Raw genomic sequence first — 57,671 nt, 5'->3', positions numbered from 1 at the left:
CACAAAGTAATACATGGTGAGCTAGACCCAATGTTTGTGATTGATGTGGGTTTGTTTGATATTGAAAGCAAGCACGCCGAACCTCAGCGCTGGTTGCGCGCGCCCCTGAAAAAAGCTCAGCCTAAAGGCACTTTACCGCAAAAAGCACATGATGATGACATTGTGAGCTTTACAGTCATCATGCCAAAACCGCTTAACTGGGCGCAATTAAAGCCACATTTGTTATGGTTTTGCCAAAACTACGGCAAAAACTTGTTGCGCCTCAAAGGCATTATCCATGCGGCAGATCAACCGGCGCCTCTCGCCATTCATGCTGTGCATTTCACGCCTTATCCTCCCACACTGCTTGAAGGCTGGACTGAAGAAGAACCTACATCACGTATTGTGATTATTGGTAAAGGGTTGGATGAACTGGAGATTCGAAAAGCATTGATGCAATTTTAAGTTAGGGAGTCGTCAATTTCACTGCATCGTGCCATTCGATAAATAAAATGGCAGCTAAAATGACCTGCTTTTGGTAAGTTTCACCAGCATCAGCCATCTAGATACATAATTACTAAAGTTATCGACTTGCACTTTTCAAATGAAGCATATGCTTGCATCGCGGATAGTTTTTACATCCCCAAAATTCTCCTCGCTTGCCAGAGCGTTTCACCATTTTCACACCACATGATGCGCATGTTGGCGTTGTATAGTCGCCCTCTGCTGCTAATGCAAGGAGTTTTTGCTGCGATACTTCAGGCAACCGCTTTATCATTGCTAACAACATCTCACCATTGATCAGTGTGATTTTGTTGGCTGTGGCCGTACCTTTGGCATCAACGGAATAATCACCTGATGTCATATAAAAACCTTTAGCAATTTTCTGATGCGTCATCACACCAAGAAACTCACGAATTTCTTTTACACCAACTTGCCTGCTAGTCCATGCTTTACATTGCACTAATGAAGTAGGATTGCCTGAATCATCCTGATATAGCTTTATATCAATGCCGCCATCTGCTCCTAGTGAGGTTGCCTCAGCTTTAATACCTTTTTCGTGATAGTAGGCTGTAGATAGCTCTTCAAACCTTTTCCATTCAATTTCTTGAATAAGTTGCAATGTCCAGACGGTAGGTGGTAGTGCGACTGGTCGTACTTGAGAGTTACCAAGTGAACCTGCGATGGGAGCGTCAGAAGCTGTTTTAAAAACTTGAAGAGAAACGTTAGGAGGCGCAGTCCAACTAGGTTTAACAGCAGATGAGGCATTAAGTGGAGCTGTCCAACTAGGTTTAGATCGGCTTTCAGCCTTTTTCTGTAAAATGAACTTTACTAGCGCCATTATTCCAAATATGGCCGTTAGGAATAATCCAATAGGCTTTAAACCAAGTGCAATAGGCTTAAGCATTGGGTTTGTAATAGAAGGAACTACAACAAAAATGATAATTAAAAGAATTACTGCAAGCGCTGCAGAAACTATCCAATTCCCGTTTAGTGCTATCTCAAGTAATGATTGCTTCTTAGGTCGTCTAGCCATATAGATATTCAAATTTTTTGTATTATTAAACGAATGGTGTATGTTTATTTAACTAATTGCAAGTGCTTGAACTATCAAACAGTGCTATTAGACTAAATTCATGTGCGGTGGCATTAAATATACAGATCATCAAAAAGCATGGATTAGCGATAAATTTCTCCATTAAAGTTAAATAGTCACGCACCATTTAGCCATTCGTGACCACTGCATCCTTAATTGACAACTTGACTTTAAATACTAATCCCCAAATACTAATCCCCGCTGTGATAAAAGTTTTACACGGTCTAGGCCCATTACACTGAAGAACTTTATTTAACTGACAAGTTATTGCTGAGTGAAACTTTAAGGTTTGTTATAGTTACGCCATGCACACCCTATCATCCCTTCGCGCTGGTCAATTGGCCGGCATCAAACGCCTTGATCTTTCATGTGGCCTGACAGACTTTCCAAGAGAAATCTTTGAGCTTGCCGAGTCATTAGAGATTCTCAATCTATCGGGCAATGATTTATCCAGTTTGCCCGACGACTTACCTAAACTACACAAACTGCGCGTAATTTTTTGCTCGAACAACAGCTTAACTGAAGTGCCAGAAGTATTGGGACAGTGTGCCAATTTGGAGATGGTAGGCTTTAAAGCTAACAAAATACGTAGCGTACCTGCAGCATCTTTGCCGAATAAGCTTCGTTGGCTAATTCTGACCGACAATCAAATATCTACATTACCTAGTGAGCTAGGAGCATGTTTGCACTTACAAAAACTTATGCTAGCCGGCAATCAGCTACAGGATTTACCATTACAGATGGCTGCCTGTACCCGATTGGAATTACTGCGCATCTCAGCGAATCGTTTTTCACAATTACCTGAATGGTTGCTATCGTTGCCGCGTCTTGCATGGCTTGCTTATGCGGGAAATCCATGTAGCGATGCCAACGAAGCCGCCGTAATGGCCAAACAAGCTATTAGAAACATTGATTGGAACAGTCTGGAATTGCAACACCCTTTAGGTGAAGGTGCATCAGGTGTAATCTATCGCGCAAATCATCGATTGACTGGCATCGATTCTCCTGTAGCAGTCAAGCTATTCAAAGGCACTTTAACCAGTGATGGTTTAACACGTAGCGAAAAAGCTGCCTGCATTGCAGCTGGAACACATAGTGGATTGATTCCTGTCATTGGAAAAATCAGCGGGCATCCTGAGAATATACCGGGATTAGTAATGTCGTTGATCGACCAGAGTTTCCGCAACCTCGCACAGTCGCCAAGCCTGGAATCTTGCACACGCGATTGTTATCCCGTAGAAAACAGATTCACATTGACCACTACTTTGAATATCTCACTGAGGATTGTGGAAGTAGCAGCACATCTACATGCTCGTGGCGTGATGCACGGTGATTTATATGCACACAACATTTTATGTAATGAGCAAGGCAACTGTTTGCTTGGTGATTTTGGTGCAGCATCGTTCATTCCACAGGACGATGTGCGTCAAAGCACTGGTCTGCAATGCATAGAAGTACGTGCGTTTGCTTGCTTATTGGAAGAATTGCTGGATCGTTGTGATTCTATGCTTAAATCGCAGCATGTCTTTGACTCAATACGTACCTTGCAGCGACGATGCGCTCAACCAGAGGTTAATGAGCGCCCTTTATTTGATGAAATTCAATCTGAACTAAAGGTCATAGAGCAGTTATATATAGTGCAGTTATGTGAAAATGATAAACCTGATTAGCGTAAATATTGAACGGCAGTTGATAGCCGCACAGCCCCAAATGATGTCTAAATCCATCTACTCGAGAACAGATACTCTCCTGGCATTTGCTCATCTGGTATTTACTCATCAAGGCTCAAAATTCACCCAAACTTTTAATATGGGTCATGACACTACGCCCTAATGCATGTAATGAATACCCGCCTTCAAGCGCGGATACAATACGGCCATTGGCATGGCGTTTGGCAATATCCTTGAGCATTTCAGTGACCCATAAGTAATCGCTTTCACGCAAGGCCAGTCCACCCATGTCGTCTTCACGATGTGCATCAAATCCTGCCGAAATCAATATCATCTGCGGCTGGAAACGCTCTAAAGCAGGTAGCCACTGTTCTGTAATCGCATCACGAAACTGCTCCCCTGAACTACCGGCAGCAAGCGGCACATTAATGATGTGGTCATTGCCGCTGTCAGCACCGCAATATGGATAATATGGATGCTGAAAAGTCGAGCACAACATCACGCGGGGCTCATCATGAAAAATATCTTCAGTACCATCACCGTGGTGAACATCAAAGTCGGCAATGGCTATTCGCTCCAAGCCATGATGTTCAAGCGCATGCGCTGCGGCGACTGCTACATTATTGAAAATGCAAAATCCGGATGCCCCTGCACGCTTTGCATGGTGGCCAGGCGGGCGAATATTACAAAATGCATTTTGCACCTCACCTGAAATGACTAAATCAACGGCCTTAACCACTGCACCACAAGCGTACAAAGCCGCATCTAAGGTATATGGATTCATCAAGGTATCACCATCAAGATCGATAAGTCCTGATTCCGGAGAATGGTTAAACACCCATTCGATATAATCTTGAGTGTGTGCCAGGGCCAACACTTCTTTGCTTGCCTTCTGTGCTTCATAATGGCTAAGAAAATCAAACAGTCCAGAAGCGATGAGTTGATCCTGAATAGCATGAATGCGTGCCGGGCATTCAGGATGGCCTATCCCCATGTCATGTTTAAGAAATTCCGGATGCGTAATGTAAGCAGTCTGCATGAAGGCTCACTTACAATACTTTGTACACATTTTTGATGCTACTGTCTTCCGGGTTAACTACAGCAGTAAAACCTAGTCGCTTCATTAACTTCAGCATGCTGGCATTGTTTTTTAACACTTCACCCTCTATCCGCTTTAATCCCTTGGTTCTTGCAATGTCCATCAGTGAGGTCATTAATTTATGGCCTAGCCCTGTGCCACGCATGCTATCAGCTACCACTAAGGCAAATTCGCAGCTTTCACCGTCCGGGTTAATAGCGTAGCGCGTTACACCTAGCTCAATTTCCTTATCCTGTTCAACTTTTACCGCGATTAATGCCATCTCGCGACTATAGTCAATTTGTGTGAATCGTACTAACAAGGTTTCACTAAGCTGCTGAACACTTTTCATAAAACGGAAATAGCGTGATTCTTCAGATAGATTTTGCACAAAATCCTGCACCAGCCAAACATCTTCTGGACGGATCGGACGAATCACCACATCGGTTCCATCTGCCAGCTGCCAATTGCTGACGAGATGGGTTGGATATGGAGAAATGGCCATGTGAGCATAACGATCAGCACTAGCAGGTCTAACATCTACCACTATTCGCGCATCTGCAGCCAGTACGCCATGTTCATCTAATATCAGCGGATTAATGTCCATTTCCATGAGCATCGGCAATTCGCAGACCATTTCAGAAACCCTTAGCATCACACTTTCCAGCGCCTCCATATTCACTGGCGGCATGTTTCGGAAAGCACCCAGCATTTTGGCGACACGGGTACCATGAATCAGATCTTTAACCAAAAATGTATTCAGCGGTGGCAGTGCTACTGAACGGTCTCCCATAATCTCTACTGTTGTGCCACCCGCACCGAATGTAATGATTGGTCCAAATACAGGGTCGTTAGTGACGCCCATCATCAATTCACGCCCATTTGGTTTTACCACCATTGGTTGAATGGATATGCCATTAACCTGCGCGTCTGGGCGAATACGTTTAACACGTTCGATGATTTCATGATAAGCCGCGCGCACATCTGGTGCATTGGCTAAATTGAGCATCACACCACCAACATCAGACTTATGCGTAATGTCCGGTGAATTGATTTTCATAGCTACGGGAAAACCTAACTGTTGCGCAATCAACAAGGCCTCATTCGGAGAACGTGCCACCATAGTTTGCGCTACAGGAATATGAAAAGCCGACAACAATGCTTTTGATTCCATTTCACCTAAAATCTTACGTTTTTCCTGCAGCGCGCCTTCAATAATCATACGCGCACTTTCTACATCCGGCTCTAAATGATGGGCAAGTGGTCCTGGCATCTGCATCAAAAGTTTCTGGTTTTTATGATAGGCAGAAAGGAATGAAAATACATCTAAAGCCGATTCAGGATTACGAAAACTTGGTTTTTTCGCACGATTAAATGCAGCACGAGATTCTTCTACTTGTGCCTCCCCCATCCAAGAGGTAAGCAAAGGCTTTTTATATTGATTGGAAAGCTCAATTACCACATTAGCCACTTCTAAGGGTTTTGTCATTGCCTGCGGCGTTAATATGGTAAGTACGCCATCAACATTAGGGTCTTCCAAACATGCTTTAACAGCATACTGGTAACGATCTGCTTGGGCGTCACCAATGACATCTACAGGATTGCCATGTGACCATGTTGACGGAAGCACCTGATTTAGCGTTTCAATAGTGTGATTTGACAAATTTGCCATCACCAATCCAAGGTCAATGGCATAATCTGTTGCCATCACGCCGGGGCCACCGCCATTGGTGACTATAGCCAATCGGTTACCGGTTGGGTCAAAGCCGCAAGAGAGTGCCTTAGCTGCAGAAAATAATTGCGTGATAGTCTGCACGCGGACCACACCAGCGCGACGCACGGCAGCATCAAAAGCATCATCAGATCCTACGATAGAAGCCGTATGTGAAATAGCTGCTTTAGAAGCTGCTGCATGACGCCCGACTTTAACCAAAATCACTGGTTTTATACGAGCCGCCGCACGAATAGAACTCATGAAACTGCGGGCATCATGAATGCCTTCGATATATAGCAAGATGCTATGTGTTTTAGTATCAGATATCAGGTAATCGAGAATCTCGCCAAAATCCACATCTACCGAAGCACCCATCGATACAACACTGGAAAAACCAACATCATTTGACTTTGCCCAGTCTAAAATAGCGGTACACAAGGCCCCAGATTGCGAGATAAAAGCGATATTACCAGTGATTGCACTGCCTTTATTAAAAGTGGCATTCAGGCCGATATCAGGTCGCATTACCCCAAGGCAATTTGGGCCAATCAAGCGAACGCCATATTGTCGTGCGTTTTCCAGAACCGCAAACTCAAGCGTCTTACCTGCATCACTTGCCTCACCAAAACCAGCAGTAATGATGACTGCAGCTTTAACATTATGTTTGCCACATTCTTCAATAATGCCAGGCACAGATTGCGGCGGCGTAGCGATAACTGCCAGTTCAACGGGTTCAGTGATTTGAGAGATAGAAGAATATGCTTTGCAGCCCTGAACCTCTGCGTGATTTGGATTAATAGGGTAAAGCTTACCCTGATAACCACTTTGCAGCATGTTTTGAAACACGATTTGCCCGACCGAGTCAATTCGGTCGCTGGCACCAAATACAGCCACTGATTTTGGGGCGAATAAAGGCTTGAGATGATGCTGACTCATGTTTTTCAATTGCCGCTAATAAATAAGCTGTTATGTTAGCGCATTGCGATAAATTAAATATGACATATCGCAAGAATCCCCAAATTCGCGCTAACTAGCCATTGGATATAATAAGCTAATAAATTATGATGAGTTTTTATAATTAGTGCCAAAAAATTCCATCATCATAAATTCTTCCAAGCCAGCGTTATCTTCGGGACGTGCTGATTGAACAATCACCCGTCCCAGGCGTTGCGATTCCCAATTAAAATCACCTTGGTAATGTTTACGAATCAAACTGATCATTTTTTTAATCATCACCAACCTTACATCTTGCCCTGTGCTGGCTTCAACCTCAAATGATTCGCGCCTTGAGTTACTGTAATCGTTAGTCCATCCGCGGAATGAAAAAGCTGCATGCCTTCCACCCAAACTGGTAATTTCAAAAATACCATTCGTACCATTTTTAAAGTTATTCTTGATTCTTTCATCTCTCACTTGCTCTGCAGATGGGCCAATTTCTCTTGCAACAGCTTCCGCATTTTGCTTGGCAGCACTGGTTTCTGAAGCTAGTCTTTTTGCCTGCTGCTGTTTGACGTAAGATGCCATATCGGTTGGTATATCCTGAATGCTTTCTTTTGGTGAAATAATTTCAGGTGCAGGCTGTGGAGTAGCAATCACGTTGGGTACTGAAAATGCAGGTGGCTTAGAATCCTGGCTAGATTTCTGTGTAATCACTTTAGTTTTGACAGAGGGTTTGTTAGGCTTTTTTTCCGGCTGCTTAACGGGCTCTTCAATTGGTTTTTCTACTGGCAGAATTACTTCTGGCGGCTTTGGTGGCGCCAGACTAACCTCCATGGCAGTTGGCGGTAATGCAGCAGCATTATCAAACTGAATCTGCGGCAGCACTAAAAACAATATCAGTCCATGCACTAACAGCGAAAAAACAATCGCAAACAAAACGTTGCGACTGATATTAATACGAATCAGCTTATCGCCGCGCGGCTTAAGCATAAATTGGTCAAAACTTTCTGGTGATTGCTTGATTTCCATGAGTAACTAAAAACGCATGTCAGCCCAAGTTTTCTCAAGGCGCTTAATTGAAACTGGAAACGGCGTTTTAAGTTCTTGTGCAAATAGTGAAACGCGTAATTCTTCAATCAGCCAGCGATATTCAAGTAAGTCTTGCGGAATATCCAGATGCGCAAGGTTCAGCGCATTGATTTTATCTTGCCACTTTTGCCATAAAGCGCCAACGCTGGCGGCATTTTTACCGTCACGGTCTGGGTTTGCAGGCTGCTTTTCTATTCTTAATCTGAGTGCCTTTAAATAACGCGGCACATGCTGCAGCTGTTCCCATGGCGTTTGGCTAAAACAGCCTTTGTACACAAGCAAACCAATTTGCTGCTCACAATCGCGCTTTAACCGATTCACCGTTGCAGGCATTTTACTTTGCTGAACAGTCAGTAATTGATACTCCGTCGCAATTGCCTGTGCTTGTCTGGCAACAGCCTGGCTTACAGCTGGCAGACGCGTTCTTGCTCGCGCTTTTAACTTCATAAAATCGGCATTGGTGCGTGGCAACTCATCCTCACCAATAAATGCACGGTCTGCAATGGCTAACAACATATCTTCACGTAAATCTTCAGGTGACATGATATTTCTTAGTGTCAGTGCGTATTGATTAAAATTAGGCAGGCTTTTTTCAAGTTGCTTCATTTGCTCTTTTAGTTCAAAGCGCATCAAACGGCAGATACCTTTGCGATGATTAATCGCCGCTTCGCGCTCAGTATCAAACAACTTCACCGAGATGCTATCTTCATCATCCTCTAGCGCGGGGTAACCTGTCACCTTTATGCCATCACGTTCAAAGCTCAGCGTCGCTGGCAAGTCGCCAAAATTCCACTGTTTCAAACCTGTTTTTTCAATGTCCGGTGACGTATTTCTAAACGTCAGCTGTGCCGCAGAGCCGAGTTGTTTTTTTAACGCGTTCCAATCGCGCCCCATCGCCAACTCTCGTCCTGCATCATCCACTATGCTAAAGTTCATTAATAAATGTGCTGGCGTTTCCTCTGTCCAATCTTCTATGGCGATTTTTAAGGTAGTAACCCGCTGAATGTGGGCGGCTAGCACTTGTTTTATCGCACCTTCACCAATCTTGGTCTGTTCTAAAAAGCTGGTCACAAACTCTGGCACAGGCACACACACGCGTCGGAAAGTTTTAGGTAAAGCTTTAATCAAATATGTAATTTTTTCGCGCAGCATGCCAGGCACCAGCCATTCTGTTGGCGCGGAATCAAGCTGATTCAGAAGCGCCAGCGGAATGGTAGCAGTCACCCCATCCAACACATGGTCTGGTTCAAAGCGATATTTCAACGCAATTTCAGCGCCACCTAACAACATTTTTTCTGGAAACTGCACTGCAGTAATCGCATCTGCGCCATGGCGCATCAAATCATCTCGCGTCAAATACAATAACTTAGGATTCAGTTTTTCTGCGCCCTCTCGCCACTTTTCAAAGGTTGCGGCCTGGCAAATATCCGCCGGGATTTTTGCATCATAAAAAGCAAATAACTTGTGCTCATCTACCAGCACATCCTGACGGCGCGCTTTATGCTCTAATTCTTCAACTTCTGCAATCAGGCGCTCATTTGCAGTGAAAAATACAGCCCGGGTATCGAACTCACCATTAGCCAGCGCCTCGCGAATAAATATCTCGCGCGACTCTGCTGGGTTAATTGGCCCGTAATGCACGCGGCGTTTAGGGATAATGGTAAGGCCGTATAAGGAAACGCGTTCCCATGCGTTGACCATTCCCATTTTTCTATCCCAACGCGGATCTGAATATTGGCTTTCAGTTAAACCCCGCGCTAATGGCTCTATCCAATCAGGTTCAATCTTGGCTACACAACGCGCATACAGCTTGGTGGTGTCCACTAGCTCGGCGGCAATCACCCATTTTGGACGTGTTTTTTTGAGTGTAGAACCAGGCGCTACGAAAAAGCGAATGCCGCGAGCCCCTGCATATGAATCGTTGTCGCCATCTTTAAAACCTATATTACCTAACAAACCAGCCAAAAGCGCTTTATGAATCTGCTCAAAATTTGCTTCTTTTTCGTTGAGCTTAAACTCCATTTCGTCAGTAATCTGCTTGATTTGACCATGCAGTTCACGCCACTCTTTTAAGCGTAAAAATGACAGAAAATTACTATGGCACTGGTTAAGTAAATCTTTGTTGGATTTTTTTGTTTTCAACGCATTGTCAAAAAAATCCCAAAGTTTGAGGTAACTCATGAAATCTGAGCCTTCACCCGCAAACTTTGCATGGGCATTATCCGCCACTTCGCGCTTATCCATTGGCCGCTCGCGCGGATCTTGTATGCTCAATACACTGGCAATAATCAAGATTTCAGCCAAACAGCCCTCACGTTTGGCGGCCAGAATCATACGGCCTACGCGTGGGTCTAATGGCAGTTTAGCAAGCTGCAAACCCGTTTCTGTAATTTGACGCCTGCTATCCACTGCACCGAGTTCTTGCAATAGTTGATACCCATCATTAACAAGCCGGGACGAAGGCGCTTCGATAAACGGAAACTCAGTGACATCACCCAACCTTAAAGCTGCCATTCGTAAGATAACGGAAGCAAGCGAGCTGCGTAAAATCTCGGGTTCAGTAAATTCAGGGCGACCGTCAAAATCCTGCTCAGAATACAATCGCACGCAAATACCGTTAGAAACACGCCCGCAACGCCCTGCACGTTGCTTGGCTGCTGCCTGGCTAATCTTCTCAATCTGCAACTGTTCAACTTTGGCACGTGTGCTGTAGCGGTTCATCCGCGCCAAGCCTGCATCAATCACATACTTAATACCTGGCACAGTTAGCGAGGTTTCCGCCACATTGGTCGCCAATACGATACGGCGCGTATGATGCGGTTTGAATATTTTTTGCTGGTCTTCTATGCTCAAACGCGCAAACAATGGCAGCACTTCAATATGTTTAAGTTTAGTTGAGCGTCCTTGGTATTTTCTCAGATGATCTGCGGTATCTCGAATTTCGCGCTCACCTGGCAAAAACACCAAAATATCGCCATCGCCCCCATTATCAGTACTAAGCCGTAATAAATCATCCGCCGCGTCTAAAATGGCCTCTTCAATGGCTTCTTCTTCATCATCCTCTTCAAACCAACGCGCTTCTGTCTTGGTTTTTCTAGCAATACCAAAGATAGTTTCGTCATCCATATCGAACTGAGCATTGTCAGTTTCAGCGGTTTCTCTCGCACGAAAGCCTGCTTTTCCTAACGGACGATATCGAATTTCGACTGGATAAGTACGGCCTGAAACTTCAATAACAGGTGCGCCATTGAAATGCGCTGAGAATCTATCGGCATCAATCGTAGCAGAAGTAACAATGATTTTTAAATCGGGGCGCTTTGGTAATAGTTGCTTTAAATAACCGAGCAGAAAATCGATATTCAGGCTACGCTCGTGTGCCTCGTCAATAATAATAGTGTCATAAGCGTTGAGAAATTTATCGCCCTGCGTTTCAGCCAATAAAATACCGTCAGTCATCAACTTGATATAGCTGGAGTCAGTAATTTTGTCGTTAAAACGCACTTTATAGCCCACCACCTCACCCAGCGGGCTTTGCAACTCCTGAGCAATACGTGAAGCAACCGAACGAGCAGCAATACGGCGCGGTTGCGTATGGCCGATTAAACCAGAAACTCCTCGCTTTAATTCAAGGCAAATTTTTGGAATCTGCGTAGTTTTACCAGAACCAGTTTCACCGCAAATGATAACAACCTGATTTTTAGAAATTGCATCAGCGATTTCATCTTTTTTTCCGCTGACTGGAAGTTCTGGCGGATATTCTGGATTAGGTAAATTACTAAGGCGTGATTGATATCTGGCTTGTGAAGTGCGTATTTTTTGTGCAACTTCACCTAGCAAACGATGTGCTTTTACAGCGGATTTTTCATCTTTTAATTTTTGCAAATCCGCTGCATCACGCAACTTGCGGCGCAATGCATGCCGATCAGCCAACATACAACTTTGCAAAGCACTTGCTAAATTAGCTGAGTTTGATGCAACAGGGATTGGATTTGCAGGTTTATTCACATTCATAGGCGGGCATTTTAACATGCTAGCGATATAGCTTTACTCGCTTATCACCTAATCTGCAAAAACCTTTCTCCACAAAGCTTTAACAGCCACAGCATGATCAGTCACTGACGACATCTCTACTCTTAAATGCGCAGCACCTTGCAACTTGAGCATGTGCTGGGTATGTCGATAATCCCGATAAGCAAGCACGACTTTTTCAGCCAAATCCTGCTCGATAATATTGAGTGATGCTAACAGCTTGAGCAATCCGATATTGCCGATATTACCAGTGAGTTGCGGGTACTGTTTGGCATGAGCAAGTACTAAATACTGCACTAAAAACTCCACATCGATAATACCACCAACGCTGTGTTTAATATCAAATATATCCGCAGTTATATGTTGTGCTGAGCGCATTTTTTCGCGCATAGATTGCACTTCCACCTTTAATTTCGCTGCGTCCCGTTGTTGTGTCATCACCTCTATACGAATTTTCTCAAACGCTTCGCCTATCGATTGATCACCCGCCACAAACCGTGCGCGGGTAATAGCTTGATGCTCCCATACCCATGCTTTATTTAATTGGTAATCTCTAAAAGATGTCACACTGCTTACCAGCAGGCCGCTGTTGCCATCTGGGCGCAGTTGCATGTCGGTTTCATAAAGTAGCCCGGCAGAAGTCAAACTGTTAAACCAGTTATTGATGCGCTGTGCAAAGCGCGCATAAACTTCACCCGCTTCAGGGGCATCATCTTCATAGAGAAATATAATGTCTAAATCAGAGGCATAACCCAGTTCCTTGCCGCCTAATTTTCCATAGCCTATCACAGCGAATTTTGGAATATCTAGATGTCTTCCACGCACATTTGGCCAAATGATTTCCATGCTCATCGTTAGAATCAAATCAGCCAGTTCGCTCAGGTAATCTGACAACTTCTCAGGGCTTAATTCTTCGTTGATATCCTGTGCCGCAAAACGAAAAATATTGGCGTGCTTAAAGTGACGAAATACATCCATCTGCCGTTCTATGTCGCCTTCGGCCTCCGCTAAATCCTGAATCAATTCAGCACGTAATGCGAAGAAATCTGGCGCGGCGTAAAGCGTGCGCGTATCCAGAAGCTCATCTAAAAGTATCGGGTGCTGCACTAAATAGTTGGTCAACCACGGACTGCTACTACATAATTTGACCAGTAAATGCATGGCTTGAGGATGCTCGGCCAGCAATGCCAAATAACTGGCACGGCGACATATACTTTCCAGCAAGTCAGTCACTCTCAGCAAAGTAGTGTCAGCGTTTGGCATTTCGGCAGCCTGTGAAATAGCCAGCGGCATCAGGGTATCAAAACGTAAGCGGCTTAATTCAGGCAAATGACAATAACGGCTGCTTTGATGCAAAACGTTTAATCTTCTTAAGGTTTCTTGCACCTCTATAAAACCCATCTTTTCCATAGCAGACAAGGCTTCTTGTTCTGCTAGCGTTCTATTCCAGATGGTTTTTTCCAAGTCCAATTCATCTTGGCTTACATTAGCAACGCTAAAGGTTGCATCAAAATGTTGCTGCACTTGCTGACGATAGCTATTTAATTTTTCTGAAAATTCTGCCCAATTTTTAAAACCCATGGCTTTTGCAATGCGCACTTTTGCCTCATCAGTTTTAGGCAACTCTTGCGTTTGCGCATCATCCACATACATCAGCCTATGTTCCAGATTACGTAAAAACTCGTAGGCTACACTTAACTCATCAACTGTATTTTCTGACAATAACCCTTTGTCTTTTAATAGCTTTAACACTTTAAGCGTCGGTTTAATTTGCAGACTAATGTCTTGCCCACCACGGATGAGCTGAAACACCTGAGCAACAAACTCTATCTCACGGATGCCACCGCGGCCGAGCTTGATGTTGTCATGCATACCTTTACTATTCACATCGCGCTGGATTTGAATCTTTAAATCACGCATGCTTGCATAGGCGCCATAATCCAGATATTTACGAAATACAAAGGGCTTCAGTAGTTTTGATACTTGCGAACCTCCGGTGACTTCGCGGCCTTTTATCCAAGCATAACGCTCCCATTCACGACCATAATTTTGATAGTACTCTTCCAGCGCGTCTAAATTCGAAACCAAAGCCCCTTCGCTACCAAACGGCCGCAAACGCATATCCACTCTAAATACAAAACCATCTTCGGTAATCTCATCAATCGCAGCGATAAGCTTTTTAGCCAAGCGTGTAAAAAAATCCTGATTACTAATCAATTGTTTACTAACCGCAAGTTCATTTTTTGTTTCGCCTTCAGACTCATAGGCAAAAATCAAATCAATATCTGATGAAACATTGAGCTCACCGCCACCCAGTTTCCCCATACCAATAACAATAAAACTTTGCGGGTTGCCTTGCATGTCCATGGGCTGCCCATGCATATCTACCAACCAAGTGTTAAGGAAATCAATCGCAGTATTAATTGTACATTCGGCTAAAGATGAAGTTGTTCGCATCACCTCTTGCAGACTATCAGTTTCAGAACCAGCCAAACCATTCAGGTCACGCACAATGATTCTGGCCATGACATGCTGACGCAAAAGTCGCAAAGCGCGTTTTAAAGAGTTTTCATCAAAAATATTTTGTTGTGACAAAAAAGTTTGCATGTCACTTAACAGGTACTCTTGATGCAGATTTTGTAGCAAATCATGCATTAAACCAGCATCTTTTATGAATAATCTGGCTGCAAAAGGACTGCAAGCTACAGCGTGATGAATACAAGCCTCATCGCTAGACGCGGGGCGGTCTTCAGATAATAAATTTTCGAGTGTTAGCATAGATTATTTAAGGTAATATGACGTTTACAATTTTGTAACAACTTGTTTTTTGCAGCTGGTTTTTACAGCTGATTTTTACAAAAGAAAATGAGATTTTTTCTTAACCAAATTATAAATGTGTAAAAGCGATTTAAGGGGATTTTCAGCATGTCAATTGAGTCAGTTCTTCATGAAAACCGTGTTTTCGAACCCAGTGCAGATTTTGTAAAAAATGCAAATGTTTCTGGTATGTCAGCCTACAACGCTTTGTGCCTGGAGGCAACAACCGATTACGAAGGCTTCTGGGCTAAATTAGCACGCGAGCTGCTGGTATGGCATAAACCTTTCACTAAAACGCTTAATGAAGATAATGCGCCATTCTATAAATGGTTTGAAGATGGCGAGCTTAATGTATCTGCCAACTGTTTAGACAAACACTTGGAAACTATCCCCAATAAAATCGCCATTATCTTTGAGGCCGACAATGGCACTACGATTAATGTCACCTTCAAAGAGCTTTACACCCAAGTTTGCCAGTTTGCCAATGGCTTAAAAAAACTTAATCTCAAAATAGGTGATCGCGTCATTATTTACTTGCCGATGGGTATTGAAGCCGTGGTGGCCATGCAGGCCTGCGCACGGTTAGGCCTAACACACTCTGTGGTATTTGGCGGCTTTTCAGCCAAAAGCCTGAACGAGCGAATTATCGACGCTGGTGCCGTGGCAGTCATTACGGCAGATGGTCAATTCCGTGGCGGCAAAACTCTGCCATTAAAAGTGGCTGTGGATGAAGGCATCGCAATGGGTGGCTGCGAGTCGATTAAAAATGTAGTAGTGCTTAAAAAAACCGGACAAGAAATCAATTGGAACACCAACAATATTTGGTGGCATGAGCTTATCAGTGATGTTGCCGACACATGTGAACCTGTGATGCTGAATGCAGAACACCCGCTATTTTTGCTTTATACCTCCGGCAGTACAGGCAAGCCAAAAGGCGTGCAACACTCATCCGCAGGCTATTTGCTACATGCCATAAACAGCATGCGCTGGACATTTGATATTAAAGACAATGACATTTTTTGGTGTACTGCCGATGTAGGCTGGATTACTGGCCATACCTATGTCACCTATGGGCCTCTAGCCATGGGCGTTACCCAAGTAGTATTTGAGGGCATTCCAACTTATCCGGATGCTGGGCGTTTTTGGCAGATGATTGCAAAACATAAAGTATCGATTTTTTACACTGCGCCAACGGCTATTCGCTCCCTCATTAAAGCTTCTGAAACTACACCAACGACCCACCCTAAAAATTATGATTTATCAAGCTTACGCATACTGGGCTCAGTAGGTGAACCGATTAACCCTGAGGCTTGGATGTGGTACTTTGAGAACATCGGCGGCAGCCACTGCCCTATTGTTGATACATTCTGGCAAACAGAAACAGGCGGTCATGTGATTACGCCACTGCCAGGTGCTACCGCATTGGTGCCAGGCTCCTGCACATTACCATTTCCCGGAATTGACATTGACGTAGTTGATGAAACTGGCAAAGACATACCTTGGGGCACTGGTGGTTTATTGGTGATTAAAAAACCATGGCCTTCGATGATACGTACCATCTATAACGACCCCGAGCGCTATAAATCCAGTTACTACCCAGTAGATTTAGGAGGAAAAATTTATTTGGCAGGCGATGGCGCAGTGCGCGATGCTAAAACTGGCAACTTCACTATTATGGGACGCATTGACGATGTGCTGAATGTTTCTGGTCACCGTTTAGGTACCATGGAAATTGAATCAGCATTAGTTTCAAATCATCTTGTAGCAGAGGCCGCAGTCGTTGGCAAACCACATGATATTAAAGGTGAGTCTGTGGTGGCATACGTGGTACTTAAAGGCGCTCGCCCTGAAGGTGAAGATGCGAAGAAAATCGTCGCAGAACTGCGTGACTGGGTAGGCAAAGAGATTGGCCCAATCGCTAAACCAGATGAAATCCGCTTTGGTGATAACTTACCCAAAACCCGCTCAGGAAAAATCATGCGCAGACTGTTGCGCACCTTAGCTAAGGGCGAAGAAATCACTTCGGACATCTCAACACTAGATAACCCTGCCATTTTGGAACAGTTGAAAGAAGTGGTAAAGTAAGCGATGAATCATCATAAATCAGCTTATAAAATGAATAAATCCAGATGTATTCGTGTGTTAATTTTAGGCAATACTAAAAATAGTTAATACCATGATTTCGTTATATACTTTATTTAAAAAATTTAAATGGTATTCAGTTTTGACGTATTGTAAAGCGTCAAATAGGATGCCTACTTTACGTTAAGCTTTTTAGCAGTATCAATTCAAAGGGGAAGTTATGAGTGAGCAAGTGAAAGCAATGGATGAAAAATTTTGTAGCGAGTGCGGAGCTGTAATAAAAGCAAAAGCCGAAATCTGCCCAAAATGTGGTGTCAGGCAAGCTGGGCAATCTACAGCTATCAATCTTGGTTCAGTTGCATCAAATGGCAAAAGTAGAATTGCGGCTGCATTATTCGCTTTTTTTCTTGGCGGGTTTGGCGGTCATAAATTTTATCTTGGTCAAGTCGGGTTAGGTATCGTATATCTAATCTTTTTCTGGACATTAATCCCAGCCATCATTGCTTTTATTGAATTTATTTTATTTCTCACCATGAGTGATGAAGCATTCAATCAAAAATATGGTCAAGCCTAACCCATCAGAACATGGCAGAACATGAGCATGGAACATGTGGAACATGGGGTCATGGGAACATGGGGAACATGGGGTCAGGTCTTGCAATGACGCATAATTGAGTTATACTCCAACTCATGGCGAGACCTCTGAGATTAGAATTACCTGGCGGGTTATATCATGTAACCTCCAGGGGGAATGCAAGAAGCGAAATTTATCTTAATGACGAAGATAGATTGAACTGGCTTGCATTGTTGAATGATGTCTGCGAACGATTTAACTGGATTTGCCATGCCTATTGTTTGATGACTAATCATTATCATATTGTCATAGAAACAATAGAAGGAAATCTTTCAAAAGGTATGCGTCACTTAAACGGCGTTTACACACAAAACTTTAATCGCCACCATCATCGCGTCGGTCATGTATTTCAAGGGCGATATAAAGCCATTTTGGTAGAAAAAGACCATTACTTACTGGAATTATGCCGTTATGTGGTACTGAATCCCGTTAGAGCGAAAATGGTAAATGATGTGGAAGACTGGCCATGGAGTAGTTATCTGGCGACAGTTAATCAAACCACACCGCTAAAAAGCTTGCAAGTCGATTGGTTATTAAGTCAGTTTGACGCTAATAAAGATCAGGCAATCGTTACGTATCAGAATTTTGTTCGCGCAGGCGTTGGTTTAGCTCCTATTTGGGAAAGGCTTAAGAATCAGATATTTCTTGGCAATGGCGACTTTGTGGAAAGATTGCAATGCCTCATCAAAGCAGAACCAAACGCGTTAAAAGAAATCCCTAAAGCTCAAAGAAAACGTTCAGGGCAACCTTTAGCTTATTATGTTCAAACTGTTACAAATACTAAGAATGCTATGAAGCAGGCTTATGAAACTGGAGACTATACGATGCAACAAATTGCTGATGCTTTTGATGTGCACTATTCAACTGTCAGTCGAGCAGTTAATCAAGCTAAAATCAAAAATGATTGATTGCAAGACCTGACCCCTAATTCTGCTACATAGCTTTTGTAGGCATAACCTAGCTATTCAAGTTGAATTGATTGACTTCCCTGCTTAAGCAATTAGTGGTGCCTGCACAATAGGTCGAATGATCAGCCGCAAACAATGTCTGCCGAAATTCTCAACTTCGTTAAAAAATATTGCGCAGAAAAAATGTACGCCACTTAAGCTAATCATTTCAAAACTATAGCCAATATGAGAAAGAAAGCGTAGATTGGGATTAACGCTTTTGCCTTCCATTAACGAGGTTTCTGCCAGCTGCGGCAAAACTGTTGAAATGTGCTGCCAAGTCAAATTGCCGGGAGCACAATCTAACAGTTCAGCTGCGGCTTTATTGCACTCGCGAATAGTACCATTATCGTAAAGTGTTAATATGGCTGTTTCTTCTTCACTATGACAAATGCTGCCACTATTAAAACTAGAAGAAACCACACTCGCGAATTCCTGCTTTGTATAATCAAGATAGTCTTTTTGTCTGGTTCTCATTGATTCACCTCAGCTTCGGCTGCCAGCCAGTCTTCTAATTCATGCCCAGCTTCAAAACCTCTTGCTTCAGCTTTGTAATAAGCGCATTCAGCAATTAGGCAGCTCTTGTCTACCAAGCCTAGTTCTGGTTTGGATTTTTTCTTAGAATCAGTCTCAGCTTCAATACCAATGACTGGAAGTGGGTTTTGCCTAATCATTTGTGTTACTTTTGAAAGTTCCATAATGTCCTCCAATTGAACAGAGTAAAGACTGACGGGTATAGATTCAATGGAAAGAATCCATAAGCGTTTTGCGAGGAAGTGCCGTCGAAGTTTGCAATCTACAGGACTGCTTTATTCGAGTAAATTAGTGCAAGCACGTAAGTGTTGGCCCTTATATGCATAGAGACCAGAAAAAAATATATTTCATGCTAGATGGCACTTCTAAGGGCATGGTGGTTTATGCCAATTTTCTTTCTTATAAAAATTAGTTCTATATTTTTCAATCACTTAAACAGACGCGGAATTTTTCAGGATTGAATAGCCCTTAGGTCGACTCCACTATCGCTACAGGAACCAAAAACGACAAGAATCAAATTGTTATTCTATAAGGGTTTATCATGCATGCCATACGTCAACCTGCTGTAGCTGGCACTTTTTATCCTAGGGATGGGAAGGTATTAGCCAACGAAGTTGTGTCGTTTTTAAATGCGGCGACACCCGCTATTGATCACGTTTCACCAAAAGCAATCATCGTTCCGCATGCAGGCTACGTTTATTCTGGCCAAACAGCCGCCAGTGCTTACGCATGCCTGTCTCCAAGTCGCATGACCATCAAACGTGTCATATTATTAGGGCCAGTGCATCGGGTTCCTGTGCGCGGCTTGGCCTTACCAGATGTTGAGGCTTTTGTGACGCCATTAGGTGAGATTAAACTCGACCAATCAGCCATGACATCCATTGCCGGATTGAATCAGGTAGTGGTCAGCTCCCCTGCTCATGCGCTGGAGCATTCTCTGGAAGTGCAATTGCCATTTCTGCAAACAGTACTGAACGATTTTCAGTTAGTACCGCTAGCGGTTGGCGACGCCACACCAGCTGAAGTTGCAGAAGTGCTGGATACCCTTTGGGGCGGTCCAGAAACGGTCATTGTCGTAAGTTCTGACCTTTCTCATTTTTTGCCTTATGAAATGGCGCAACTTGTAGACAAAGAAACGGTGCAGAATATACTCAGGTTAAACAATACACTGACTCACCATCAGGCTTGTGGCGGTACACCAATCAATGGTTTACTTTTAGCAGCAAGGCATCATCACCTAAAACCTAAATTACTGGAGTTGTGCAATTCTGGAGACACTGCGGGTGATAAGAACCGTGTGGTTGGTTATGCCTCATTCATATTCATAGAGGAAACCAGCAATGCCTGAAGCGCCTGCTACCGCAACAGAAAATCCTGGCAAAGTGCTGATGCCCATTGCCCGCGCCACTATTTCCAAAGCGTTAGGAAGGCCGTACGGTAAAACCAACGAAGATTTTCCATGGTTGCAAGAAAAAGGTGCGAGTTTTGTGACGTTAACCCAAAACAATCGGTTACGTGGCTGTATAGGCACTCTCGAAGCACACCGCCCTTTGCTGATCGATGTTAAAGCTAATGCCCAATCTGCTGCATTCCGTGACCCACGTTTTCCAGCTTTGACAGAAGCTGAACTGAATATCACGCAAATTGAAATTTCGCTATTGTCAGCCATGCAAGCATTAGCCTTCTCTAGTGAGGAAGATGCTTTAGCACAACTGCAGCCAGGCGTTGATGGCATTGTGTTTGAATTCGGCAGTTATCGCAGCACTTTTCTACCGCAAGTATGGGAGCAGTTACCTGATGCCAATATTTTCATGGGTCATCTAAAAAACAAGGCTGGCTTACATCCTGATTTTTGGGACGAGGAAGTCAAACTCTATCGTTACTCGGTAAGTAAATGGAAAGAAAATGATTACAAAAGAAGTTGAAGTCTTAAGCAAAAAGGCATGATTGTGATTAAAAATTATGATTGAAAACTCTGCTTACCTTGGTCGCTACTGGCACATGCTGGATGACGGACGTATGCAATGCGACTTATGTCCGCGTGACTGCAAACTGCATGAGGGGCAACGCGGCGCCTGCTTTGTGCGCATGCGTCAGAATAACCAGATGATACTCACGACTTATGGACGCTCATCAGGCTTCTGTATTGATCCCATCGAGAAAAAACCGCTCAATCATTTTTATCCTGGCAGCAGTGTGCTGTCTTTCGGCACAGCCGGCTGTAATCTGGCGTGCAAATTCTGCCAGAACTGGGATATCAGCAAATCCAAGGACATGGATCAGCTAATGGATCAGGCATCGCCCAATGCGATTGCCAGTGCGGCTGAAAGTTATGGCTGCAAGAGCGTTGCGTTTACCTATAATGACCCGGTCATTTTTGCTGAATATGCTATGGACGTTGCTGATGCCTGCCATGCCCGTGGAATCAAAACCGTGGCAGTTACCGCAGGCTATATGCATGATCAAGCCAGACGGGATTTCTATGCAAAAATAGATGCAGCAAATGTAGACCTGAAGGCGTTTACTGATGATTTTTATTTTAAACTGACGGGCTCGCATCTTCAGCCTGTGCTGGATACCTTATGCTACCTTAAGCATGAAACGGACGTTTGGTTTGAAATCACGACATTACTGATTCCAGGTCAAAACGATTCGAATGAAGAAATAACCGCCATGTGCCAGTGGATTAGAAATGAATTAGGCGTTGATGTGCCACTGCATTTCTCGGCATTTCACCCTGATTACAAAATGGCAGACATCCCTGCAACGCCTGTTACCACGCTAATACGGGCAAGAGACATTGCCATTCATGAAGGGTTGCAATTTGTCTACACTGGTAATGTGCACAATCAGGCAGGCGATACGACTTTTTGCCCCAACTGTAACACCCCGCTCATTGTGCGCGACTGGTACCAAATCAATCAGTACCTTCTAACCAAAGACGGACACTGCCCAGACTGTGGCATCACCATCGCAGGACGATTTGACCAGCATGCAGGAAATTTTGGCAGGAAGCGTATACCCATTGCCATTATGGAACATGTCTGATTAGGAGAGTACATTGCCAGCTACTATTGAAAAACTTGTTCGAATTCCAGTAGATGATGTAAATATAGAAGGCATGTTGAAACTGCCCGATAATGCCCGTGGCATCGTGCTATTTGCCCACGGTAGCGGCAGTGGCCGCCACAGTTCGCGCAACAACTATGTTGCCCAAGTGCTGATAAATAGAGGCATCGGTACGCTGCTGATGGATTTACTCACCCCAGAAGAGGGTATGGACTACCAAGCTCGCTTTGACATCCCACTGCTGACCAGTCGCCTGCTTGCAGCTACTCACTGGGTAAAGACTGAAGAACTTACCAAAAACCTCCTGATTGGTTATTTTGGTGCCAGCACAGGGGCCGCTGCAGCATTGCAAGCCGCAGCGGTTTTAAGTGATGGCACTGTTTTTAGTGATTACATTAGTGCCGTAGTTTCCCGTGGCGGTCGCCCAGACTTGGCAGAACAAAACTATTTAGAAAAAGTAAGAGCGCCTACTTTACTGCTGGTGGGCGGACTAGATGATGTAGTGATTGAACTAAATCGCGAAGCCTACAAGCTAATGCACAATAAAAAAGAATTATCAATTATTCCCGGGGCTACGCATTTATTTGAAGAATCTGGCACTTTGGAAGAAGTCGCTTATCAGGCAGCTGCATGGTTTACCCTATCTAGAGACTGTAAAAAAATCTGTGTAAATGATATTTTACCAATGACTTTTAAAAGGAATTATCATGGCCACAATCAACAAGTCTATAAAAGACCTACCGCAATTACCCGTTGAGCTAGTTGAACAACTCGCAAGCTTTGTTAAAACGGAACAAGACCTCAGTTTAATCACCAATCAGCTCATGAAACAAGTCGTTGAACGAGCGCTCCAGGCAGAACTCAGCCATCACCTAGAGGTGGATAGTGCCACAGGCAATATTAAAAATGTAAAAATGGGGTCAGACACGATTTATAAAGCTATGACCTCCGTTATGCCTCATAAAAATCGTGTCTGACCCCATTTTTACACCAACCCCATTTTTACACCATTTTTACATTATCTGGCGCGGATGCTGTGGAATACGTTTAAGCATCGCCCATTGGCGTAGTTGTGTGTCATTCTGATTTTGTTTTTGCATCATGAGCTCATTGATTGGATAACGTGTTAATAGTGTCAATCTGTATAAAATTGACTATACATTTTTACTGCGACACAATGTGACGCTAACTAATGAAATTCTACACTTTTGCCTACTAAGAGCTACCCATCTTTGATGGAAATTTCCCTATGACTGCATTCAAGCTCTTATATGTACTATTATTAGTTCTGCATGAGTCATGACCACTTTGATAATCGTATCTGAAAGGCTAAGCATGGAACTGCATAAAAATAACTGTCGAGAACCGCTGGCTAGAATAAACGGCAGAACACTGAAAGATGCTTTAGATAAAACAAAGGCAAGAAGTAGATTTGGCAAAATTCATCCAAAAAGGTGGGTTGATATTTGCCCGTTATGCGATGCCTATGCGTTAGGCATTGAAACGAATCATCCTTGGCCATTTCTTTCGGCAGATGGGGTGATGCGCACCGCAGCAGATTTTAACGATAACGACATCAAGGCTGATTGTGAAAGTCTTGATTTTTGTGGATTTTCTTTCTCGAAATCTGCACTTAACAGTGCTATGACATTAATTCAATTAGAAGATAAGACAACAAAAGAAGTTGAAAGGCAAAGAGCAAGCATTGCACAAAATAGCGATGCTGACTTGTCGTTAAAGTTTAGCCAATCCGTTTGCAATTGGGGAAGAGGCAGAGAGTTTGGGCAAATCTTGTTAGACGAAACAATCAGGAAAGTCTGGGTGAGACATTAAATGAATGGTTCCGTATTGTTGCTGATACTAACAACAATGTTGAAGAAGCAATTTTGCCTAGTGTAAAAATTAAAAATCACCGCAATCAGCAATTTGATTTACCAATGTAAGCTGATTCATTTACCCCTGTAAAATTTCAATCACTTCGTCATCCTCAACCTGAGGAAAGTGAACATAAAACTGCCCGACCGCCTGAAAATCATTCGGAGTCTCCAGGCAAATAACTTCGTCGGCAAGTTCCGCTATCTTTTTTAAGGTGTCTGGAGGTGAAACAGGTACTGCGCAAATCAATTTGGCAGGCTTTCTGTTACGTAGCCCATGCAGTGCAGAAATCATAGTGGCACCAGTCGCAAGACCATCATCAATGACAATAATAATGCGCCCAGCCGGATCTATCGGGGGGCGAATTGGCGTGTATTGGGCGCGACGCTTTTTAATGACATCCATTTGGGATTGCTTTTCATACTCGATATATTCACTATCAGCACCAGCTGATGTTGCATAATCAGCAATGTAAGTCCAGCCACTCTCATCTACCGACCCAATTGCAAACTCTGGATAAAGTGGCGCACGCAACTTACGCACCAACACTACATCGTAAGTACCACCAAGCGCTTCTGCAATAATCTTAGCCATAGGCACCGCGCCACGTGGAATGGCTAAAATCAGGGGATTCTTGCCTTTGTAACTCTTAAGTCTTTCAGCCAGCATATTTGCGGCTTCATCGCGGTTGAAAAACATAAGAGCACCCCTTAATTGATGATAGGTTTAAGGAGATCAATCTTAAATTCTGTTTCATAAGGTGGCACATTGCATTCAATGATGTCAGTTGGTGCAACATCAAGCCTAACACCCGCAATATCAACTCTTATGGGTAGTTTGTTTGCACCTCGATCTACAAGAACTGCGGTACGAATCTCGGCTGCCTGTTTTCTTGCCAAATATTCTACCGCTCTTAGCATAGAATGTCCTCGGTACATCACATCATCCACTACCAGCACCGTGGTATCAGCCAAGTTAAGTGCGGTGTGTTTCTTATTCTCAGTCAACTTTGTTTCTGGGTAGAGTAAGGTCAGATCATCTGCATAGCGTTTAATCTGCAAATTCATCAAATCCATTTTAGCCAACTTAAAGTCTCGCATCAGCCTATCGTGTAGCATCTCAGCAAGCGGCGCACCGCGACGTAAAATGCCAACAATCATGATGCGCTCTTTTGCGGTCAAAAACCCAGCGGCTTGCCAAGCCATTTGATCGAGCACAGCATCAAGCTGGGTTGTCTGATACAAACAGGTTCTATCCCCGTACGGTAGAAATTCCAAATCTCAGCCTCCTGAAAATTTATGGTCAGCAGTCCAACTGCTTCAGTTCAACACTTATGAAAAACAAGCAATGTTGATGTATACGTTGCTATTGAATCAAGTGAGCTCTTTTCACGAGAAGATGTATTAGTAACTATAATCAAATGAACTAGCGACGATCAATAAGCAAGCCTATCACCAAACCGATTACCAAGCCAACACCAGCACTTCCACTGATTGCCTTCCATGGGTTTTCGTGCACATAAACATCGGTAGCCTTGGCTACTTCTCTAGTTTTGGCAAGTGCTATAGCCTGAGTATCTGACATTCTAGCTTTTGCAATACTGAGCGACTGCTCTGCCTTAGCGCGCACCTCGGCCAGCTTATCACCACCTGTATTTGCTGTAGCTTTCAGCAAGGCCTCTGCATCTGCCACCACCACCTTAAAGTCCTTAACTAATTGCGCTTCGCTCAATTGGTCTGATAATTTTTCCATGCTCATCTCCATTATTTTTAGAAAATATTCCCACAACTATTATTGCTCATTATTGAGATACTGATTGTTTTTGTCACCCTTAACTGGCGGCTTGAGCTACCCAGCCTAAGCTGATGCATATAACGCGTCTAATCATCACTCTTCTGAGGTTTCTTCCATCTGAGGTTGTTCCAAAATCGGCCACCAAAATACAATCTTTTGATGTTTTTTTACTCCAACGCGCACTGATTGCTGTTTTACGTCACCATTATTTTCGGCAATCACCAAATATTTTCCTGGTGGTAATTTCACAAACAGGTACGGGCCCTCAGTTGCGACATCAAGCAGAACGTTTTTACGTATGTCCTGGATTTTCACCTTAACATTGGCTAAAAACTCTTCTTGCTGCTTTAGCTTTTGCACAAACACCATCTCTAATGGATAGTCTTTTGCTATACCCCGCATCATGTCAGCCTCGGACTCGCCAATGCCGCCGGAGATGTAACTAATATCACCCACTACTTCAGGCTTAAGCGCTGGCTCAAATTCTTCACTCAAGGCAACTAAAGGTTTTATAAAACCTATAATCAGAGCAAGCCCTACTAACAAATTAGAATATTTCATGATTTATTCCCTATTTAACCTTTAGTCGCCTTTAAACTTTAAAATGCTACTGCACCTGAATATTTTGACGTTTTGAAGCCGCTGTCTTTGCTAACTTAACCTCAAGAATGCCATCTTTAAGATTAGCAACCACTTTTGATCCATCAACAACGCCGGGCACAGTAACTGAACGGGCAAATGATGAGCTGGAAATTTCATGTCTATAGTAATCCCCTTTTTCTTCTTTACTCTCGGTGCTGGTTTGGCCTTTGATAGTCAGTACATTATCAGCAAGTGAGACATTGATGTCTTTCTTGTCAATTCCCGGAATTTCAGCGCGCACCACAATTTCAGCGTCCCGATCAATCACATCCAGACTTGGCAGACGATGACCTTCAAATTCAAACAATGAATCCAGTGCCGGTGTGTCGCCCCGGCTCAATAGCGATGATGGCCATCCCCGTCCAAAGAATCGGTCAAAAGCTCTTTCCATTTCAGCGATAGGGTGTAATCCGGGTCTTGAGCTTTTGGCTACCTCCTTACCGCTTGTGGTGACAGGAATATTCCCTTTGACTTTATCATCCATGATTTTTCTCCTTTAAAGTTTAACGACATTACAATTGAACAATTGTTACTTTGCCAGTTCCGCTTCAGCCTCTAACCAGTCTTGTATCTCATGTCCAGGCGCATAGCCACGTGCCGCAGCTCTATAATAAGCAGAGACTGCAATATAATTCACTTTGTCATCAGCACTCGGTGTTTGCTCGGATTCAATGCCAATCACTGGAATAGGATTTTTACTATTTTTACTCGCTGCCTTTGACTGCCCCATGATGCCTCCTACTAAACAAAGAAAAAGTCGGCGGTACAAATCCAGGGAGAGATTTAGCAACTAAAGTTGCAAGGGACGCACCGCCGATACGTACTAATCTACGGGGCTAACCTAAATGAGTAAATTCGTGCAAACACGTAAGGGTAAACCCTTATATGAACTAGATTACATAGACAAAGATTAACTTTTTATCGTAGACTGGAGGCGTTATCGCATCAAAACTCTTTGATTAATTAGGGATAATTGTTGGCCAATCAACTTAAAGACTTAAGTTTCCAGGCGCTGTTTGATGCTGTAGCCGATGCAATGCTATTGGTTGATTATTCTGGCCATGTCGTTCAGGCTAATTCTGCCGCGCTTCAACTACTTGGTTATACTCAAGAAGGTATAAGTGGCCTCAAGGTTGAGGCACTGATGCCACAGCGTTACCGAGACCACCATCACCAACACCGCGAAGCCTACAGTAGCGAGCCGCAAAAGCGCCCAATGGGTAAAGGCAGAGAACTTATTGCTTTGAAACGTAATGGCGAAGAGGTAGCCGTAGATATTGGCCTAAGTCCTTTAAGTTCCGAAAATCAACCTTATGTCCTAGTCACAATGCATATAGCCGCTCAACACCGTCAGGTTGAAGAAGCGTTAAGAATAAGTGAAGAACGTTTACGCTTAGCCAAACAGGCAGCTGGATTAGGTATTTTTGACTTCGACTCCAAACATAATGTCGTTCACTGGGATGAGAAAATGTGCGAAATATGGGGTGGAAAATCCAATGAAACAACAAGCTATGAAGATTTTGTGGCGGCAATACATCCAGAGGACCGATTAGTTAGGCAAGCAGTGATTGAACGCGCAATGGATCCTGCTGGTAAAGGTGAATATAAGGCTGAATATCGTGTCATTAACGCTAAGGACGGTGTTGAGCATTGGGTATCCACCGTTGGACGCATACACTTTAAGGACGGGCATACAAACCGGCTGTTAGGGATAGCTAAAGATGTAACTGACCAGAAAATCCTCGAGCAAAAACTGCATGGCCAGCGCAGTGAGATGGATGTTCTGTTAAATCAGCAAGTAGCATCACAAACAATCTCAGCAATTGCTCACGAACTTAACCAGCCGCTTGCCGCAGTTTCTGCCTATAGTGAGGTTGCGCTCAATGCATTAAGTGGTACTTCTAATCCGGAAAGTTTGAAGCGAGCACTGGAAGGCTGTGTAGCGCAGGCACAACGTGCAGGGCAAAGCTTGCATGAACTCATCTCATTTCTTCATAAAGGTGAACTGGCTACAGAACCGTTTGATCTTAATGATACTGTGCAAAACGCTTTAATTCTCACACAAAGTTATGGCTATGGAGGATTCTATCCAATACTTCAGTTAGAACAAAATATGCCAAACGTTTTGGCCAACAAAGTACAAGTACAAAAAGTGCTAGTCAATCTGTTAAGAAATGCGGTTGAAGCCATGCGCGGAGCCGGAGTACCTGGCGCTGCCATTACCATCAGGGTGCAAACCAATAGAGATATCAACATGGCTCACGTTACGGTGGCAGACAGTGGTCCGGGGCTTAACTCTGAAGCAGCCAAACGTATTTTTGAACCTTTTTTCACCACAAAGCCTACAGGCATAGGCATGGGCCTCTCCATTAGCCGAGCCCTGGCAGAAGCCAATGGCGGGCAGCTTTGGATAGAACCAACAACCGAATCCGGGGCCATATTCCACTTTACCTTGCCTTTTGCGCAATGAGACCATTAACACTATGAATGACGCAAACGCTACCGTTTTTCTTGTGGATGATGACTCCGCTGTAAGGGATGCCCTGACGCTCATGTTTGAACAGGAGGGGTTTGCTATAAAAGCCTTCGATAGTGCAGACGCCTTCCTTGCCGCTTACCAGCCAGAGAATTTCGGCTGTGCCATTATTGACATTCGTATGCCAGGAATGGATGGTTTGCAGTTGCAAGAAGCCCTTAATAAACTCAACATTATGCTACCAATCATTTTTTTAACAGGGCATGGCGATATTCCTAAAAGCGTAAAAGCAATCAAGGCGGGTGCGGTGGATTTTCTGACTAAACCAGTGACGCGTGAAAAACTGATGGCGTCGGTACAAGCAGCAATTCAGGAGTCTGCCAAAAAACTCTCGGAGAATAGTCATCATCAAGATGCGCTTTCGCACCTAAACAGCCTTACCAGCCGAGAGCGGGATGTAATGATGCTGGCTATTCAGGGGCAACCCAACAAGGAGATAGCACGTCGACTAGGAATTAGCCATCGTACAGTGGAGATTCACAAATCCAAGATCATGCATAAAACTGGTGCGGTAAACCTGCTCGATTTAGTGCGTATAGCACATGAAAGCGGCATCACCTTTTAAAAACAACGACTTAATCACAAAAACCTCTGCTGAATCCTAATAAGAAATACCTACTGATACTGCCTGTTCAATCATCCAGATTTTCCATAGCCATAATAAGCGGCCAAAACAAGCATCCTGCTATACGTGTTCACGCGGATTACCTGAATATCTGATTCTTGCTAATGTAATCGAAAGCAAGAATTTAAAACGAGGTAATTCAAATGAGGCCGTTGCAAAAAGTAGAGATGGATGTTTTTGAGACAATGCTTGCAAGACGCTCTGTTCGCGGTTACAAGGCGCAGGATGTTGACCAAGTCACCACGCACATTTTGCTCGAGGCAGCAGTGCGAGCCCCTACTGCAATGCATCAGGAGCCTTGGGCGTTTGTTATCATTCAGGATCGTACATTATTAAGCAACCTGTCAGACCGGGCGAAACCTCTCTTTCTTGCCGATATAAAGACTCAACAAGATAGTGCAGAGCATGCTAATCACACGATGGATGTTTTTAGTAAGCCGGATTTTAATATTTTTTATGATGCAGGCACCCTCATACTGATATGCGGAAAGACGGATGCAGCGTCTTTTTCGGCAGACTGCTGGCTTGCCGCAGAAAACTTGATGCTCGCCGCCTGTGCAATGGGCTTGGGTTCATGCGTCATTGGCTGTGCTATACCTGTTTTTAATATTTCTGAGGTAAAGGCCATGCTAGGAATCCCAAACGAATTTTCTGTGGTGGCTCCTATCATTTTAGGTTTTGCCGAAGATGAAACGGTTATGCCAAATCCCAGAAAGCCCCCAGTGATTCTGACGAGTTTAGCGGCTACTTAAGTAATGACCGAAAGGCTATTTTATAAATAATGATTTTGAATATATAAGGATTCTGTAATGTATAAAAAAATTCTATGCCCGATTGACGGTAGCGCAACATCTAACGCTGGCATGAATGAGGCTATTCTTCTGGCAAAAGATCAAAACGCCGAACTTCGTTTTTTATATGTGATTGATACATTCTTCCCAATATTGGATATGTCTGGTGATTTGAATGTAATCTACATCGCTGAAATATTACATAAAAATGGAACGAAACTATTAAAGCATGCCGTAGATGCTGCGCACAGAGCAGCCGTTTCAGCTGACTCTAAAGTCATTGAAGCCGTTGGGGCGCGAGTTTCTAAATTTGTACTAAATGAGGCTGAAGATTGGCCAGCAGACTTGATAGTAATGGGTACACATGGTCTACGTGGAATTGGACGACTAGTCATGGGAAGTGATGCCCAAACAGTTGTAAGTTCCAGCACTGTACCAGCATTGTTGGTTAAAAACAGGTAAGAAAATCGTGACAACCACAATACGGAACATGAAGATTTAATCATTAAGGGGAAAATCATGACAATCAGTGCAATTTGTAATCGTGAAGTGATTACTGTACGGTCTGATGCTACGGTTCTGCACGCGGCTACGCTGATGCGGCAATATCATGTGGGCGATGTGGTTGTAATAGAAGACCGCAAAGGAAAATCTGTGCCTGTAGGCATTGTCACTGACCGTGACATCGTCATTGAACTGGTGGCGACCGAGCTGGATTGCAAGGTAATCACAACAGGCGACATCATGGCAAATAATTTAGCGGTAATAAAAGAAGGTGCGGGTATTTTTGATGCTATTCAACTCATGACCGCCAAAGGCGTTCGACGACTGCCAGTGGTTGATGACGGTGGCGGCTTACTTGGAATTATAACGCTTGATGACTTGTTGTTAATTCTGTCTAAGGAGCTTGGTTCTCTTAGTAAGCTGGTCAGTCGTGAACAGAAAAATGAAGTGTCAAAAAGGCCCTAAAACTTAGTAAAAGTAAGCTAAATATCAAAATATGCTAAAACGAAAGGAGTGTCAGCATGAGCATCAATAAAACCCCAACGGGCAATCATACTATCGGTCATGACCGCCCGCTTTTTGAACAAGATATTGATTCTTATAAGGCTAAAGAAAAGTTATCAGAACCTACCGTTTGCCCGCAATGCGGCGCGGTATATCATGCAGGCCGCTGGCAATGGATAGAGCCTCCATCAAATGCAGATAGTCAAACCTGCCCTGCATGTCACCGTATAAAGGATAATTTTCCGGCAGGGTTCGTCACACTGGAAGGGCCGTTTTTTAATACCCACAGCGAGGAAATTAAGCACCTGATTCAAAATCATGCGTTACATGAACGCGTTGAGCATCCTCTTAAACGTATCATTGCAATAGAAAATCAGGCCATAGGAAATCATCAGGGGAGTTCCATGCTGGTCACAACAACAGACACTCACCTTGCTAGAGGTATTGGCGAAGCGGTGCGTCACGCCTATCAAGGTGAACTAAAAGTGAATCATGTTTCGGGTGAGAATACTGTGCGTGTTCACTGGAGCCGCTAGGTACTTTCATGTTGAAAAAGAAATCTACAAGGCGATTTTTATCAGTGCTACTCATTTTAATCGGTGCAACACTGATATTTTTAGCGACTCAGGCTTGGGTCGGTGTGCTACTGGTAGTGCTAGGAATTACCGTTGAGTTAGTCGGCATTGCCATGCGACATGGACAAGAGTAAATGGGTATCTAAATTACAGTCATAGAACTGACTGTAATTAGTTGGTAAGACTCAGCTGCTTAGCTGTTCGACTAGAGCGACCCGTTTAAGGTAAAATAGTGTTTTACCTTAACATATATCTCCCATGTCACTGCCCACTAGCCAGCTAATGGCCGAAATCAAACGTCGTCGCACCTTTGCCATTATTTCCCACCCTGATGCGGGTAAAACCACGCTGACTGAAAAACTGCTTTGGTTTGGTGGCGCCATTCAAGTGGCTGGAGAAGTGCGCGGACGCAAAGCTTCGCGCCACGCAACTTCAGACTGGATGGAACTTGAAAAACAACGTGGTATTTCAGTCACGTCATCGGTTATGCAGTTTCCCTACCGTGAACACATGGTGAATTTGCTTGATACGCCAGGCCATGATGACTTCTCCGAAGATACATACAGAACGCTCACAGCGGTAGATTCTGCTGTGATGGTGATTGATGCAGTGAATGGCGTTGAGGCGCAAACCATCAAACTACTCAACGTATGTCGCATGCGCGATACGCCGATTATCACCTTCATCAACAAACTAGACCGTGAAAGCCGCGAGCCGATTGAATTGCTGGACGAAATTGAAACGACTTTAGGCATGGAATGTGCGCCAATGACCTGGCCGATTGGCATGGGCAAAAGCTTTCGCGGTGTGTATAACCTTTATACCGACACCATTTCATTTTTTGATCCGCGCGCAGATAAAGGTACATCGGAAACGATTAAAGGATTGAATAATCCGCGCTTAGATGAAGTGCTGGGCCATGTAGCAAATGAATTACGCGTAAATGTTGAACTGGTGCGCGGCGCGTCACATGCTTTTGATGCCGAGCGTTATTTAAGCGGCAAACAAACCCCGGTATATTTTGGCTCGGCAATCAATAATTTTGGTGTGCAATCCTTATTGGATGCAGTGGTTGACTTATCCCCTGCCCCACTTCCTAGAAACACTGTTGCACGCCTGGTTGCGCCGGATGAAAACAAATTCTCAGGTTTTGTATTCAAAATCCAAGCCAATATGGACCCGAAGCATCGCGATAGAATCGCCTTTTTACGCGTCTGTTCCGGGCGTTTTGAACGTGGCATGAAAATCAAGCAAGTAAGTACAGGCAAGCTAATGGCGGTGAACAACGCCATCACCTTTATGGCACAAGACCGCACCACCATGGACGAGGCTTATTCTGGTGACATTATCGGCATCCCGAACCACGGTACGATCAAAGTGGGCGATACTTTTAGTGAAGGCGAAGCGCTCCAATTTACTGGCATCCCATCGTTTGCACCTGAATTTTTCCGTCGTGCGCGCTTAAAAAATCCACTCAAAATGAAGCAGCTACAAAAAGGTCTGCAACAACTGGCGGAAGAAGGTGCTTCGCAGCTATTTCGCCCATTACTATCTAACGATCTGATTTTAGGTGCAGTCGGCATGTTGCAATTTGAAGTAGTCGCGCATCGCTTAGAACATGAATATGGTGTGGACATTGTGTTTGAAAATTACGACTGCTACACCGCACGCTGGTTACGTGGCAAAGATGCTGACTTGAGTGCAATTGCCGACAAATACGGCTTTAACGTCGCACTAGATGGCGCAAATGAATACGTTTACCTCGCACCAAACCGAGTGAACTTACAAATGGCGCAAGAACGTTACCCTGATATTGAGTTTTTAGAAACGCGTGAAATCATCTAAATCATCAGCTAAAAGCACTACTCAAGAGCTTTGCCGATGTGAAAGTAAAAAGCCTTACAGCGCTTGCTGTGAGGCTTACCATCATGGATTGGCCGCTCCAACCGCAGAAGCACTCATGCGTTCTCGCTATACGGCTTATGTACTGGGACTGGAAAATTACTTATCAAAAACATGGCATCCTGCCACCCGCCCTGCATCACTCAATCTAACTGAAGACCCAACAATCAAATGGCTGGGCTTACAAATAAAATATATGGAAATTACGGGTGAAACAACAGCAACAGTTGAGTTTGTTGCGCGCTATAAAATTGCTGGCAAAGCAGAACGACTGCATGAAATAAGCCAGTTTGTTTGCTTAGAAGGTTGCTGGTACTATCTAACGGGTACTTATCCGGGATAATGCAATTGTGATACAAATGAAAAATGAAAAAATTTAAGCTGTGTCAAATTATTAAATTTAAACAATACTAAAAATATGTCTATTGAGCTGTTAATACTTCTTATTGCAGGTGTTTTTGTTATCGCAGTTCTTTACTCGTCAGTAGGCCATGCTGGTGCATCTGGTTATATTGCCGTGATGTCCCTTCTATCTTTAGCTCCAGCGATGATCAAGCCAACAGCTTTATCTCTTAACATTTTGGTAGCCTCTATTGCCACATGGCAATTTTTTAGGGCGGGACACTTCTCCTGGACTTTGTTTTGGCCTTTTGCCGTGCTCGCCGTGCCATTTGCGTTTATCGGTGGGCATATCAATCTACCGACTCACCTTTTTAAGGTGATTTTAGGGGTTGTGCTGCTTTATTCTGCAATACGCTTTCTTATTGAATCTCAACACACTTTACAAATAAAAGAGCCTCCACGCGCTTATGCCTTGGCCTCTGGCGCAGGCATTGGTTTTTTATCTGGCCTGACTGGGACAGGTGGCGGCATTTTCCTTACACCTCTTTTGCTTTTCATGGGCTGGGCTGATGCAAAGCGCGCCGCCGCGGTTTCTGCTTTATTTGTCCTGGTTAATTCTATATCCGGGCTTGCTGGCAATTTTTCTTCTACAAAATCACTACCAGCATTCATTCTGCCGTTACTTATAGCGGCGGCCCTAGGAGGTAGCATAGGCTCTTATTTCGGTAGTCGCCGCATTCAATCTGCCGCCATTAAAAAGCTTTTGGCCTGTGTGTTGCTTATTGCAGGCTTAAAATTAATTTTCACTTAAAATACGCTGATGCTCTGCAAAGTCAGCACATAAAGAAATTACATTATCTCTATCTCTATCTCTGTAGAAACTTAAACTAACTTATACGTTCTCAAACGCTTCACATAATTGGCTTAATAATCGCCCAAACAAAGGTATCACCTCTTCTTTGTCGAACGGGCTTTCATCATCAGTACCCGCAACAACAAAGGCAACAGTCAGCTTATCCAGGTTTTCTCTAAACTCAGCCCAATGATTTGCCTCTGCATCACCGATCAATTTAAATTTATGAAAACCCGCTTCAACAATGTCAATCAACTCAGCATCTGGCAAGCCTGCAAATAAGGTTTTAGCAATGGTAATTTGTGCAGCCTGAAGGTTAGGCGCGATATCTTCCTTGGCTAAAGGTGTAGTAAAAAATGCATAGGCAAGCAAAGCATAAGCTTGATAAACGCTCAACATATCAAAGTTTTCTGTTCGCTCTGCCAGTGGTGATCGTTCAGCAGCATGAATCGCTTTAAATGTCACATAGCAACTTAAATAATCGGCTGCGGCAAGCGCATCATAGTCATTTAAGTCTGTATTTGGTTTAGCTTCATCATCACGTAATGTTTCGGCTAAACATAAAGCGTGTAATAGTTTGATGCGTTTTGAGTATTGAATATCCATATCGAACCTTATTTATTTAGTTTTTTATAACTTTAATATGCCTCAATTAATTCAAGCTTCTAGGCTAGACAAGGCGCGATTAAAAAATTATGACGCAGCATATATTGATATGTAAGGAATAATTTTTTATGAGTAACGCAGTATAGCTACGAAGATTGAATTAATTAGTCTAGTGCTGGTATAGCTTCCAGAAGCTCATGCAACGCCAGCCAGCGCTCTTCAGCTACTTCTATTTGATTAGCCAGCTCAGCTTGCTTTTTAAGTAATTTTTGTAATTCCGTTTTGTCAGTTGAAGTATAGAGTTCGCTGTCATTCAAACGGTCGTCACACGCTTTTTTATCAGTGTTCCACTTGGCAATATTGAGTTCTAATTGCTCCAGCTCTTTGACTAATGGTCTGCGCTCTAATATTCTCGCTTGCCGCTCTGCTTTGTTCACAGCGCGGTCATTTTTACTGGGTTTATCATCGACCGCAGCCTGTGTTGCCTGTTTTTCTTTTAAACGCTGTTCGATTAGCCACTGGCTATAACCTTCTAAGTCGCTGTCAAATGGCTCAGCTTTGCCATCCGCCACTAAAATAAATTCATCGCAAGTGGCACGTAGCAACGCCCTGTCGTGCGAAACCAGAATAACTCCGCCTTCATAATCCTGCAACGCCAGCGTTAAGGCATGGCGCATTTCAAGATCTAGATGGTTGGTTGGTTCATCTAGTAATAATAAATTGGGACGTGTCCAGATCAATAACGCCAAAGCTAATCGTGATTTTTCACCACCTGAAAAATTGGCACACGGTGACCGCGCCATGTCGCCCTTAAAGTCAAAACCACCCAAATAGTTCATGTGCTCTTGCTCACGTGTGAGCGGGTCTAACTTTAGCATGTGCTGCAATGGCGATTCATCCGGACGTAACTGTTCAAGTTGATGCTGCGCAAAGTAGCCTATATTCAAATCTTTGCCTTCAACCCGCTTGCCACTTAATGGTTTTAATTCATTAGCCAGCAATTTAATAAGTGTGGTTTTACCCGCACCGTTACGCCCAAGCAAACCTAAACGCTCACCTGGCCGAATAGCCAACACTATATTTTTAATGAGTGCGACATTGTTGTACCCAACGCTCATATCATCCAATACTAATAATGGATCTGGCGCGGCAACGGGTACTCTAAATTCAAAATTAAATTGTGAATCCACATGTGCGGCAGAAATCATTTCCATACGCTCTAACGCTTTAATGCGACTTTGCGCCTGACGCGCTTTGGTGGCCTGTACGCGGAAGCGGTCAATATAACTCTGCAAATGGGATACTTTACGCTGTTGCTTTTCAAACATCGCTTGTTGCAAAGCCAACTTCTCAGCGCGCTGACGTTCAAAATCAGAATAACCACCGCGATACAGCGTTAGCGTTTGCTGTTCGATATGTGCGATATGATTGACAATCGCGTCTAAAAAATCTCTGTCGTGGGAAATAAGTAGCAAGGTACCGTGATAACTTTGCAACCAGCCTTCTAGCCAAATCACTGCATCCAGGTCTAAGTGATTAGTCGGCTCATCCAGCAAAAGCAAATCAGAACGGCACATCAAAGCGCGTGCTAAATTCAAGCGTACTCGCCAACCGCCAGAGAAAGTAGAAACAGCCTGTTGCAAATTGGCTTGGCTAAAACCCAATCCGCTCAATAACTCTGCCGCACGTGCTTTGGCGCTATAACCGTCAATATCCATCAGGCGATGATGTAACTCAGCAATCAACTCACCTTTATGATTAGCCTCGGCATCGACCAAAGCTGCCTCAATATTGCGTAGCTCAGCATCACCATCCAACACAAATTCAATGGCAGGTATAGCAAGTGCAGGCGTTTCTTGTGCCACATGCGCAACTACCCAAGTTGCAGGCATTTCCAAATCGCCAGATTCCAACTGCATTTCACCACGCAATAAAGCAAAAAGTGAGGATTTCCCAGCGCCATTGGCACCTGTTAAACCAACTTTATGGCCTGGGTGCAGTTGCAAAGAAGCCGCCTGAATAAGAACTTTTAAGCCGCGAACTAAAGTAAGTTGTTTAAATTGAATCAAGTTAAAACCAATAATTAGATAGGATTGGTCAACCATATTTGACCAAAAGCGCTATTCTAAATGACAAAAGCACTTTTCTAAATAATATGCGCAAGAGTCTTAAGATATCTTTAAGAAAATATTATTAATATTTACATAGTTTTACCAAAGTTTAACGATACTGCTACCCGGTAAACCATCTGCATCCATCAATATTGCAGTAAAATGGCCGTTAGTTGTAAAGATATAAAATCACCACCAACTCTAAAAAATAATCAAAGAAATTAGCTTACAACTCACACTCTCAATATGGTCAAAAAATCTCTACTTTGGATTTATCGTACCGCACTTTGGTTACTAGGCATCATTGTTGCCATTTTTGTGATTGCAATACTCTTCATTCAATTTTACGTATTTCCAAATATTGACCAATACAAAGAAAAAATCGCTGGATTTGCCAGTAATGCTATTAAGCAAAAAGTTGTTATTGGCAATATAAAGGCAGGCTGGCAAGGTATTAATCCTCATTTAGTGGTGTCTAATATTGACATTTATGATGCGCAAAACCGCCCTGCGTTACAGCTTAAAAACACCGATGTGTCAGTTTCATGGCTAAGCATTCCATTGCTTGAGCCGCACCTCGCGAACTTTACCATTCGTTCTCCAGAGCTGACTATTCGCCGTAACGCTAACGGCGATATTTATGTGGCCGGCATTAGCATGCAGGGAGAATCCAAGCCGGACTTACCAAATTGGCTTTTGCGACAAACACAATTTGATGTATTGAATGCTAGAGTTGTGTGGATTGATGAAATGCGCGGGGCGCCGACTTTAAGTTTAGATAATCTTAACCTGCAGGTGTACAGCCCACCGTGGAAAAGCTTTATTAAAAACCATCGCGTAACACTCAGCGCATTACCTTCTGCTGGCACGTTCAATCCTATTCTTATCAATGCCAACATATATGGAAATGATGTCAGTCGTATCGCACAATGGCATGGCAGTTTAGAAGCTAAACTGAAAAATGCTAACCTTGCTGCCTTTAAGCCATGGTTTGACTATACAGCCTTAACACATCCTTTTGATTTGCAATCTGGCATTGGCAGTACCAATACAAAAATCCAGTTTGCTAAAAGCCAGGTGCAGTCTGTCATCAGCAGTGTGGCACTAAGCAACGTTCAGTTAAAGCTTAAAGCCAATACTGAGCCGCTAGTATTAAATAAACTGGTAGGAGAACTTGATTGGAAAAACACGGCTACCGAACAATCATTCAAGGTTAACCGCCTCACTCTTAACACCAGCAATGGCTTAAGCCTGCAGGATGCCTCTGGGGCTTACGCCCAAACCAAGCAAGGCAATCAAAAGTTAAATTTCAAACTTACACATATCGACTTAGCCTTTATCAAGCCATATTTAGTGCAATTACCTTTGCCTGCTGAAGTCGTACAAAAAATTACTAATCTATCACCCACAGGCAAATTAGATGATGTTTCACTTATCTGGGAAGGCAAGCAATCAGCCACCAAAAAATATCAACTTAATACTAAATTCAACAACTTAAGCATACTTGCTTATGAAAAAATCCCCGGGTTTAACAACCTGACGGGGGAGATTAAAGCCAATCAACATGCTGGAAAAATCACACTTAATTCACAAAAAGCTGAGTTGGATTTTAAAGATGTTTTACGCTGGCCTATTCCTGCAGATACATTAGAAGGAGATATCAGTTGGAACACGAACGACACCTCTATTCTAAGCAAAGGTACTCAAGGCAAGCACACGGAAATTAAAGTCAGCGGCCTCAGCATTAGCAGTCCGCACTTAACCGGCACAATTAACGCCGATTACCTGATGGATGGCAACAAGGGCGGCCTGCTAGATTTAAAGGGTAAGTTTAGTAAAGGCAATGCTAAATTTGCAACTTTTTATTACCCTAACATACTGGATAAAACCACCCTGCAATGGCTGGACACCTCAGTACTGGCAGGGCGTGCAGAAGACATTAACCTGATTGTTAAAGGTCGCCTGGATGACTTTCCATTTGTAGACAGCAAAAATAACCTTGACACTAAATCAGGCCTATTTAGGGTTACTGCAAAAATCAGCAATGCCTTATTGGAGTTTGGCACGGGCTGGCCTGTGATTGAAGGCTTGGGGCTAGATTTACTATTTGAAGGCAAGCGTATGGAGCTAAATGCAAATGCCGGCCATATATTAGGTAACCAAATCATAAAAAGCAAAACAACCATTGCGCAATTAGATGCTGATTCACCCATCCTTAATATTGACAGTGAGCTTACCGGCCCAGTTGCAGAAGGTATCAAGTTTGTAAATAACAGTCCGGTAGTGAATGTAACTCTCGGCTTCACGGAGGACTTAAAAACCAGCGGGCAAGGCAAACTTAACCTTGGCTTAAAAATACCACTGCATGACGTAGATGCCTCCCTATACAAAGGGTTGTATCAAATCACCAATGGCAGTATGAATAGCCCTAGCATACCAACACTGACTAACATCAATGGTTCTCTGGAGTTTACCGAAAATAGTTTATCTGCAAAAAACATCAATGCGCGTGCATTTGGCTCGCCAGTGACGCTTAATCTCAGCACAGGTAAAGATAAAGTAATTCGTGTGACCGCCAAAGGCACGTTGAATGATGAAGCCATCAAACAGGCACTTCTGGATCAAGACCCGACTAATCGCACTTGGGTAAAAGGATCAAATTACATTTCCGGCAACACAGATTGGGTAAGCGACATCACCATTCAAAAACCAGTGGTCAATATTGGCATACGTGCGGATTTATTTGGCATCACGTCACGCTTGCCAGTCCCATTCAACAAAGCCGCCAACGAGCGTTTAAACCTTCGTATCGATAAAAAACAGGACGCGAGCACCGATACGATTACCATTAGCCTTGGCAATAAATTGGCAGCCAAACTCATACGCAATATAGAAAATGGCAAACTCAATCTTGATCGTGGAAGTGTTCGACTAAACTCAAGCGCCGCCAGCAATGCGGCCGCTAATAGCAGTGAATTAAACGCCAATCTTGAACTTGGCAATGCAAAAGGTTTACAGATTTACGGCAACTTAGATTATCTGGACGCGGATGCATGGCGTAATGTATTGCGTGATTTTTCTGGTGTGTCTAAGCAGGGAAACTCATTACCCATACAAAAAATAGCGCTTAAAATCAATATGCTGGATATATTTGACAGGCGTATCAATCAATTGAATATATCAAACAACGCCAATAAAGATGGCTTGCGGGCAATTGTACAAAGCCGCGAAATTTCGGGTGATTTGCAATGGCAAAATCAGAATAACGGTAAACTGATTGCCCGCTTAAGCAACTTAATCGTGCCGGAAGCTACACCTACTCGACTGAAAGTCGCCCCAAGTGATACTAGTGTAAAGGTATTTAATAAGCTTGAACAAGATTACCCCTCACTTGATATCACCGCAGATAACTTTATGTTTAATAAGAAAAATTTTGGTGCTTTAGAGTTAATCGCTTATCCACAAAACGATAACTGGAATATTCAAAAACTTAAACTTACCACGCCAGACAGCGTGATAAGTGCTGAAGGTCTATGGAATAACTGGGTTAGAAGCCCAAATACATTTCTTAATGTCGCATGGGACATCAAAAACTTAGGCAAAACGCTTAAAAGTTTAGGCTACCCTGACACGATTAAAGGCGGAGAAGGCTCGCTTAAGGGGCAGCTTCACTGGCCGGGTAGCCCGCATGAGTTTAACCCGGTCGGATTGAACGGAGAATTCCAACTGAACGTCAACAAAGGTCAAATCTTAAAAGTACAACCTGGTGTTGGGCGATTATTAGGTCTGCTAAGCCTGCAAAGCTTGCCGCGCCGCCTGACCTTAGATTTTAGAGATTTATTTAGCAATGGCTTTGCTTTTGATAAAATAGACGCAACGGTTAATATTGATAAAGGTGTGATGCGCAGTGATAACTTTACAATGTCTGGCCCCGCTGCAGATGTAACGATTAAAGGCGAAGCCAACTTGCAAAATGAAACCCAGCATCTAATGGTTAAAGTGATGCCGCGTATTAGTGACAGCGTCTCCCTTGCCGCCTTAGCTGGCGGACCGCTGGTTGGGGCTATCGCATTTTTAGCACAAAAAATATTAAAAGACCCGCTAAATAAAATCGCCTCTAGCGAATATGAAATTATTGGCACTTGGGATAACCCGCAAGAAGTGGGTGCAGCTAAAACTAATCAAGAACCAATGACTAATAACTCACCACTAAACTAGTATCTATAAATAAAACTAGTGACTTTGATAAAAGCTAGTGACTTTGATAAAAGCTAGTAACTTTGATAAAAGCTAGTTACTTTGATAAAAATCAGTAAATTTAATAAAAATGTTTGGATTAAATATGGCCATTACTTCGCGTATAAAAACTACTAAAGCTAAACCTACCAGCCTTAATTCAGGCAAAGACATCATTAAAATCGCTGCCATACAAATGGCATCAGGGCCTTATGTTGCGGCTAACTTAAGTGAAGCAGAGCGTCTCATTGAGGTTGCGGCAAATCAAGGTGCAAAATTAGTAGTTTTGCCTGAATATTTTGCAATTATGGGCTTGAAAGAAACCGACAAAGTGGCGGTGCGTGAAGAAGAAGGCAAAGGCCCGATTCAAACCTTCTTAAGCAAAATAGCAAAGAAACATAAAATCTGGCTCATTGGTGGTTCTGTGCCGATGGTAAGTAATTATCCGAACAAAGTGCGCAATAGCTGCTTGGTATATGACGATAAAGGCCACCAAGTAGCACGTTACGACAAAATTCATTTGTTTGGGCTGGATTTAGGCAACGAGCATTATCACGAAGAAAAAACCATTGAGTCAGGAAATGCCGTTAAAGTAGTGAATACGCCATTTGGTAAAATCGGCTTGTCTATATGCTACGACTTGCGTTTTCCTGAGCTGTATCGTGCCATGGGTGAAGTCAATATCATCGTTGTACCCTCTGCCTTTACCGACACCACAGGCAAAGCACATTGGGAAACACTGATTCGCGCACGTGCCATTGAAAACCTCAGCTATGTGATTGCACCCGCCCAAGGTGGCTACCATTTATCTGGTCGTGAAACACACGGCAACAGCATGATTGTTGACCCGTGGGGCGTGATTTTAGACAGACTACCGCGTGGCTCAGGGGTTGTTATTTCAACTTTTAACCCCAAATATCAGGAAAGCCTGCGCAAGAGCTTGCCTGCACTTAAACATAGAACCATTACTGAAAAATCGGACATCAGATGACCACTAAAGTCGACACAAGTAAAACAGGTACTAGCCGACCTCTGGGCGTTCATTTTGAAATGGCCACTGAGGCGCTACTCGCGCCCGCCAGTTTGGATGTGGCAAAGCTGCAAAATGTGCTTGGTGACATGATGTCGCATAAAATCGATTATGCAGACTTATACTTTCAATACAGCCGCTCTGAAAGCTGGGGCTTAGAAGAAGGTCAGGTAAAGTCTGGTAATTTCTCTATCGACCAAGGTGTAGGCGTTCGCGCAGTCAGTGGTGAAAAAACCGCCTTTGCTTATTCCGATGATATTACATTAAGTGCATTGCAAGAGGCCGCAAAGGCCACCAAAGCCATTGCAGGCTTAGGTGCAGAGCAAACAGCAAGTTCAGTTACTAAACGCCAGGCATCGCAACTCTACTTGCCTCAAGACCCAATTGCCTCACTGTCTGCTGATGCAAAAGTGAAATTACTGGAACGTTTGGAATCGTTTGCCAGAAAACTGGATACGCGTATCTCGCAGGTCACCGCCTCTATCGCAGGTGAATATGAAGTCGTCATGGTCGCGCGTCATGACGGCGTAATGGCAGCAGACGTGCGCCCGCTCGTGCGTTTATCAATCAATGTGATTGCCGAAAGCAATGGCCGCCGTGAGCAAGGCTCCGCAGGCGGCGGCGGGCGCTTTGACTGCAGTTACTTCACCGATGAAGTGCTACACGACTATGCCCAAAAGGCCGTGCATCAAGCCATTATTAACCTTGACGCGCGCCCTGCTCCAGCTGGCAGCATGACAGTAGTATTAGGCGCGGGCTGGCCCGGCATATTGTTGCACGAAGCCATAGGCCACGGTTTAGAAGGCGACTTTAACCGCAAAGGCAGCTCAGCATTCAGCAATATGATAGGCCAGCAAGTGGCCGCCAAAGGTATCACCATTGTGGATGACGGTACTATTCAAAATAGACGCGGCTCACTTAGCATGGATGATGAAGGCAACCCTACCAATAGAACGGTACTGATTGAAGACGGCATCTTACGTGGCTACATTCAAGATACACTGAATGCACGTTTAATGAATATGCCAGTAACTGGCAATGCTCGTCGTGAAAGTTACGCGCATATTCCCATGCCCCGCATGACCAACACCTATATGTTAAACGGCACTACGCCACCAGAAGAAATCATTAAATCGGTTAAAAGAGGCTTATACGCAGCCAATTTTGGCGGCGGTCAAGTCGACATTACCAGCGGTAAATTCGTATTCAGCGCGGCAGAAGCCTACATGATTGAAGACGGCAAAATCACGTATCCGGTCAAAGGCGCAACACTGATTGGCAATGGCCCTGAAGTTTTAAAACGTGTCAGCATGATAGGCAATGATATGTCGCTGGATAGTGGGGTTGGCACCTGTGGTAAAGAAGGCCAAAGTGTGCCAGTAGGTGTAGGTCAGCCTACGCTGAAAATTGACGCGTTGACGGTGGGTGGAACGGCTTAGATATTAACTTAATTAAAAAGTGTGTTGAACATACTTTTAGTATTGTACATGATACCAATGTATGAATATCATACTTGATACCAACGTATTAGTGACTGGATGAAGTACAACAAAGGCGCGTCATACAAATTACTTACGCATATTCATAGTCCAGATTTTCAGTTACATATTTCAACGCCACTGGTATTTGAATATGAATCTATTTTAAAGCGTGAGATTGAACACAGCCGACATGCCGATATGGATGCAATCGTAGATTATTTATGCTTAATTGCAACCGCGCATCAAATCTTTTATTTATGGCGGCCAGTATTGCACGATATTAAAGATGACCATGTGCTAGAACTTGCAGTTAAGGCGCAGGCAACCATCGTAACGTGGAACATCAAAGACTTTAAAATCGCAAAATCAAAATTTGGTATAAATGTGATTACACCCAAAGAATTATTGAATCAGAAAGGATTATTATCATGAGCGTACTTAGCATAAGACTCCCCAACTCATTACACACAATGGTAAAAACGGTTGCCTCCGAAGAGGATATATCCATTAACCAATTTATTGCATCCGCAGTTGCGGAAAAATTATCAGCACTCACCACTGAAAAATATATTGAAGCTCGTGCGGTAAGGGCAAGTAAAGATAAATTCAACTCAGCGTTATCAAAAGTGCCTAATAGTGAGCCAACTGAGATAGACCGAATCTAAATCATGATGCAATTATAAGTCCGCTGAGTTAATTTATAGTGTTGGCACCTGCGGTAAAGAAGGCCAAAGCGTGCCAATGGATGTAGGTCAGCCTACGCTAAAAATTGATGCACTCACGGTAGGTGGAACAACTTAATGATTAGCTCTGCAAAAATCAGCGCCCATATTATTTTGAAAATATTTTCAAAATAATATGGGCGCTTCAGTAGTTAATCAAGCAATATTTATAGGAATTAGTTATAGCCCCCAGCCCCATTCCGAAGGGTTATAATTTATTTAACCAATACTCTTTAACTTCATCAGTTATAGCCCCCAGCCCCATTCCGAAGGGTTATAATGGACACGGCTCAGGGGTTTCGCACACCCGCGTTATAGCCCCCAGCCCCATTCCGAAGGGTTATAATCATTGATTAATTTTTTAGTCATACACCCATGTTATAGCCCCCAGCCCCATTCCGAAGGGTTATAATGTTTAGCCCAGATACTGACACAAGCTACATGTTATAGCCCCCAGCCCCATTCCGAAGGGTTATAATGTTTAGCCCAGATACTGACACAAGCTACATGTTATAGCCCCCAGCCCCATTCCGAAGGGTTATAATCAGGTGGTAAAGGCATCCTTATTAAAGACTGTTATAGCCCCCAGCCCCATTCCGAAGGGTTATAATTGAAAATTGAACGATTAGGAACAATTTTGAGTTATAGCCCCCAGCCCCATTCCGAAGGGTTATAATGACACCTGCACCAAAGCAGGCAGACTGTACGTTATAGCCCCCAGCCCCATTCCGAAGGGTTATAATCAAAAGAACCCGAAAAAGCGAAATTATTTCGTTATAGCCCCCAGCCCCATTCCGAAGGGTTATAATACTTTTTCTAGCTGTGCGTTTGTTTTTACAGTTATAGCCCCCAGCCCCATTCCGAAGGGTTATAATACTTTTTCTAGCTGTGCGTTTGTTTTTACAGTTATAGCCCCCAGCCCCATTCCGAAGGGTTATAATGGTATACCCATGTTAACCCCCCTGATTTTGGTTATAGCCCCCAGCCCCATTCCGAAGGGTTATAATAAGCCGACAGAGCGAACACGATATGGGTTGGTTATAGCCCCCAGCCCCATTCCGAAGGGTTATAATGGTATAGGTATTCTATCAGTGCGGCTGCAAGTTATAGCCCCCAGCCCCATTCCGAAGGGTTATAATTCATTTTTAAAGCTATACACACCACATTTAGTTATAGCCCCCAGCCCCATTCCGAAGGGTTATAATTATGCGTTCACGCAACAATCAATGAATGAAGTTATAGCCCCCAGCCCCATTCCGAAGGGTTATAATCACACGCTTGGCGATTAATGCAGTTAAGTAGTTATAGCCCCCAGCCCCATTCCGAAGGGTTATAATCACCAAGCTGATAACCCGTTGAATTTCAAAAGAATTCAACGGGTTTTTCTTTACAAATTCCGCCTTATTTATAACAAGATGAGTTGTTGGGAGGTCACTTTTTTCTCATGTTGTGTGGGTACGCCTATCCAATGTTGCATACGCCCAAACTGTTTATCGGTGTAGCGCGTCAACTATCTTGTCCAGTTCAGCGACAATTATCTTGTCTAGTTGACGCTGAGATTTTTACTACTGTTTTTGCATAGATGATTTTCTTCGGTAGCTGCCTCCTTCACACTGAATGATGGTGGCATGATGAATCAAGCGATCAATAGCAGCGACCGTCATGACCGTATCATCAAACAATTTATCCCAGTCCTCAAATGACTGGTTGGACGTGATGATTAAGCTGTGACGCTCATAACGATGTGCGATCAATTCAAACAGCACACTGCTTTCTTGTTCCGTTTTTCTGACATAGCCAATATCATCCACAATCAATACTGCGTATTTATCGAGCCTATTGAGCGCCTCAGTGAGTTTGAGTTCAGCTTTGGCCCGTTGCAGCAATTGTACCAATGCGGTCGCCGCCATGAATTTAACCCTGATGCCAGCCTCAGCCAAACCATAGCCGATACTGCTCACCAAATGGGTTTTACCAACGCCACTGGCGCCAAATACCAATAAATTGCCACCCGTTTTAACCCAGCCGTTCTGCTGAATCAGTTGATTGACCTGTACCGGCGTTACACCCTGCAATACACTGAAGTCAAAGCTGCCCAATTGTTTGCCTACTGGGAGCGAGGCATCCTTGAGATATTGCTGAAGGCGCTTGTCTTCACGTGCCAACAATTCGATATGGCACAGCTCTGCCAGGTATTGATCAGGCGCCCAATGTTCAGTGATGGCTTTTTGTGCCATCGCCTGCCAATGCGTTTTAATGGAAGCCAAATGCAACTGTTTAAGCATGAGCGGCAATGAAGCGTTATGCGTGTTAAGTGTTGGGCTATTCATTAGGCTGGTACCTTTGCCAATAAGGCTTGGTAATCACTTAACGCATGTTGCTGTATGCGCAGACTGGGAATGATCGGGATGACGTTTAAGAACCGTTGCTGGCAGTCAAGCAAGCTGAAACGACTGGCCTGCTCTATCTGCGCAAGGGCGTAACGCCCCAAGGCATCTTCACAGTTTGCCTTTTTAGCCAGGTGTAATAGCCCTACCATATATTTACAGGCGTCATCGGCGGGTAGTTCATTATCCGCACGCTGCCAAATACGCCGATAGTCCTCATTGGGTAGCAGGTCATCACGCCATTTAGCAAAACGAAAGGCACGTGGCTTCTTCACTAATGATTCAATCACATGTTGGTAATCAATGTTGCGTTGACGAATGCCTGATGACGAGAACAAGCGAGTCAGGGTCAAGGTATGCTCACCTGCACACCACAGCTCCAACTTGGCATCAAATAGACGCACCCGTACGCAACTGCTAACCAGTCTTGAAGGCACGCTATAAAGGACGTGCTTGATCGTGATGGTGCTGTTACGGCTGACGCTGAGAATATGTTCGGTGTAATTGACGCGCTGTGTCGCGGGTAAGGGTTGTAATTGTCGCTGCTCTTCCAGAAAGGCGCTGTGGATGCGACGATTACGTTGCTTGAGCAGGTTTTGCACAAAAGCCTCATAGTCCTCACGGCTGTTAAAGTCATGACTGCCGCGCACTAACAGCGCTTGATGCAGTTGTTTTTTAAGATGATTGTTGGGCGATTCAATGGCGCCATTCTCATGCGCGACACCCCGGTTATTACGGCTAGGCTTTACCCCATAATGCCGGCATAGATCCGCATAACGTTCGGTAAAATCATGTTGTTGCTGACGGTTCTTATAGGCCGCACTTAAACTGTCGGTGCGTAATTCATGCGGCACGCCGCCACTGGCAACAAATGCACGCTGCAATCCATCAGATAGCGCCGTAAAGCTCTCGCCGCCATAGACGACTTGGGCATAACCCCAGCGACTGGCGACCAAGCGATAATGAAACAGCCTATGTTTCAGCGGCACGCCGGCAATGGTCACTGATTCTTTGACCACAGTAAAATCAGCAATGCCGAGTGCGCCAAGCGCATGGGTTTGCGTAAACATCACTTCTTTAGCGCTGCCGTGTAATTGTCGCCAGCGGTTGATGCGTCGTTCCAGAGTGCGGCGTGTTCTAGGATCAAACTGATCACTGTGCTGTTCGCACAGGTAATCAAATATCCCAATCGGGGTCAGGCCATCGGACTGTTGTAATAATGGCAGCACAATCGGCTCCCATATGACAGACAGCGGATCTTCTCTGGTACGCCAATGACGATTGGCTTGTTTGGGTTGGTGAATCTGGTTGTCGATGCGACTGGCAGTGCGTGATGAAATGCCGCTCTTGGCTGCAGCAATCACCTGACTGTGCTTAGCTCTTTGTGTCATATATAAATTAACCTGTTTATCTGAAATGTGATTACCTGACACAGCGCCTCCTTATGGTTTGCTGTGCAGAACTCTATCAGATCAACTAGACAAGTTAATTGTCGCTAGACCAGACAAGATAATTGTCGCTCAATACACAGCTCAACCTGTACTAAAGCCTTATTCTGCTTTGGCAGTAGCTGCTATCTCTGCAATTGCCGCCAGAAGTAAAAATGTTCAAGTACACAATTTCAATATTGGTTTAGACTTCGGTAAAAGCGCAACTTCCTGTAAGCTCAGGCATGGCTCTTATCTGGTCATTCAATCTGATGATGCAATAAATCTTGATAACTACAGGTGGAACCGTACTACTGCACGTTTAGAACACCTCTCGGGACCTAATGCAGTAATTGAATTTAATTATTTGATTATCGGCGTGTCGGCTTACCACCCATAGACGATAGCTAATTTGTATGTTTATTATCATGCAACGTTGTGAATTGATTTAAAAACATAAAATAAAACCGACTCTGCCAAAGTCTTACTTTATTTTAGAAGCTAGTTATTTACTTTCCGAGTTGATCACGTAAAAATATGCCTACAGTATATGATGTTCTGGGAAGTCCATAGGTTTATGGTCTAAAGATTTTTAATGCAAAAATATTATATATTTATCCGATCGTTATTAGACCTTGTATCCCTACCAGTCAGCTTCTTAAAAAGTGCCCGAATAAGTGCCAATTCATGCCATTTTAGATGGTGAGTAAGTTTGTATTTTTCGATAATGAGATCAACCATCTCTATAGCACTCAAAAAAATATAGGCTTTGTAACATAGCATCAAGCGCCCTTGTCTTTCTTAAGCCCCCATGAAATTTTTGAACCATGTGCCGTGTTATTTTACAATTTTTAGAAATTACTTATCTTGACTGAACCTTTAGGAAAACGTGCCTCTATATCCAGTTGGACCCCATGACTACAATATTCGCGAGGTTTCTCGATTAACCACAAGTTACAAACTTCTGGGCATTTCATGAAAATTTATTTTGTCAAATTTAGCCGCTAAATTAGCGGCTTTTCTCATTTCATAAGCTAGAACTCTGTAACTGTCAGTTTTTAGAGTAACTGATGGTTACTAATTATTTATATAAATCATATGCTTAACTAAAATTTAGTGATTGCATATTTATTGAAAATGGATTATTTGTTATTGCTATAGCAAAAGTTGCGTGATTTAAAAACTATGATAATTTGGTTTTCAGATTACTCAGAAACGTATTTTGTGAAGAGTAGTTTGATTAGGCGGCAGTTTTAACAACTGCCATTTTAGAAAGGAAGTACCGAAGAGATAAAAGCAAAAGAGTAAGTAGCCTGAATTATCAGGTGACTAAAATGCAAAAGACCCAAGCGAAACTCACTTGAGTCGATTGAATGTAATACGTAATACCTAGCGACCAACTAGTTAAATACATTCTACGACAATAGTAAGTTTTGTCAAATTTAAGACGATGGTCTTGGCCCCTTTGCACCCCTAACTTTCTAATTGGTAAAAAATACTGATTGGCTAGACGGGACTCCCTACGCCAAAATTTCTGAGTTACTCCATTTGAAGCAAATTAGGAGTTAACAATGAATCATTTAATAGCCGTACCTAGCATAGAAATAATCTTTCCAACTAATGGAAAAATCCGTAGCAGAAAAGTAGTCAGTCGCTCTAATGCACGTAATAGCGGCAAATACCCCAGCTGGAAAATGCAACGCATGATGCAATGGGAGTCCCCGCATGAAGGTAATGCCATGCGCATCCTTGATGCAAGTCCACAAGTGATTGCTTTCAACGAGCAGCCTTGCGAAATCATCTACATGCTAAATGGCGAGAAGCGCAGGCACTACCCAGACTTGATGGTGAAAGAATATCATCGCTGCGAACTATGGGAAGTTAAAACTGAGCGCGATGCGAATGAACCTGAGGTGGCAGAACGCACCGCCCATCTAATCGAAGCTTTACCTACCTATGGCTACGGCTATCGTATGGTGTTAGCTGAGACTTTAGCCACTCAACCACGACTCGATAATATCAAACGCCTTAATAAGCTTGGACGCTTCGCGGTCCCGGCCATCGAAAAAGAAAAGATACGCCGACTTTTCTTAGTGGTGCCTGTGATGGATTGGGGAGTGTTCGAATCTCAGTCCCATTCTGTATTACAGCATATTAGCCGACTGATACTGGAAGGCAAACTTAGCATTGATCTTCATCGCCCCATAAATGCTGCAACACAAATCCACAGCCACTTCAACGTTAATCACTAGGAGATCTATCATGGCAATCGTACACTTTTGTAAAAACGTTCACTTTGATATGGACGGACGTGAATACCAAATGACTCAAGAAATATCTGAAGGTCTTTGGCAAGTGCGTGAAGTGCGCACAGGCAGGGTACATGAGTTCAATTTGCAGGCACTGCAACAATGTTATGCAGAAGGCAAACTGGTGTTTATGGAAGATCCGCAAAAAGCAGTTTTGCGTGAAGAGGCTGGCGCTAGCAAATCAACCACCATCAATCGCCAGGTAGAAGGTAAGGAATGGGACAAGGCCGTCGTCAGGCGCATGTATGTCAAAGCGGTAGAACATTTGCCTTGCACAGAGTCCATCATAAAACAGGCGATTCAACTGGTATGGACGAAGATTAAATCACCTGCCAAAGCACCGCATTGGGTCAATGTATGCGCGTGGAAAAAGACCTATATGGCCAACGGTAAAGATGCTTTTGCTTTGGCTGGGCAGCATCAACGCAAGGGTAATCGCATTTCACGGTATCCAATTGAAGTGGTCGAGATTGCAGAAGATTGCATAGATCGGCTCTATATGCGCCGTGAACGCAGTACTGTCGAAGAGGTGATGGAAGATGCCGTGGTTATGGTCACGCGCGAAAACAATCAGCGCCCTGAAAGCCAACAATTGCCACTCCCTACCAGAAGATTGATAGAGCGACTGATCAACGCGATTCCTGCCTATGACCGCTATGTAGCACGTCACGGAAAGGTGGCGGCACACCGTGTGTTCCGTAGCAAACTTAAACATCTGGTGACTAATAAACCACTCGAAGCAGCAGAGATTGACCACACCAAGCTGGATTTATTTGTGATTGATGATGAGTCTCATGTTCCGTTAGGCCGTCCTTGGCTCACAATCTGTATTGATTCACATACGCGCTGCATTCTGGGAATTTACATCGGTTTTGAGCCGCCCAGCTATCTGACAGTAGGTAAATGCCTGAAACATGCATTTCTGCCCAAGGTGAATCTGCAACAGCAATACCCTGATATCCGACATGTATGGGAAGCACATGGCGTAATGGAGCAACTGTTCGTGGATAACGGCCTGGAGTTCCACAGCATTAGTCTGGAAAAAGCCTGTTTTGCCTTTGGTGTGGAAATCGTCTATACCCCACGCAAGACACCTTGGTTTAAAGGCAAGATCGAGCGTTTCAATCGCACCATCAATCAAAGCGTCAGTCATGGCATCGCGGGAACGACCTTCAGCAATATCTTTGAGAAGGATGACTATGATCCGGCAAAACATGCCGTAGTCACTTTGAGTACGCTGCGACTCATCATCCATAAATGGATTGCTGATTATTATCATCAGAAACCGCATCGCGGACTGGGTGACGTAACGCCGGCAGCAATGTGGGCCAGCAGCATTACGCCTGATGAAATTGCTTTGGCACACAACCCTGCTGAGATCGATATGCTGTTGGGCAAAGCGGTGCCGGACAAAACCGTGAGCCACAAAGGCATCGAGATCAATAATCTGCTCTATAACTGCCCGGAGCTCATGCAACTCAGGCGCGAACGTGGTGATACCTTTAAAGTGGAGATTCGCGTCGATGAAAGTGATATTGGCCATCTCTATGTCATGTTGGGCTCTGGTCAGGGCTATATCGAAGTGCCTGCACTCAATCAGGACTATGCCAAAGGCATGACGCTGTGGCTGCACAATATCTGCCGGGAATACGCCAAGAAACATTTCAAAAAAGCAGATGTGTACAGCTATGCCCGGGCCAAGACCGAGATTCGTGAGATTGTCGAAAACGAATTGAAACTCAAACGCAAAAAATCTCATGCCAAGGTTGCGCGCTATAACGATACCACTCAGCAACCTGTGGATGATGTGACCAATCAAAAGCCCAAGTCAGCTACTACTAGAGCCAAGCCAATTGCCGACAATAGTGTGCCATTACCACTCATTGCCAGTAACAAAAAACGTCCGAGTTATACGCCTATCATGGATCAGCGTAACTAGATTGCCACATACAAACTTTAAGTGATTAAAAGGATTAAATCATGAACATACATACTTATACGCCTACTGCCGTTGACCAGATAATCGTGCCACATTTGGCATTCCAAAACGCAAAGCAACGTATCGAAACACACTTGTTAGCTGCACAACATTATAAAGAGCCTACTTGCATTGCGGTAGTCGGCGAGTCACGCACCGGAAAATCGCGCTTGCTGGAATGCATTGCCAAGCAATGTCCAAAACAGCGTACAGATCATGGATTAGTTATTCCCGTGCTATGTATCAGAATACCCTCTAAACCGACTGTTAAAGGCTTAGTCGAAACTTTATTGCGCGAAATTGGTGATCCGCTTTGGGCTAAACGTGGGTCGGAGAATGAAAAGACGGAGCGTCTTTACACCTTGCTCAAGCAAACCAGGACGCATACTGTAGTGCTTGATGAATTTCAGCATTTCTATGACAGGATGTCACATAAGGTGCAGCACTACCTGTCAGATTGGTTAAAGATCTTTGTTGATCGCTCTGGATTAACCTTGATTGTGGCGGGCTTGCCTGATTGCATGGCTGTCATTAACCAAAATGATCAACTGCGCGGCCGTTTTCTGGCACCGATTCGTATGCCACGTTTTGATTGGCAGAAAGAGGAAGATCGTTATGAATTTGGTGCTTGTTTGGAATGCTTTCAAAAGGCATTGCAGCGTTTTGATTTACCGGAACTGGCCTCTGAGAGTATGGCATTCAGATGCTATTGCGCTACAGGCGGGTTAATCGGCTATGTTGCCAAGATATTGCATCAAGCATGCATAAATGCGCAGATGGATAACAGTGCGCATGATGGCAAATTAGTCATTACCATGGCTGATCTTGGTCGAGCTTATGCGGAGGCGGTATGGTGCGACTCCATTACACCATTGATGAATCCGTTCGCTACTGACTTTGATGCAACGCCAGTGCAGGCTTTACTTGATATGGCTCAGCATATTGGTACAGCCAGTCCAGAAGTCACAACGGCGCGTACCAGAAAACTTTCCGGTAAATACCTACCAACTGCAGCAGAGGTGCTCGCCGCATGAAACATACCCGTGAGCATCAAGTGCTAACAGTTGACGATAGTATCCAGCCATTGGTGATCACACCCTCCCCCGTAAAGGGGGAGAGTTTGCCAGGCTTTATTCTGAGAACGGCTGAGCTGAATGGCTATGACAGCCCGATGAAGTTGCTGCATTACGCAGGCATGGATGATAACGAGGCGCGGTCAGCAAGGCCACCATTGGACAAGCTAGCTGGCTTATATGGCAAAACGGCAGCAGAACTGAAGGCTGCAGGTTTGGATAGCGCAGACACTCAGCATACAGGCCGTCACCTGCAGGTCATGGGTCACTCCATTCCGTCGATGTTTACCCGTAGTAAACATGCTGGTGTGTGTTTGGAATGTGTAGAGGCGCATGGGTATATTGATGGTTTCCATGAGTTGAAATATGCAGTGGCTTGCCCCATGCATCAAATCAGAACCATCAACACCTGCCCAAGCTGTCAGCAGTTGCTAAGTTGGCATCGTGCAGGGCTTACAAGGTGCAGATGTGGCGCCGACCTCTCCCAAATCGCCCCAGAAAAACTCAATAATCCAGCCATGCTGGCTTTGCTAGGTATTCTGTATGCCAAGCTGATGCGTCAGCCATTGAATACGGAGCAGATTGAGGATTGTGGTTTTCCATTGGCGGCGATTGAACAGATGTCCATTCAGACGTTATTGTCGATGATCTACCGCTTTGGTTTGTTTAATAACAAGCATAACCATAGCGGCGCCGACGATGACGCCGACTGGATGGCAGTGAAAACCACTACAGATGTATTGTCAGATTGGCCACATCGTTTCCATGATTACCTGGAGCAAGTGCATGCACCGAGCGCTAATCTTAAAGTCAGTGGGCTACGCGGTCAGTTCAATTCGTTTTATGAATCATTTTTTAAGAACATCAGGCAAGATAATGAGTTGCAATTCATGCGTGAGGCCTTTATCAGTTTCGGTCAGAACCGATGGAGGCAAGCCTCTATGCATCCTAAACTGTCTCAGTTAAGTTCTGGTCAGGCTATGGGTATGCAGCAATTGGCAAATCAACTTGGCGTACAGCCGAGTACGCTAAGAAAGATGATTGCTGACAAAGTAATTAATGTTGAAGTGAATGAACTCAATGCAACACGTAAACTGGTTACTTTATCAGTCCAACAGCCATTTGAGTTTGCATCAGGGAGTCGATGGAGTCTGAAGCAAGCGGCTCAACAGCTGGATATTCCTGTGGAGATATTACGTGCTTACCGATCACACGGTTATTACGAGGCCAAGCATTTTGTGGCTCCGATGCATATGTTCCATGAGCGTGATATAGAAGTACTGCATAAGCGTCTGATGCAAGGCATGCAATTTAAAGTTCCATTTCTGATAGTGAAGCATCACATTACCTTAGCGCAAGTCATGCGACTTAAAATTTCTTCTGAGATGAAAGCCATGTGGCTAAATGCGGTAAGCAGGCGTCAGATTCTGGCCGTTGGAACTACTAGCGCTTTGCCTAGTGGGTTGGTATTTGATGTGCATAACGTCAAAAGCTATCTGGATAAGATCAAGATAGCGCTGCATAATACTCTATCGTTTAATGAGGTTCAGTCCGAGCTAAAAATTAATCGTTCAACTTTATTCGCATTGGTGAAACATGGGCTTCTTACTAAAGCCTATTTACAGCCGTATGGGCTGCGCATCACTGAAAATTCTTTTAATTACTTCAATAACAATATGACTGCCTGCCGCGAAGTTGCTTTACTCAAAAACACCACACAAAAAGCAGTATTGGAACTATGTAGGCAGATGCGGATTCCTGTTATTCAGATTAGGAGTTCAAGTCATCGAAGTCAGGTGACTTGCTGGATACCTAAATTTAAACTCAATTTGCTAGGAGTAGGCCTTGGTATTCAGCACTTGCTTGCTGCATAAAAGTAGTCTTAACCCAAATAAGTGCCGTTTTCAAGCCGTTTTTTATCTAACACAAAACCTTTAATGGCAAACTGTTTAAGCTCTTGCCTTACTGCATTGGCATAAATGGCAATTGCAGCTAGGTAAACTTTAAGTGGTGGTTTGTGAAAGGCGAAGATGGTGCCACTGGTGACAGAGAAGGTATGACCGCAATCCTTGCAGCGCCATGTTTTACGAGTGCGTTGAAAGTAATGGTTGCTAATCACACCACACCACGGACAGGTGATATTCTCATCACCACCCCAGCGCAATGCCTTGAATACGTAAAATGCTTCTTGGTGGCTCATCTCCATTACGTGGCGTACCGATAATGTGCGTGATTTTGCGGATAAGAGAAAGTGTTGTGCCATAACTTAACCTATAATATCCACTAATATGTGGAATTATTGATAAATAAACATTGAGGTGACCAAATGGAATCAGAAGACTGGAATCGTTTGGCGTGCAGCCTGCTAAAAATCTGAATTAGCTAAAGCAGGTATTGACTATGATGAGCTGATTAAGCGGCTTGCTGAAATAGGCATTACAGAAAGTTATAAAGGCATTGCCAATAAAATCAACCGTGGCGCATACAGCTCTGCATTTTTTATGCAGTGTATGAAAGCACTTAGCATTACAACAATCAGGCTGGATTAAAAATAACTATGCAAAATTTATTGAATGACTTAACCAAATTATTAGCAGAAGATAACCGCCTTGTTGTTGAAGGCAAACTCATCAAAAATAAAGTGATTGAACTTGCGCTTAATGTGGATAGTGACTTGATTAAACTACTATTAAAAAGCGATACCATTAAACGACACTTTTTTACCCAAGCCGATGATGTGCTTGTGTTTGATAAAATAAAATTCCAGCAGTTTGTTGGCAACGAGCAATTTCTAGGTAGTAGCTACACAGCATTTAGAAACAAAATTGGTTTAACAGTAAATGGTCAATACCTAACAGAAAGCCATGATGTTGTACTGGCATGGCCGTATAAAGATTGCGTGCTAGAGGGTGGGCAAGATAAAGATGACGCTAAACGTAGTGAAGTATTTTACAACGAGACCTTAGCACCAGATCAAATAGATCGCTTACTCAGTCCTAAATTACTCACCAATTTTAAGCGTTATGATAAAGATGGCGTGCATGATTTAAGCGTAGCCAGCCAGCCAGCCAGCCAGCCAGCCAGCCAGCCAGCCAGCCAGCCAGCCAGCCAGCCAGCCAGCCAGCCAGCCAGCCAGCCAGCCAGCCAGCCAGCCAGCCAGCCAGCCAGCCAGCCAGCCAGCCAGCCAGCC

The 57,671-nt window shown here is 43.9% G+C and carries 51 protein-coding genes, 1 pseudogene and 1 CRISPR repeat array (1 of these 53 running past the window's edge); of the genes and pseudogenes, 33 read left to right on the top strand and 19 right to left on the bottom strand.

Annotated elements, in window-relative coordinates; translation table 11 throughout:
• Positions 1-444, top strand: partial view of a GTP-binding protein gene (locus Q8J82_RS10285; RefSeq protein WP_305328248.1) — the 3' end only. It extends 588 nt beyond the left edge of the window; only the last 444 of its 1,032 coding nucleotides appear in the window; its start codon lies off the left edge, out of view; it ends in the stop codon at positions 442-444.
• Positions 445-562: 118 nt separating this feature from the next.
• On the opposite strand, the gene Q8J82_RS10280 is transcribed toward Q8J82_RS10285, so the two are convergent.
• Positions 563-1,516, bottom strand: coding sequence for a restriction endonuclease (locus tag Q8J82_RS10280; protein ID WP_305328247.1), 954 nt, complete (start codon positions 1,514-1,516; stop codon positions 563-565).
• A 365-nt stretch (positions 1,517-1,881) separates the two neighbouring features.
• Between Q8J82_RS10280 and Q8J82_RS10275 the strand changes: the two genes are divergently transcribed.
• Entirely contained in the window at positions 1,882-3,246 is a 1,365-nt protein-coding gene (locus Q8J82_RS10275; protein WP_305328246.1) for a leucine-rich repeat-containing protein kinase family protein, read from the top strand.
• 115 nt (positions 3,247-3,361) lie between these two features.
• On the opposite strand, the gene Q8J82_RS10270 is transcribed toward Q8J82_RS10275, so the two are convergent.
• The 5 genes from Q8J82_RS10270 to glnE form a co-directional block, all read right to left on the bottom strand.
• A complete protein-coding gene (locus tag Q8J82_RS10270) occupies positions 3,362-4,285 on the bottom strand; it encodes a histone deacetylase family protein (RefSeq protein ID WP_305328245.1) in 924 nt (307 codons plus the stop codon).
• 10 nt (positions 4,286-4,295) lie between these two features.
• Entirely contained in the window at positions 4,296-6,974 is a 2,679-nt protein-coding gene (locus Q8J82_RS10265) for a bifunctional acetate--CoA ligase family protein/GNAT family N-acetyltransferase (RefSeq protein WP_305328244.1), read from the bottom strand.
• Positions 6,975-7,097: 123 nt separating this feature from the next.
• A complete protein-coding gene (locus Q8J82_RS10260) occupies positions 7,098-8,006 on the bottom strand; it encodes a hypothetical protein (protein WP_305328243.1) in 909 nt (302 codons plus the stop codon).
• A 6-nt stretch (positions 8,007-8,012) separates the two neighbouring features.
• Positions 8,013-11,999 carry an ATP-dependent RNA helicase HrpA gene (gene hrpA / locus Q8J82_RS10255; protein WP_305328322.1) on the bottom strand — a complete coding sequence of 1,329 codons (3,987 nt, stop codon included), beginning with the start codon at positions 11,997-11,999 and terminating at the stop codon, positions 8,013-8,015.
• Between the two features lie 126 nt (positions 12,000-12,125).
• Positions 12,126-14,873 carry a bifunctional [glutamate--ammonia ligase]-adenylyl-L-tyrosine phosphorylase/[glutamate--ammonia-ligase] adenylyltransferase gene (gene glnE, locus Q8J82_RS10250; protein ID WP_305328242.1) on the bottom strand — a complete coding sequence of 916 codons (2,748 nt, stop codon included), beginning with the start codon at positions 14,871-14,873 and terminating at the stop codon, positions 12,126-12,128.
• A 147-nt stretch (positions 14,874-15,020) separates the two neighbouring features.
• On the opposite strand from glnE, the gene acs reads away from it, so the two are divergent.
• The 3 genes from acs (at position 15,021) to Q8J82_RS10235 (ending at position 18,536) form a co-directional block, all read left to right on the top strand.
• Positions 15,021-16,997, top strand: coding sequence for an acetate--CoA ligase (acs, locus tag Q8J82_RS10245; RefSeq protein WP_305328241.1), 1,977 nt, complete (start codon positions 15,021-15,023; stop codon positions 16,995-16,997).
• 238 nt (positions 16,998-17,235) lie between these two features.
• Positions 17,236-17,568, top strand: a complete 333-nt coding sequence (locus Q8J82_RS10240) for an NINE protein (RefSeq protein ID WP_304908815.1) — start codon at positions 17,236-17,238, stop codon at positions 17,566-17,568.
• 116 nt (positions 17,569-17,684) lie between these two features.
• Positions 17,685-18,536 carry a transposase gene (locus tag Q8J82_RS10235; RefSeq protein ID WP_305328240.1) on the top strand — a complete coding sequence of 284 codons (852 nt, stop codon included), beginning with the start codon at positions 17,685-17,687 and terminating at the stop codon, positions 18,534-18,536.
• Between the two features lie 84 nt (positions 18,537-18,620).
• Here Q8J82_RS10235 and Q8J82_RS10230 read toward each other — a convergent pair whose 3' ends face one another.
• Together Q8J82_RS10230 and Q8J82_RS10225 are read right to left on the bottom strand one after the other, a co-directional pair.
• Positions 18,621-19,052: a hypothetical protein gene (locus Q8J82_RS10230; RefSeq protein ID WP_305328239.1), complete on the bottom strand. Its 432-nt coding sequence runs from the start codon at positions 19,050-19,052 to the stop codon at positions 18,621-18,623.
• On the bottom strand, positions 19,049-19,273 hold the full coding sequence (locus tag Q8J82_RS10225; RefSeq protein WP_305328238.1) for a DUF2934 domain-containing protein: 225 nt from the start codon (positions 19,271-19,273) through the stop codon (positions 19,049-19,051). Before Q8J82_RS10225 ends, Q8J82_RS10230 begins: the two co-directional genes overlap by 4 nt.
• 377 nt (positions 19,274-19,650) lie before the next feature.
• On the opposite strand from Q8J82_RS10225, the gene amrB reads away from it, so the two are divergent.
• The 6 genes from amrB (at position 19,651) to Q8J82_RS10195 (ending at position 24,011) form a co-directional block, all read left to right on the top strand.
• Positions 19,651-20,457 carry an AmmeMemoRadiSam system protein B gene (gene amrB, locus Q8J82_RS10220; protein ID WP_305328237.1) on the top strand — a complete coding sequence of 269 codons (807 nt, stop codon included), beginning with the start codon at positions 19,651-19,653 and terminating at the stop codon, positions 20,455-20,457.
• The gene (gene amrA, locus Q8J82_RS10215; RefSeq protein WP_305328236.1) at positions 20,450-21,034 is read left to right on the top strand and encodes an AmmeMemoRadiSam system protein A; all 585 of its coding nucleotides are present in this window, start codon (positions 20,450-20,452) and stop codon (positions 21,032-21,034) included. The genes amrB and amrA overlap by 8 nt, the downstream gene beginning before the upstream one ends.
• A gap of 37 nt (positions 21,035-21,071) precedes the next feature.
• The gene (gene amrS / locus Q8J82_RS10210; RefSeq protein WP_305252506.1) at positions 21,072-22,157 is read left to right on the top strand and encodes an AmmeMemoRadiSam system radical SAM enzyme; all 1,086 of its coding nucleotides are present in this window, start codon (positions 21,072-21,074) and stop codon (positions 22,155-22,157) included.
• Between the two features lie 13 nt (positions 22,158-22,170).
• A complete protein-coding gene (locus Q8J82_RS10205; RefSeq protein ID WP_305252505.1) occupies positions 22,171-22,935 on the top strand; it encodes a dienelactone hydrolase family protein in 765 nt (254 codons plus the stop codon).
• A complete protein-coding gene (locus Q8J82_RS10200; protein ID WP_305328235.1) occupies positions 22,886-23,155 on the top strand; it encodes a hypothetical protein in 270 nt (89 codons plus the stop codon). The genes Q8J82_RS10205 and Q8J82_RS10200 overlap by 50 nt, the downstream gene beginning before the upstream one ends.
• Before the next feature lie 358 nt (positions 23,156-23,513).
• A complete protein-coding gene (locus tag Q8J82_RS10195; RefSeq protein ID WP_305252503.1) occupies positions 23,514-24,011 on the top strand; it encodes a hypothetical protein in 498 nt (165 codons plus the stop codon).
• Positions 24,012-24,131: 120 nt separating this feature from the next.
• Here Q8J82_RS10195 and Q8J82_RS10190 read toward each other — a convergent pair whose 3' ends face one another.
• The 6 genes from Q8J82_RS10190 to Q8J82_RS10165 form a co-directional block, all read right to left on the bottom strand.
• Positions 24,132-24,752, bottom strand: a complete 621-nt coding sequence (locus Q8J82_RS10190; protein WP_305328234.1) for a phosphoribosyltransferase — start codon at positions 24,750-24,752, stop codon at positions 24,132-24,134.
• Between the two features lie 11 nt (positions 24,753-24,763).
• On the bottom strand, positions 24,764-25,330 hold the full coding sequence (locus Q8J82_RS10185; protein WP_305328233.1) for a phosphoribosyltransferase family protein: 567 nt from the start codon (positions 25,328-25,330) through the stop codon (positions 24,764-24,766).
• A 148-nt stretch (positions 25,331-25,478) separates the two neighbouring features.
• Positions 25,479-25,805 (bottom strand): YqjD family protein, encoded by a 327-nt coding sequence (locus Q8J82_RS10180; RefSeq protein ID WP_304909621.1) that lies wholly within the window; start codon positions 25,803-25,805, stop codon positions 25,479-25,481.
• Positions 25,806-25,940: 135 nt separating this feature from the next.
• Positions 25,941-26,408, bottom strand: coding sequence for a hypothetical protein (locus Q8J82_RS10175; RefSeq protein WP_304891586.1), 468 nt, complete (start codon positions 26,406-26,408; stop codon positions 25,941-25,943).
• A gap of 46 nt (positions 26,409-26,454) precedes the next feature.
• Positions 26,455-26,973: an Hsp20/alpha crystallin family protein gene (locus tag Q8J82_RS10170; RefSeq protein WP_305328232.1), complete on the bottom strand. Its 519-nt coding sequence runs from the start codon at positions 26,971-26,973 to the stop codon at positions 26,455-26,457.
• Between the two features lie 45 nt (positions 26,974-27,018).
• Positions 27,019-27,219, bottom strand: coding sequence for a DUF2934 domain-containing protein (locus Q8J82_RS10165; RefSeq protein ID WP_305327357.1), 201 nt, complete (start codon positions 27,217-27,219; stop codon positions 27,019-27,021).
• 246 nt (positions 27,220-27,465) lie between these two features.
• On the opposite strand from Q8J82_RS10165, the gene Q8J82_RS10160 reads away from it, so the two are divergent.
• The 10 genes from Q8J82_RS10160 (at position 27,466) to Q8J82_RS10115 (ending at position 35,079) form a co-directional block, all read left to right on the top strand.
• A complete protein-coding gene (locus Q8J82_RS10160; protein ID WP_305328231.1) occupies positions 27,466-28,959 on the top strand; it encodes a PAS domain S-box protein in 1,494 nt (497 codons plus the stop codon).
• A 13-nt stretch (positions 28,960-28,972) separates the two neighbouring features.
• Positions 28,973-29,590, top strand: a complete 618-nt coding sequence (locus Q8J82_RS10155) for a response regulator transcription factor (protein ID WP_305327355.1) — start codon at positions 28,973-28,975, stop codon at positions 29,588-29,590.
• A gap of 203 nt (positions 29,591-29,793) precedes the next feature.
• Positions 29,794-30,402, top strand: coding sequence for a nitroreductase family protein (locus Q8J82_RS10150; protein WP_304890738.1), 609 nt, complete (start codon positions 29,794-29,796; stop codon positions 30,400-30,402).
• A 57-nt stretch (positions 30,403-30,459) separates the two neighbouring features.
• A complete protein-coding gene (locus tag Q8J82_RS10145; protein WP_304890737.1) occupies positions 30,460-30,903 on the top strand; it encodes a universal stress protein in 444 nt (147 codons plus the stop codon).
• Positions 30,904-30,960: 57 nt separating this feature from the next.
• On the top strand, positions 30,961-31,410 hold the full coding sequence (locus Q8J82_RS10140; RefSeq protein ID WP_304909456.1) for a CBS domain-containing protein: 450 nt from the start codon (positions 30,961-30,963) through the stop codon (positions 31,408-31,410).
• 56 nt (positions 31,411-31,466) lie between these two features.
• On the top strand, positions 31,467-31,985 hold the full coding sequence (locus Q8J82_RS10135) for a BCAM0308 family protein (RefSeq protein ID WP_304909457.1): 519 nt from the start codon (positions 31,467-31,469) through the stop codon (positions 31,983-31,985).
• An 8-nt stretch (positions 31,986-31,993) separates the two neighbouring features.
• Complete coding sequence (locus Q8J82_RS10130) at positions 31,994-32,158, top strand: hypothetical protein (RefSeq protein WP_304890427.1); 165 nt, start codon at positions 31,994-31,996, stop codon at positions 32,156-32,158.
• A 124-nt stretch (positions 32,159-32,282) separates the two neighbouring features.
• Positions 32,283-33,869, top strand: a complete 1,587-nt coding sequence (locus Q8J82_RS10125) for a peptide chain release factor 3 (protein ID WP_304890426.1) — start codon at positions 32,283-32,285, stop codon at positions 33,867-33,869.
• Positions 33,856-34,269: a YchJ family protein gene (locus Q8J82_RS10120; RefSeq protein ID WP_304890425.1), complete on the top strand. Its 414-nt coding sequence runs from the start codon at positions 33,856-33,858 to the stop codon at positions 34,267-34,269. Before Q8J82_RS10125 ends, Q8J82_RS10120 begins: the two co-directional genes overlap by 14 nt.
• 75 nt (positions 34,270-34,344) lie before the next feature.
• The gene (locus tag Q8J82_RS10115) at positions 34,345-35,079 is read left to right on the top strand and encodes a sulfite exporter TauE/SafE family protein (protein ID WP_304890424.1); all 735 of its coding nucleotides are present in this window, start codon (positions 34,345-34,347) and stop codon (positions 35,077-35,079) included.
• 81 nt (positions 35,080-35,160) lie between these two features.
• Here Q8J82_RS10115 and Q8J82_RS10110 read toward each other — a convergent pair whose 3' ends face one another.
• Positions 35,161-35,727: a hypothetical protein gene (locus Q8J82_RS10110; RefSeq protein ID WP_304890423.1), complete on the bottom strand. Its 567-nt coding sequence runs from the start codon at positions 35,725-35,727 to the stop codon at positions 35,161-35,163.
• A 164-nt stretch (positions 35,728-35,891) separates the two neighbouring features.
• A complete protein-coding gene (locus Q8J82_RS10105) occupies positions 35,892-37,796 on the bottom strand; it encodes an ATP-binding cassette domain-containing protein (protein ID WP_305326337.1) in 1,905 nt (634 codons plus the stop codon).
• A gap of 288 nt (positions 37,797-38,084) precedes the next feature.
• Between Q8J82_RS10105 and Q8J82_RS10100 the strand changes: the two genes are divergently transcribed.
• From Q8J82_RS10100 to Q8J82_RS10080, 5 genes are all read left to right on the top strand, one after another.
• Positions 38,085-42,056, top strand: a complete 3,972-nt coding sequence (locus Q8J82_RS10100) for a YhdP family protein (RefSeq protein WP_305328230.1) — start codon at positions 38,085-38,087, stop codon at positions 42,054-42,056.
• Positions 42,057-42,180: 124 nt separating this feature from the next.
• Positions 42,181-43,065, top strand: a complete 885-nt coding sequence (locus tag Q8J82_RS10095) for a carbon-nitrogen hydrolase family protein (protein ID WP_304909459.1) — start codon at positions 42,181-42,183, stop codon at positions 43,063-43,065.
• Between the two features lie 59 nt (positions 43,066-43,124).
• Complete coding sequence (tldD, locus tag Q8J82_RS10090; protein WP_305326348.1) at positions 43,125-44,543, top strand: metalloprotease TldD; 1,419 nt, start codon at positions 43,125-43,127, stop codon at positions 44,541-44,543.
• 99 nt (positions 44,544-44,642) lie between these two features.
• Positions 44,643-45,017 carry a putative toxin-antitoxin system toxin component, PIN family gene (locus Q8J82_RS10085; protein ID WP_304891667.1) on the top strand — a complete coding sequence of 125 codons (375 nt, stop codon included), beginning with the start codon at positions 44,643-44,645 and terminating at the stop codon, positions 45,015-45,017.
• Positions 45,014-45,250, top strand: coding sequence for a toxin-antitoxin system HicB family antitoxin (locus tag Q8J82_RS10080; RefSeq protein ID WP_304891666.1), 237 nt, complete (start codon positions 45,014-45,016; stop codon positions 45,248-45,250). Before Q8J82_RS10085 ends, Q8J82_RS10080 begins: the two co-directional genes overlap by 4 nt.
• Positions 45,251-45,486: 236 nt before the next feature.
• A CRISPR array of direct repeats spans positions 45,487-46,647; the repeat unit is 36 nt; unit sequence GTTATAGCCCCCAGCCCCATTCCGAAGGGTTATAAT.
• 225 nt (positions 46,648-46,872) lie between these two features.
• Here the strand turns inward: Q8J82_RS10080 and istB are convergent.
• Complete coding sequence (istB, locus tag Q8J82_RS10075; RefSeq protein ID WP_304891327.1) at positions 46,873-47,637, bottom strand: IS21-like element helper ATPase IstB; 765 nt, start codon at positions 47,635-47,637, stop codon at positions 46,873-46,875.
• Positions 47,637-49,127: an IS21 family transposase gene (gene istA, locus Q8J82_RS10070; RefSeq protein ID WP_304891326.1), complete on the bottom strand. Its 1,491-nt coding sequence runs from the start codon at positions 49,125-49,127 to the stop codon at positions 47,637-47,639. Before istA ends, istB begins: the two co-directional genes overlap by 1 nt.
• Positions 49,128-49,254: 127 nt before the next feature.
• Between istA and Q8J82_RS10065 the strand changes: the two genes are divergently transcribed.
• From Q8J82_RS10065 to Q8J82_RS10045, 5 genes are all read left to right on the top strand, one after another.
• Positions 49,255-49,521 (top strand): hypothetical protein, encoded by a 267-nt coding sequence (locus tag Q8J82_RS10065; protein WP_305328229.1) that lies wholly within the window; start codon positions 49,255-49,257, stop codon positions 49,519-49,521.
• A gap of 1,171 nt (positions 49,522-50,692) precedes the next feature.
• Positions 50,693-51,373 (top strand): TnsA endonuclease N-terminal domain-containing protein, encoded by a 681-nt coding sequence (locus Q8J82_RS10060; protein ID WP_304908097.1) that lies wholly within the window; start codon positions 50,693-50,695, stop codon positions 51,371-51,373.
• Between the two features lie 10 nt (positions 51,374-51,383).
• The gene (locus tag Q8J82_RS10055; protein WP_305328228.1) at positions 51,384-53,369 is read left to right on the top strand and encodes a Mu transposase C-terminal domain-containing protein; all 1,986 of its coding nucleotides are present in this window, start codon (positions 51,384-51,386) and stop codon (positions 53,367-53,369) included.
• Positions 53,370-53,410: 41 nt separating this feature from the next.
• Complete coding sequence (locus Q8J82_RS10050; RefSeq protein WP_304908095.1) at positions 53,411-54,442, top strand: TniB family NTP-binding protein; 1,032 nt, start codon at positions 53,411-53,413, stop codon at positions 54,440-54,442.
• Positions 54,439-56,355 carry a TniQ family protein gene (locus tag Q8J82_RS10045; protein WP_305328227.1) on the top strand — a complete coding sequence of 639 codons (1,917 nt, stop codon included), beginning with the start codon at positions 54,439-54,441 and terminating at the stop codon, positions 56,353-56,355. Before Q8J82_RS10050 ends, Q8J82_RS10045 begins: the two co-directional genes overlap by 4 nt.
• Before the next feature lie 8 nt (positions 56,356-56,363).
• Here Q8J82_RS10045 and Q8J82_RS10040 read toward each other — a convergent pair whose 3' ends face one another.
• Positions 56,364-56,744 (bottom strand): transposase, encoded by a 381-nt coding sequence (locus Q8J82_RS10040; protein WP_304908093.1) that lies wholly within the window; start codon positions 56,742-56,744, stop codon positions 56,364-56,366.
• Between the two features lie 118 nt (positions 56,745-56,862).
• On the opposite strand from Q8J82_RS10040, the pseudogene Q8J82_RS13295 reads away from it, so the two are divergent.
• Positions 56,863-57,030 (top strand): annotated as a pseudogene (locus Q8J82_RS13295) (DUF6471 domain-containing protein); the annotation flags it as partial.
• 8 nt (positions 57,031-57,038) lie between these two features.
• A partial coding sequence (locus tag Q8J82_RS10035) for a site-specific DNA-methyltransferase (protein WP_305328226.1) occupies positions 57,039-57,671 on the top strand: 633 nt, incomplete at its 3' end.

It is taken from the genome of Methylotenera sp. (assembly GCF_030684185.1).
Taxonomy (GTDB): domain Bacteria; phylum Pseudomonadota; class Gammaproteobacteria; order Burkholderiales; family Methylophilaceae; genus Methylotenera.
This window is presented reverse-complemented; position numbering and strand designations above follow the sequence as displayed.

What these genes read in the sequence shown, in the direction of transcription:
- Q8J82_RS10280 (WP_305328247.1), bottom strand. Translation starts at nt 1,516, where the DNA reads ATGGCTAGACGACCTAAGAAGCAATCATTACTTGAGATAGCACTAAAC.
- Q8J82_RS10275 (WP_305328246.1), top strand. Translation starts at nt 1,882, where the DNA reads ATGCACACCCTATCATCCCTTCGCGCTGGTCAATTGGCCGGCATCAAA.
- Q8J82_RS10270 (WP_305328245.1), bottom strand. Translation starts at nt 4,285, where the DNA reads ATGCAGACTGCTTACATTACGCATCCGGAATTTCTTAAACATGACATG.
- Q8J82_RS10265 (WP_305328244.1), bottom strand. Translation starts at nt 6,974, where the DNA reads ATGAGTCAGCATCATCTCAAGCCTTTATTCGCCCCAAAATCAGTGGCT.
- Q8J82_RS10260 (WP_305328243.1), bottom strand. Translation starts at nt 8,006, where the DNA reads ATGGAAATCAAGCAATCACCAGAAAGTTTTGACCAATTTATGCTTAAG.
- hrpA (WP_305328322.1), bottom strand. Translation starts at nt 11,999, where the DNA reads ATGTTGGCTGATCGGCATGCATTGCGCCGCAAGTTGCGTGATGCAGCG.
- glnE (WP_305328242.1), bottom strand. Translation starts at nt 14,873, where the DNA reads ATGCTAACACTCGAAAATTTATTATCTGAAGACCGCCCCGCGTCTAGC.
- acs (WP_305328241.1), top strand. Translation starts at nt 15,021, where the DNA reads ATGTCAATTGAGTCAGTTCTTCATGAAAACCGTGTTTTCGAACCCAGT.
- Q8J82_RS10240 (WP_304908815.1), top strand. Translation starts at nt 17,236, where the DNA reads ATGGATGAAAAATTTTGTAGCGAGTGCGGAGCTGTAATAAAAGCAAAA.
- Q8J82_RS10235 (WP_305328240.1), top strand. Translation starts at nt 17,685, where the DNA reads ATGGCGAGACCTCTGAGATTAGAATTACCTGGCGGGTTATATCATGTA.
- Q8J82_RS10230 (WP_305328239.1), bottom strand. Translation starts at nt 19,052, where the DNA reads ATGAGAACCAGACAAAAAGACTATCTTGATTATACAAAGCAGGAATTC.
- Q8J82_RS10225 (WP_305328238.1), bottom strand. Translation starts at nt 19,273, where the DNA reads ATGGAACTTTCAAAAGTAACACAAATGATTAGGCAAAACCCACTTCCA.
- amrB (WP_305328237.1), top strand. Translation starts at nt 19,651, where the DNA reads ATGCATGCCATACGTCAACCTGCTGTAGCTGGCACTTTTTATCCTAGG.
- amrA (WP_305328236.1), top strand. Translation starts at nt 20,450, where the DNA reads ATGCCTGAAGCGCCTGCTACCGCAACAGAAAATCCTGGCAAAGTGCTG.
- amrS (WP_305252506.1), top strand. Translation starts at nt 21,072, where the DNA reads ATGATTGAAAACTCTGCTTACCTTGGTCGCTACTGGCACATGCTGGAT.
- Q8J82_RS10200 (WP_305328235.1), top strand. Translation starts at nt 22,886, where the DNA reads ATGGCCACAATCAACAAGTCTATAAAAGACCTACCGCAATTACCCGTT.
- Q8J82_RS10195 (WP_305252503.1), top strand. Translation starts at nt 23,514, where the DNA reads ATGGAACTGCATAAAAATAACTGTCGAGAACCGCTGGCTAGAATAAAC.
- Q8J82_RS10190 (WP_305328234.1), bottom strand. Translation starts at nt 24,752, where the DNA reads ATGTTTTTCAACCGCGATGAAGCCGCAAATATGCTGGCTGAAAGACTT.
- Q8J82_RS10180 (WP_304909621.1), bottom strand. Translation starts at nt 25,805, where the DNA reads ATGGAAAAATTATCAGACCAATTGAGCGAAGCGCAATTAGTTAAGGAC.
- Q8J82_RS10175 (WP_304891586.1), bottom strand. Translation starts at nt 26,408, where the DNA reads ATGAAATATTCTAATTTGTTAGTAGGGCTTGCTCTGATTATAGGTTTT.
- Q8J82_RS10170 (WP_305328232.1), bottom strand. Translation starts at nt 26,973, where the DNA reads ATGGATGATAAAGTCAAAGGGAATATTCCTGTCACCACAAGCGGTAAG.
- Q8J82_RS10165 (WP_305327357.1), bottom strand. Translation starts at nt 27,219, where the DNA reads ATGGGGCAGTCAAAGGCAGCGAGTAAAAATAGTAAAAATCCTATTCCA.
- Q8J82_RS10155 (WP_305327355.1), top strand. Translation starts at nt 28,973, where the DNA reads ATGAATGACGCAAACGCTACCGTTTTTCTTGTGGATGATGACTCCGCT.
- Q8J82_RS10150 (WP_304890738.1), top strand. Translation starts at nt 29,794, where the DNA reads ATGAGGCCGTTGCAAAAAGTAGAGATGGATGTTTTTGAGACAATGCTT.
- Q8J82_RS10145 (WP_304890737.1), top strand. Translation starts at nt 30,460, where the DNA reads ATGTATAAAAAAATTCTATGCCCGATTGACGGTAGCGCAACATCTAAC.
- Q8J82_RS10140 (WP_304909456.1), top strand. Translation starts at nt 30,961, where the DNA reads ATGACAATCAGTGCAATTTGTAATCGTGAAGTGATTACTGTACGGTCT.
- Q8J82_RS10135 (WP_304909457.1), top strand. Translation starts at nt 31,467, where the DNA reads ATGAGCATCAATAAAACCCCAACGGGCAATCATACTATCGGTCATGAC.
- Q8J82_RS10130 (WP_304890427.1), top strand. Translation starts at nt 31,994, where the DNA reads ATGTTGAAAAAGAAATCTACAAGGCGATTTTTATCAGTGCTACTCATT.
- Q8J82_RS10125 (WP_304890426.1), top strand. Translation starts at nt 32,283, where the DNA reads ATGTCACTGCCCACTAGCCAGCTAATGGCCGAAATCAAACGTCGTCGC.
- Q8J82_RS10115 (WP_304890424.1), top strand. Translation starts at nt 34,345, where the DNA reads ATGTCTATTGAGCTGTTAATACTTCTTATTGCAGGTGTTTTTGTTATC.
- Q8J82_RS10110 (WP_304890423.1), bottom strand. Translation starts at nt 35,727, where the DNA reads ATGGATATTCAATACTCAAAACGCATCAAACTATTACACGCTTTATGT.
- Q8J82_RS10100 (WP_305328230.1), top strand. Translation starts at nt 38,085, where the DNA reads ATGGTCAAAAAATCTCTACTTTGGATTTATCGTACCGCACTTTGGTTA.
- Q8J82_RS10095 (WP_304909459.1), top strand. Translation starts at nt 42,181, where the DNA reads ATGGCCATTACTTCGCGTATAAAAACTACTAAAGCTAAACCTACCAGC.
- tldD (WP_305326348.1), top strand. Translation starts at nt 43,125, where the DNA reads ATGGCCACTGAGGCGCTACTCGCGCCCGCCAGTTTGGATGTGGCAAAG.
- Q8J82_RS10085 (WP_304891667.1), top strand. Translation starts at nt 44,643, where the DNA reads ATGAAGTACAACAAAGGCGCGTCATACAAATTACTTACGCATATTCAT.
- Q8J82_RS10080 (WP_304891666.1), top strand. Translation starts at nt 45,014, where the DNA reads ATGAGCGTACTTAGCATAAGACTCCCCAACTCATTACACACAATGGTA.
- istB (WP_304891327.1), bottom strand. Translation starts at nt 47,637, where the DNA reads ATGAATAGCCCAACACTTAACACGCATAACGCTTCATTGCCGCTCATG.
- Q8J82_RS10060 (WP_304908097.1), top strand. Translation starts at nt 50,693, where the DNA reads ATGAATCATTTAATAGCCGTACCTAGCATAGAAATAATCTTTCCAACT.
- Q8J82_RS10055 (WP_305328228.1), top strand. Translation starts at nt 51,384, where the DNA reads ATGGCAATCGTACACTTTTGTAAAAACGTTCACTTTGATATGGACGGA.
- Q8J82_RS10050 (WP_304908095.1), top strand. Translation starts at nt 53,411, where the DNA reads ATGAACATACATACTTATACGCCTACTGCCGTTGACCAGATAATCGTG.
- Q8J82_RS10045 (WP_305328227.1), top strand. Translation starts at nt 54,439, where the DNA reads ATGAAACATACCCGTGAGCATCAAGTGCTAACAGTTGACGATAGTATC.
- Q8J82_RS10040 (WP_304908093.1), bottom strand. Translation starts at nt 56,744, where the DNA reads ATGGCACAACACTTTCTCTTATCCGCAAAATCACGCACATTATCGGTA.